50 protein-coding genes (1 of these 50 only partly in view) are annotated in these 57,671 nt (G+C 46.6%); 25 read left to right on the forward strand and 25 right to left on the reverse strand.

The genetic code is table 11. The features are described 5' to 3' along the window. Nucleotides 1–404: 404 nt before the first annotated feature. Entirely contained in the window at nt 405–2,957 is a 2,553-nt protein-coding gene (locus tag ACYVJM_RS06530; protein ID WP_461147383.1) for a carboxylesterase family protein, read from the reverse strand. Between the two features lie 264 nt (nt 2,958–3,221). Here ACYVJM_RS06530 and ACYVJM_RS06535 point away from each other — a divergent pair, with 264 nt between their 5' ends. Next, a complete protein-coding gene (locus tag ACYVJM_RS06535) occupies nt 3,222–3,737 on the forward strand; it encodes a hypothetical protein (RefSeq protein WP_461147384.1) in 516 nt (171 codons plus the stop codon). Nucleotides 3,738–3,773: 36 nt separating this feature from the next. Further along, the gene (locus tag ACYVJM_RS06540; protein ID WP_461147385.1) at nt 3,774–4,781 is read left to right on the forward strand and encodes an FG-GAP repeat domain-containing protein; all 1,008 of its coding nucleotides are present in this window, start codon (nt 3,774–3,776) and stop codon (nt 4,779–4,781) included. A gap of 116 nt (nt 4,782–4,897) precedes the next feature. On the opposite strand, the gene ACYVJM_RS06545 is transcribed toward ACYVJM_RS06540, so the two are convergent. After that, nucleotides 4,898–6,496 (reverse strand): SusD/RagB family nutrient-binding outer membrane lipoprotein, encoded by a 1,599-nt coding sequence (locus ACYVJM_RS06545; protein WP_461147386.1) that lies wholly within the window; start codon nt 6,494–6,496, stop codon nt 4,898–4,900. 19 nt (nt 6,497–6,515) lie between these two features. Then, nucleotides 6,516–9,839, reverse strand: a complete 3,324-nt coding sequence (locus ACYVJM_RS06550) for a SusC/RagA family TonB-linked outer membrane protein (protein WP_461147387.1) — start codon at nt 9,837–9,839, stop codon at nt 6,516–6,518. A gap of 764 nt (nt 9,840–10,603) precedes the next feature. Between ACYVJM_RS06550 and ACYVJM_RS06555 the strand changes: the two genes are divergently transcribed. Beyond that, on the forward strand, nt 10,604–11,836 hold the full coding sequence (locus tag ACYVJM_RS06555) for an ROK family protein (protein ID WP_461147388.1): 1,233 nt from the start codon (nt 10,604–10,606) through the stop codon (nt 11,834–11,836). Between the two features lie 103 nt (nt 11,837–11,939). On the opposite strand, the gene porX is transcribed toward ACYVJM_RS06555, so the two are convergent. After that, complete coding sequence (gene porX, locus ACYVJM_RS06560; protein WP_461147389.1) at nt 11,940–13,514, reverse strand: T9SS response regulator signal transducer PorX; 1,575 nt, start codon at nt 13,512–13,514, stop codon at nt 11,940–11,942. A gap of 356 nt (nt 13,515–13,870) precedes the next feature. Between porX and ACYVJM_RS06565 the strand changes: the two genes are divergently transcribed. The 4 genes from ACYVJM_RS06565 (at nt 13,871) to ACYVJM_RS06580 (ending at nt 17,356) form a co-directional block, all read left to right on the forward strand. Next, entirely contained in the window at nt 13,871–15,070 is a 1,200-nt protein-coding gene (locus tag ACYVJM_RS06565) for a LysM peptidoglycan-binding domain-containing protein (RefSeq protein WP_461147390.1), read from the forward strand. 7 nt (nt 15,071–15,077) lie between these two features. Continuing rightward, the gene (locus ACYVJM_RS06570) at nt 15,078–15,290 is read left to right on the forward strand and encodes a hypothetical protein (RefSeq protein ID WP_461147391.1); all 213 of its coding nucleotides are present in this window, start codon (nt 15,078–15,080) and stop codon (nt 15,288–15,290) included. Between the two features lie 39 nt (nt 15,291–15,329). Then, complete coding sequence (locus tag ACYVJM_RS06575; RefSeq protein ID WP_461147392.1) at nt 15,330–16,130, forward strand: TIGR02757 family protein; 801 nt, start codon at nt 15,330–15,332, stop codon at nt 16,128–16,130. Between the two features lie 188 nt (nt 16,131–16,318). Continuing rightward, nucleotides 16,319–17,356, forward strand: a complete 1,038-nt coding sequence (locus ACYVJM_RS06580; RefSeq protein WP_461147393.1) for an aldose epimerase family protein — start codon at nt 16,319–16,321, stop codon at nt 17,354–17,356. 3 nt (nt 17,357–17,359) lie between these two features. Here the strand turns inward: ACYVJM_RS06580 and ACYVJM_RS06585 are convergent, their stop codons facing one another. Next, nucleotides 17,360–18,088, reverse strand: coding sequence for a 3-keto-disaccharide hydrolase (locus ACYVJM_RS06585; protein ID WP_461147394.1), 729 nt, complete (start codon nt 18,086–18,088; stop codon nt 17,360–17,362). Nucleotides 18,089–19,571: 1,483 nt separating this feature from the next. Beyond that, on the reverse strand, nt 19,572–19,931 hold the full coding sequence (locus ACYVJM_RS06590; protein WP_461147395.1) for a hypothetical protein: 360 nt from the start codon (nt 19,929–19,931) through the stop codon (nt 19,572–19,574). Nucleotides 19,932–20,418: 487 nt separating this feature from the next. Here ACYVJM_RS06590 and ACYVJM_RS06595 point away from each other — a divergent pair, with 487 nt between their 5' ends. Together ACYVJM_RS06595 and ACYVJM_RS06600 are read left to right on the forward strand one after the other, a co-directional pair. After that, on the forward strand, nt 20,419–21,525 hold the full coding sequence (locus ACYVJM_RS06595; protein ID WP_461147396.1) for an LGFP repeat-containing protein: 1,107 nt from the start codon (nt 20,419–20,421) through the stop codon (nt 21,523–21,525). Nucleotides 21,526–21,803: 278 nt separating this feature from the next. Next, nucleotides 21,804–22,571: a hypothetical protein gene (locus ACYVJM_RS06600; RefSeq protein ID WP_461147397.1), complete on the forward strand. Its 768-nt coding sequence runs from the start codon at nt 21,804–21,806 to the stop codon at nt 22,569–22,571. A gap of 1,843 nt (nt 22,572–24,414) precedes the next feature. Here the strand turns inward: ACYVJM_RS06600 and ACYVJM_RS06605 are convergent. After that, nucleotides 24,415–25,689, reverse strand: coding sequence for a hypothetical protein (locus ACYVJM_RS06605; protein ID WP_461147398.1), 1,275 nt, complete (start codon nt 25,687–25,689; stop codon nt 24,415–24,417). Nucleotides 25,690–26,563: 874 nt separating this feature from the next. Between ACYVJM_RS06605 and ACYVJM_RS06610 the strand changes: the two genes are divergently transcribed. Further along, nucleotides 26,564–26,746, forward strand: coding sequence for a hypothetical protein (locus tag ACYVJM_RS06610; protein WP_461147399.1), 183 nt, complete (start codon nt 26,564–26,566; stop codon nt 26,744–26,746). 15 nt (nt 26,747–26,761) lie between these two features. On the opposite strand, the gene ACYVJM_RS06615 is transcribed toward ACYVJM_RS06610, so the two are convergent. The 4 genes from ACYVJM_RS06615 to ACYVJM_RS06630 form a co-directional block, all read right to left on the reverse strand. Then, nucleotides 26,762–27,202: a hypothetical protein gene (locus ACYVJM_RS06615; RefSeq protein ID WP_461147400.1), complete on the reverse strand. Its 441-nt coding sequence runs from the start codon at nt 27,200–27,202 to the stop codon at nt 26,762–26,764. A 36-nt stretch (nt 27,203–27,238) separates the two neighbouring features. Next, entirely contained in the window at nt 27,239–27,418 is a 180-nt protein-coding gene (locus tag ACYVJM_RS06620) for a hypothetical protein (protein ID WP_461147401.1), read from the reverse strand. 164 nt (nt 27,419–27,582) lie between these two features. Then, nucleotides 27,583–28,092: a hypothetical protein gene (locus ACYVJM_RS06625; protein ID WP_461147402.1), complete on the reverse strand. Its 510-nt coding sequence runs from the start codon at nt 28,090–28,092 to the stop codon at nt 27,583–27,585. Between the two features lie 837 nt (nt 28,093–28,929). Next, entirely contained in the window at nt 28,930–29,259 is a 330-nt protein-coding gene (locus ACYVJM_RS06630) for a DUF3592 domain-containing protein (RefSeq protein WP_461147403.1), read from the reverse strand. Between the two features lie 16 nt (nt 29,260–29,275). On the opposite strand from ACYVJM_RS06630, the gene ACYVJM_RS06635 reads away from it, so the two are divergent. After that, entirely contained in the window at nt 29,276–29,506 is a 231-nt protein-coding gene (locus tag ACYVJM_RS06635) for a hypothetical protein (protein ID WP_461147404.1), read from the forward strand. Nucleotides 29,507–30,055: 549 nt separating this feature from the next. Here ACYVJM_RS06635 and ACYVJM_RS06640 read toward each other — a convergent pair. Beyond that, the gene (locus ACYVJM_RS06640) at nt 30,056–30,505 is read right to left on the reverse strand and encodes a DUF7684 family protein (RefSeq protein WP_461147405.1); all 450 of its coding nucleotides are present in this window, start codon (nt 30,503–30,505) and stop codon (nt 30,056–30,058) included. Between the two features lie 29 nt (nt 30,506–30,534). Between ACYVJM_RS06640 and ACYVJM_RS06645 the strand changes: the two genes are divergently transcribed. Genes ACYVJM_RS06645 through ACYVJM_RS06655 form a run of 3 tightly spaced genes read left to right on the forward strand, consistent with a single transcriptional unit; the run spans nt 30,535 to nt 31,056 of the window. Beyond that, a complete protein-coding gene (locus ACYVJM_RS06645) occupies nt 30,535–30,675 on the forward strand; it encodes a hypothetical protein (protein WP_461147406.1) in 141 nt (46 codons plus the stop codon). 41 nt (nt 30,676–30,716) lie between these two features. Next, nucleotides 30,717–30,884, forward strand: coding sequence for a hypothetical protein (locus ACYVJM_RS06650; RefSeq protein ID WP_461147407.1), 168 nt, complete (start codon nt 30,717–30,719; stop codon nt 30,882–30,884). Between the two features lie 19 nt (nt 30,885–30,903). Next, nucleotides 30,904–31,056 (forward strand): hypothetical protein, encoded by a 153-nt coding sequence (locus tag ACYVJM_RS06655; protein WP_461147408.1) that lies wholly within the window; start codon nt 30,904–30,906, stop codon nt 31,054–31,056. Nucleotides 31,057–31,352: 296 nt separating this feature from the next. Here ACYVJM_RS06655 and ACYVJM_RS06660 read toward each other — a convergent pair whose 3' ends face one another. The 6 genes from ACYVJM_RS06660 to ACYVJM_RS06685 form a co-directional block, all read right to left on the reverse strand. Then, on the reverse strand, nt 31,353–33,386 hold the full coding sequence (locus ACYVJM_RS06660; protein ID WP_461147409.1) for a hypothetical protein: 2,034 nt from the start codon (nt 33,384–33,386) through the stop codon (nt 31,353–31,355). Then, entirely contained in the window at nt 33,387–34,016 is a 630-nt protein-coding gene (locus ACYVJM_RS06665) for a carboxypeptidase-like regulatory domain-containing protein (RefSeq protein ID WP_461147410.1), read from the reverse strand. Continuing rightward, on the reverse strand, nt 34,017–34,793 hold the full coding sequence (locus tag ACYVJM_RS06670) for a GLPGLI family protein (protein ID WP_461147411.1): 777 nt from the start codon (nt 34,791–34,793) through the stop codon (nt 34,017–34,019). A gap of 81 nt (nt 34,794–34,874) precedes the next feature. Then, nucleotides 34,875–35,150 carry a hypothetical protein gene (locus ACYVJM_RS06675; RefSeq protein WP_461147412.1) on the reverse strand — a complete coding sequence of 92 codons (276 nt, stop codon included), beginning with the start codon at nt 35,148–35,150 and terminating at the stop codon, nt 34,875–34,877. Between the two features lie 11 nt (nt 35,151–35,161). Continuing rightward, the gene (locus ACYVJM_RS06680; protein WP_461147413.1) at nt 35,162–35,437 is read right to left on the reverse strand and encodes a hypothetical protein; all 276 of its coding nucleotides are present in this window, start codon (nt 35,435–35,437) and stop codon (nt 35,162–35,164) included. Between the two features lie 402 nt (nt 35,438–35,839). Continuing rightward, nucleotides 35,840–36,157 carry a response regulator transcription factor gene (locus ACYVJM_RS06685; protein ID WP_461147414.1) on the reverse strand — a complete coding sequence of 106 codons (318 nt, stop codon included), beginning with the start codon at nt 36,155–36,157 and terminating at the stop codon, nt 35,840–35,842. A gap of 376 nt (nt 36,158–36,533) precedes the next feature. On the opposite strand from ACYVJM_RS06685, the gene ACYVJM_RS06690 reads away from it, so the two are divergent. Further along, the gene (locus ACYVJM_RS06690; RefSeq protein WP_461127769.1) at nt 36,534–36,791 is read left to right on the forward strand and encodes a hypothetical protein; all 258 of its coding nucleotides are present in this window, start codon (nt 36,534–36,536) and stop codon (nt 36,789–36,791) included. Here the strand turns inward: ACYVJM_RS06690 and ACYVJM_RS06695 are convergent. Both ACYVJM_RS06695 and ACYVJM_RS06700 read right to left on the reverse strand, forming a co-directional pair. After that, nucleotides 36,766–37,953, reverse strand: coding sequence for a tyrosine-type recombinase/integrase (locus ACYVJM_RS06695; protein ID WP_461147415.1), 1,188 nt, complete (start codon nt 37,951–37,953; stop codon nt 36,766–36,768). The genes ACYVJM_RS06690 and ACYVJM_RS06695 overlap by 26 nt on opposite strands. A 97-nt stretch (nt 37,954–38,050) precedes the next feature. Next, nucleotides 38,051–38,620 (reverse strand): GIY-YIG nuclease family protein, encoded by a 570-nt coding sequence (locus ACYVJM_RS06700; RefSeq protein ID WP_461147416.1) that lies wholly within the window; start codon nt 38,618–38,620, stop codon nt 38,051–38,053. A gap of 67 nt (nt 38,621–38,687) precedes the next feature. Between ACYVJM_RS06700 and ACYVJM_RS06705 the strand changes: the two genes are divergently transcribed. Further along, nucleotides 38,688–38,936, forward strand: a complete 249-nt coding sequence (locus ACYVJM_RS06705; RefSeq protein ID WP_461147417.1) for a hypothetical protein — start codon at nt 38,688–38,690, stop codon at nt 38,934–38,936. Between the two features lie 67 nt (nt 38,937–39,003). On the opposite strand, the gene amaB is transcribed toward ACYVJM_RS06705, so the two are convergent. Next, nucleotides 39,004–40,530, reverse strand: a complete 1,527-nt coding sequence (amaB, locus tag ACYVJM_RS06710) for an L-piperidine-6-carboxylate dehydrogenase (RefSeq protein WP_461147418.1) — start codon at nt 40,528–40,530, stop codon at nt 39,004–39,006. A 139-nt stretch (nt 40,531–40,669) separates the two neighbouring features. Here amaB and ACYVJM_RS06715 point away from each other — a divergent pair, with 139 nt between their 5' ends. The 6 genes from ACYVJM_RS06715 (at nt 40,670) to ACYVJM_RS06740 (ending at nt 47,988) form a co-directional block, all read left to right on the forward strand. After that, complete coding sequence (locus ACYVJM_RS06715; protein WP_461147419.1) at nt 40,670–41,710, forward strand: fasciclin domain-containing protein; 1,041 nt, start codon at nt 40,670–40,672, stop codon at nt 41,708–41,710. Between the two features lie 162 nt (nt 41,711–41,872). Then, on the forward strand, nt 41,873–42,427 hold the full coding sequence (locus ACYVJM_RS06720; protein ID WP_097130884.1) for an RNA polymerase sigma factor: 555 nt from the start codon (nt 41,873–41,875) through the stop codon (nt 42,425–42,427). Then, nucleotides 42,424–43,248: an anti-sigma factor gene (locus tag ACYVJM_RS06725; RefSeq protein ID WP_461147420.1), complete on the forward strand. Its 825-nt coding sequence runs from the start codon at nt 42,424–42,426 to the stop codon at nt 43,246–43,248. The genes ACYVJM_RS06720 and ACYVJM_RS06725 overlap by 4 nt, the downstream gene beginning before the upstream one ends. A 154-nt stretch (nt 43,249–43,402) precedes the next feature. Next, complete coding sequence (gene msrB, locus ACYVJM_RS06730) at nt 43,403–43,870, forward strand: peptide-methionine (R)-S-oxide reductase MsrB (protein WP_461147421.1); 468 nt, start codon at nt 43,403–43,405, stop codon at nt 43,868–43,870. Nucleotides 43,871–44,157: 287 nt separating this feature from the next. Beyond that, nucleotides 44,158–46,725 (forward strand): penicillin-binding protein 1A, encoded by a 2,568-nt coding sequence (locus ACYVJM_RS06735; RefSeq protein WP_461147422.1) that lies wholly within the window; start codon nt 44,158–44,160, stop codon nt 46,723–46,725. A gap of 276 nt (nt 46,726–47,001) precedes the next feature. After that, nucleotides 47,002–47,988: an alpha/beta fold hydrolase gene (locus ACYVJM_RS06740; protein WP_461147423.1), complete on the forward strand. Its 987-nt coding sequence runs from the start codon at nt 47,002–47,004 to the stop codon at nt 47,986–47,988. Between the two features lie 72 nt (nt 47,989–48,060). Here ACYVJM_RS06740 and ACYVJM_RS06745 read toward each other — a convergent pair whose 3' ends face one another. The 4 genes from ACYVJM_RS06745 to tsaD form a co-directional block, all read right to left on the reverse strand. Beyond that, nucleotides 48,061–48,453, reverse strand: a complete 393-nt coding sequence (locus ACYVJM_RS06745) for a VOC family protein (protein ID WP_461147424.1) — start codon at nt 48,451–48,453, stop codon at nt 48,061–48,063. A gap of 76 nt (nt 48,454–48,529) precedes the next feature. Further along, nucleotides 48,530–49,372 (reverse strand): UbiA prenyltransferase family protein, encoded by an 843-nt coding sequence (locus tag ACYVJM_RS06750; RefSeq protein WP_461147425.1) that lies wholly within the window; start codon nt 49,370–49,372, stop codon nt 48,530–48,532. Between the two features lie 63 nt (nt 49,373–49,435). Next, on the reverse strand, nt 49,436–50,299 hold the full coding sequence (locus ACYVJM_RS06755; protein ID WP_461147426.1) for an MOSC domain-containing protein: 864 nt from the start codon (nt 50,297–50,299) through the stop codon (nt 49,436–49,438). 30 nt (nt 50,300–50,329) lie between these two features. Then, a complete protein-coding gene (tsaD, locus tag ACYVJM_RS06760) occupies nt 50,330–51,328 on the reverse strand; it encodes a tRNA (adenosine(37)-N6)-threonylcarbamoyltransferase complex transferase subunit TsaD (RefSeq protein WP_461147427.1) in 999 nt (332 codons plus the stop codon). 133 nt (nt 51,329–51,461) lie between these two features. Between tsaD and ACYVJM_RS06765 the strand changes: the two genes are divergently transcribed. The 3 genes from ACYVJM_RS06765 to ACYVJM_RS06775 all read left to right on the forward strand — a co-directional run. Continuing rightward, the gene (locus tag ACYVJM_RS06765; RefSeq protein ID WP_461147428.1) at nt 51,462–56,153 is read left to right on the forward strand and encodes a translocation/assembly module TamB domain-containing protein; all 4,692 of its coding nucleotides are present in this window, start codon (nt 51,462–51,464) and stop codon (nt 56,151–56,153) included. Nucleotides 56,154–56,226: 73 nt separating this feature from the next. After that, complete coding sequence (locus ACYVJM_RS06770; RefSeq protein ID WP_461147429.1) at nt 56,227–57,270, forward strand: glycoside hydrolase family 43 protein; 1,044 nt, start codon at nt 56,227–56,229, stop codon at nt 57,268–57,270. Between the two features lie 58 nt (nt 57,271–57,328). After that, nucleotides 57,329–57,671, forward strand: partial view of a glycoside hydrolase 5 family protein gene (locus ACYVJM_RS06775; RefSeq protein ID WP_461147430.1) — the 5' end (the start) only. Its footprint extends 806 nt past the window's final position; only the first 343 of its 1,149 coding nucleotides appear in the window; the start codon lies at nt 57,329–57,331; the stop codon falls past the right edge of the window.

Raw genomic sequence — 57,671 nt, forward strand, 5'->3', positions numbered from 1 at the left:
TAACGCTTTTAAAATAATATGTTAAAATTGAACCTTTTACCAAATTATATAAGGCAACACCTTTTTATTAGTTAGAAAGATTTTACCCGTACACTTATTTTGGCAAATATATACCTCGAAATCCTAAGTTTGTAATATTTTTTAAAATTGGTTTTCAACAAATGTACACTAAATAAGCAAATAACTACTATCGCTTTGCGTAATATAATTATTCCCAATTTTTATACAATCTAACCTTCTTTCAACAGCATTTAACTACTTGACAGGTATGTTTCAAAGCCTCTCGTCAAGCGTCAAATTATGAGTAATTCCACCACATTAATGCAGCCGTCAAACTGAAAGACAAGCGGTGTTTGCCCATCTTATTCAGGCGCGTTTATTTCGAATTCATACCAATACCGACCTTATTCGGTACTCCTCTTCTGGCTGTTCACCACGGTATGTTCCGGTACCAGTTTCCAGTCGTTATCGAAGAAGCCCGCCATTCGAACCCCCTTACTACCAGTACGAACCATGTCAAGGCCGAAAATCATGAAGTCAGGAAAACCGCTCGCCCCGGCAAAATATTGATTAGCCGAAGCCGCCCGCATTCCTTTTAGTCCCGTTCCGCCAATGACTGCTACCGATGCAACAGCCGATCCCTTGATTGGCCAGACAAAATACGCGCCCAGATCGTCACCCTGCCATTGTTGTTCGCCCGCCCGCAGGCGGTTACGTTCCATCTGAATCGGACAATCGGCCAGAAGTGACTTCCAGGCCGCATTGTTAGTCGCGTTTCCGAACAGCACAACGCCCCGATCGGCATATCTTGCCAGTGAAAAATCTGTATCGGCAACAAGATCAATAGCACCGTTACCACGGTAATACCAGGTTTCTGCATCGTAGCGGGCCTTTTGCCAGTTCCACTCGTTTTCTTCTTTTGTGCCTTTCGTTCCGTAAACGAAAACCATTCGATTATTGAACGCATCTTTGAACGTTCCATTCCGATGCGGTCCTTTTTGAGCAGTTGTAGGACGTTGTGCCTGCTTCCACTGCCCGTTGTCCCGACTTAGAAATAGTGTATCCTGTGAACGGGTAGTCGTGTAGGTAATTGGCGTAGTGCCATCCAGCGTAATGGTCACCGGGGTTTTGACATCAAAGGCATCAAGCGCCAACTTCAGAAGGGCTATGTTCGATGTAGTCCCGGTAATTGCCTTTCCCCGACGGGTGAGCTGCATACGGCTATAGAGTAGCGGCTGCGTTTGCTGCTCAATAGAGGCCCATCGATAGGTAGATGAAATACCCGGATTAGCCGTGACAAAATCAATGTCGTTTACCGTCGAGTCCAGGGCAATCCGGTGCCATTTAAAGAAATCGAACAGCGGTTTCCAGTCAACACTTTCATCCCCAAACCAGTGACTGCCGCCGGGATATTCGTAATAACTCATATCGGGCTGTGATTCGCCCAGTAATTTGCGCATCTGTCGGGCGTAGGTTACGGGCACCGTACGGTCGGCATCACCATGCAGAACATATACGCCCAGCGGTTTGTAATTGCTCGTCAGTTTCAGCACGTCGCTCTGATTACCGGCCCGTAACAGCATCTGTTCCAATGGATCATTGCTGGTTTCCGGGATTACTCCATCGGCAGAGCCATATTCTTTTAGTGTCGGGTAACCTGCGCAGGGCGCAATGGCCGCCCATTTATCAGGATAGGTAGCCCCCAGAAACCAGGTGCCATGCCCGCCCATGGAGTGGCCAGTCAGATAAATATGCTGCGGATCGGGTTTGAACCGTTTCTGGGCAATCGCCAGTACTTCCAGCGCATCTAACCGGCCCCAGTCCTCCCAGTTAAAACCGCGCGGCCGACGGTTGGTGGCCGCTACCAGGTTACCCCAGTCTTTTGGTTTATACGCCCGTGCCTGCCCGATGGCTTCTACGCCCGCACCGTGCACCGACAGGAACAGCGCCGACGGAGCGGTCGTTGCCGACGATTGTGGCGTTACGGCATAATATTGTAAGCTACCGTCGATCTGGCTAACGAACGTCTGGCTATAGGAGGCCCCGGTCGGAACGGCCTCTACAGAAACGCTTCCCGCATCGATCGACTTGCCTTTCTGGACGAGGGTTAATTCGCAGGGCTGAGGCCCTTTTGTGTGAACCCCGCTCCCATCGAACGTAAACGCAACTTTTCGGCTCGATAGGGCCGGAATAACGGGTAACGACGTAGTAAGTGTTTTACCGGCCAACGTACTGGTCAATTGCAGACCCGACAGCGGTGCTGTTGACGTATTGATGACCACCACTGCTCCCTGGAGCGACGCATTCTGTTCGCCTAACCGAATGCTCGGCAAGGTTGGATCGTCGGTAGCCAACTGGGCGGATTTGTCCGGGAAGCTCAGGCTGGCGGTAATCATGATACCCCGTACGTAAAACTCATTAACGCCCTTCCGGAGCTTCACCGGGATGTGCAGATAGCCCATACTGTAGGCATCACCCATGTGCAGTTCGCCATTTACGTAGACGTTGCTATTCCCTTTTATAGTCAACAGCGCAACCTGTTCCTGAGCTGATGGATAAGTCAGGTAAGTATACCCACCGCCACCGCCAATACCTCCCCGTAAGCTACCGGCTACTACACCGGGTCCCGCAGGTGCACCACCATTGCCCCGAATGCCCCCCCGCAGCCGAAGCCGGTTCAGGCTGTCGGCCGTTACCGCAATCCATTTAATATCTCCCCCCTGCTCATCTTTGCCAAATACCGCCCCTTCGGCAGGTTGTTTGAGCGTACCGGTATATAATTGATAGGCCAGTGGATCGGTATAAATGGCTTCGCGCCCGTAGCGGCTGCCCGTGAGAGCTACCAGACCTTTTGTAAACGGATACGGTTTAGAGCGATTCGTTTCCGAAGTCTGCTGAGCCAGCAGGGAACCAACCGATAACGCAAAGAAGGCAAGCAAGGTAGATAGGTTAAGCATAGTCAATGAGCTGAGTATGTGCTGGTAACGGGACTACTCTCTCCAGATGATCAGTCCTAATTAAAGGCAGAGTTATTTTATTTTTTTAAAAACCCCGCCACTATTTTGCAAAAATAATCAATAACTATGAAAATAATTGGTCGAATACCAATTGTACATTCAGTATATTCGGAAACGTTTGTGTGTAACTGACTGACTGCGTTTCTGATTCACTTCGTATCCGGTTCATTCCTCTTTTTTACTTTTGCAATAAATTCATCGCCAATGCCATCGCTTAGAACCGGTTTACTTCTGTTACTTTTTCTGCTTGTCGCTTCATTTTCCATTCCGTCAAATCAGGAAGCGGATATAAAGTCTGCCAACCCTGGAGAAACAGAAACCGATCCTTCCGGGAAGCAACTGGCGCACCAATACTGCGGGAATTGCCACCTATTCCCTGAGCCTGAACTTCTGGATAAAAAGACGTGGGTTACGGGTGTACTGCCTAATATGGCGATGCGCCTTGGTCTCAAACTACCGGGGCAAGACACCCTGAAACCGCTGGCACCCGAAGAAGAAAAAGCCATTAGCCAGTTGCATGTTTATCCCGGAACGTCTGCGCTGACCCTGGAGGACTGGGAGAAAATCGTTCGTTATTATGAGCAGACAGCGCCCGAAATACCCTTACCGCAGAAACCCCACGCGCCGGTAACCAACGAACTTACTTTGTTTGCGACCAAAGAAGTGACCATTGGTGATAAACCCGTGCCGCAAACAACGTTGCTGAAGTTTGACGCATAAAGAGGGCAACTCTACGTAGGCGATGCGCAGAATACGTTGTACGTTCTTGATAATCAGCTTCAACTGGCCGATACATGGTGGATCGACACTCCGCCAACAGATATCGACTTCCCCAAATATGCCGCGCCAAGACTACTCACCATCGGTGTTTTCAGTCCGTCGGACCAGCACTTGGGCCGACTTATGACGCTGGAAAGAGCCGCTAAGCCGGGTTCCATTCCTGTCAATATCCGGCAGTTACCCCGCCCCGTACAGTTTCTGGCAAGCGACCTGAATAGCGACGGTAAAGAAGATGCACTTATCTGCGGATTTGGAAACAATGCCGGAAAGCTATTCTGGTACGATGGTTTCGACCCCGCCAAAGAACGTATCTTGAAAGCTTTTCCTGGTGCGCGTAAAGTCGAAATTGCCGATTTCAACCATGATAAAAAGCCCGATATTATGGTCCTGATGGCTCAGGCGCGGGAAGAGGTTTCTATCTTCTACAATCTGGGTAATGGAAAATTTAAGGAGAAAATCATACTGCAATTCTCCCCCTTGTTTGGCTCCAGTTATTTTGAACTGGTTGATTTTAATAAGGATGGCTTCCAGGATATTTTGCTGACCAACGGCGACAACTGGGATTATTCATCCATCAAGAAAAATTACCACGGTGTACGTATATACCTAAACGACAGGAAAGACAACTTTAAAGAAGTCTGGTTTTACCCCATGTATGGAGCAGCAAAGGCCATAGCCCGCGACTTCGACAAAGATGGCGACCTCGACCTAGCCGCTACGTCTTTTTACACCAGTCTGGAGCAGCCGGAGCAGAGCTTTATTTATTTTTCCAACCAGGGCGGGCTCACATTTACTCCCCTGAGCACGCCCGCCGGTGCCGATGGCAAATGGCTGACAATGGAAGCCGCCGACTTTGACCGGGACGGCGATGTAGACCTAATCCTGGGGTCTTATTTTCACACGGTTGGCGAAATGACCCAACTCCTTTTCAAGGGTATCACCTCTTTCCCTCAGTTATTGGTGCTGGAGAACCAGAGTAAGTAACCAGGCTGATTTGAAAACAAAAAAGAGACGAACCAATCGGTCTGCCTCTTTTTACCAACCTAATTTAAACTTTTGTTTGCTGTTGTTAGCTGGTATAGCCAACAACAGCAAAATCCTTATTTCACATCCCAGAAGATTCTGGTCTTTAGATTATCGGTCGCTTTTACAGCCGCATAGTTGGCTGCATTATACGTTACTTCATTCCCCGGAATCGTCCACCGCACCGGAGGAAGTGTCTGGTTATTTGCGTTATCGACCTGGAAGCTCAACACGGGGAAGTCCAGCCGGCGAATGTCGGCCCAGTTTTCATAAGGTTGCACCAGGTTATAGTGCAACCACTTCTGCGTTGCGATCAGTTTTAACTTGTCGGCGCTGGTTGTTGCACTGCCCCAGCTTACAGCCGGACCGGCAATGTAGGCGCTGATAGCAGCAGGTGTTGCCGCCGTTGGGGCTGCAGATCCCGTTATACCCGTGGCATTAGACAGCGCCAAAATACCGTTATAGAATTGAACTGACTGCGTAATGGCCGTTTCGTAAGCCGTTTTCGCCAGGGCATCGTTATTCGTTCTCAGATAATATTCCGCTTTGATCAAATTCATTTGCGACGCATTGATCAGAACACCGGGAAAAAACTGATTCCGGCTCAATGTATAACGGTTATAAATCGCTACCTGACCCGCGTTGAAGAGCGTTGTCTGAGCACCCTCCGTAGCCGTAGGATCAATACCAATGTACTTACCACCGGCACTCGCGCCTGGCTCAAAAAGCAGGGGTAAGCGAGGGTCGTTGTTCGCATTCATATTGTCGATCATCGCCTTACCCGCCGTGTTACCAAACCAACCCGCTGACTCTAAACCATCCTGGAATCCTTTCGAGTTAATGTCGGTGTTTATATTAAACACGTTGATCTGAATGTTCTGAGCATTGGTTTCAACGATTGGATAGGTGGTTGCGTTGCCCAAAATCTCAGCCATTTCAGCGCTCGATCTGGCTTTAAAACTATCCACATCCGAAACCCGGTTCAACAGCCGAAGCCGAAGCGAATTACAGTACCGCTTCCAGGCTGTCAGGTCGCCTTTATTGACGAAGTCCTGCGTTTGGAAGGATTTCTGGTAACCGGCATTCAGGGTAATGCCATTTAGCTCGGTTGAAATACGTTTCAGGTCATCGAGCAGAAAGGTATATATGCCTTCGGCCGTATCGAACTTAGCACTGGACACCAGGTAGTCGCCCCCGTTGGAGCTCAGCATCCCGGCTGCGCTGAATGGAATAGCGCCCAGAACGTCGACCATCTTCTGCGTATAATCATAGACGTAAACAGCGGCTGCCAGCATGAAGATTTTCCGGTCTGCCTGCTGATCTGCGGGTCTTGATGCGTACACCTTTTGCAGTTCGCGGTACTGCGCCAGCATGTTGTAGTAGTTGTACCACACATCTTCTACCCCCGACGAACCCGGTATATACTGTCCGGACGAATTGATCCAGCCCGTTGCCTGGTTATAGTGGTTCAGGGAGGTTCTCAGCGTAACGAAGTAATGCCGATACGCCGGAAGCACATAATCTTTGTTGGCGTACAGAACGCCGGTAAACTGTTTTTCGACGGTTGTCTCAGCAATTTTGGCAGGGTTTGGATAAGCCTCGGTGAACTCAGCTTCCTTACAGGAGATGTTTCCAACCAAAAGCCCCGCGAACAACAGGAAAGATATCTTTTTCATTTTCATGATTGAATTAGGATTAGAAGCTGGCCCGTAGCATTACCCCCATCGTGCGGAACGATGGGTTGTTACCAGCGTTATTAATGTTTTCTGCCCACCGCGTACTCGAGTTGGTTTGTTCAGCATCCAGATCCTTGATGGTTCTGTAGATGAAGAACAGGTTGCGGCCAAACACCGACAGGGTCAGATTCTGGGTGCCAATTTTTCGGGTCAGACTGGCCGGAATCCGGTAGCCTAACGAGACTTCTCTCATCTTGACATACGTATTTTCCTTCACGTACAACTCGTAGCGCGAGCTGCTGTACTGAGGGCCGCCCCAGTTGTAGGTGTTGTTATAATAAACCGCCTGAGAGATAACGTTGGTATTGGCTTCGCCCGTTGGCAGTACGCCATTCATCAGCATACCATCGTTATAAACAACCTCGCCGTTTGGTCCGGCAGCGCCCGTCGTCTGAATGCCTTTACCATTGGCATCCCTGTAATAGCGCAGGCCACCATGCTCGGCATCCATTGCGGTAAGGCTTTCTTCCGTAAGACCTCTCGATGTGAGCCAGTTGATACCCGTCGGCATGATGGAGCCACCATACCGGAAGTCAACGACCACATCCAGATTGAAGCCTTTGTAGCCTACGCTGTTCAGAAAACCACCCGTTAGTTTAGGCATTGCATTACCCGCCTTTATCCAGTTGGCACCGTCTAGCTGGTAGATCCCGTTCGGGCCAACAACATTCCGGCCGTTGGCGTCTTTTAAGATACCATGTACGTAAATGTCACCCATTGGCTGGCCAACTACCGAACGTAGTTGAGCGGCATTACCATCGTAGTCAGCGTGTAACAGCTCGGTCGAGTTGTTCGTTAGCTTCTCAACTTTGTTGCTGTTTTTAGCCAGGTTCAAGGTTATATCCCAGTTCAGTCCGTTCAGGTCCGCACTTTTTAAGGCGGAGAAATTTAGTCCCAGTTCGACACCCTGGTTTCTCAGCGTACCGATGTTGGCCAGAATTGACCGGGCACCGGAGGTAGCGGCAATTGTTAATGGCAGGATCTGATCAACAATCTGGGCGTTGTAATACGACAGGTCTATACCCAGCCGGTTTCTGAACAGTTTGGCCTCCAGACCAAATTCATATTCATGTTTCTGCTCAGGCCGAATTTTATCATTTCCGTAATTGCTGCTAATGTTAGTATACAAGACCGAACTGCCACCGGTCTGCTGTGTACTCAGGTTACCCTGGTTATAGGCATTATTGGCGCTGTAGATAGGCGGGTAGTTACCCACGATCCCCCATGATCCTCGCAGTTTCGCGTAGTTGATAACCGCGGGTAACCGAAACAGATCGCTGAACACAAGGCTTGAGTTCAAAGACGGGTAAACGAAGGCGTTGTTGCCCGGCGCCAGGGTAGACGTGCGGTCCCGGCGCAGAGTACCTTCAATGAAGAAGAAGTTCTTGTAGTCAAAATTAACTGTTCCCAAAAAGGCATCCCGGATCGACCTATCGCGGCTGTTGTTGCCACCCGGCGTATTTACCGACGCGGAGATATCGAAGAAATTCTCCGTGCTCAGCCCCCCGTTGGTCGACTGGCCAACGTAAGTATTGAGCATCTTATTGGCAGTATACCCACCCGATGCCATCACGGTTACGTCCGGGTTTAGTTTTTTAGTATAGGTAAGCAGTACATCGCCGTACACATTGCTATACAGGTTGTTATTCATGGCGAAGTAACCCGAGTAACCAAAGGCAAGCGGAATTGAACTGCGCTGCTTGTCTTCAATCCGTTCCGATGTCATGTCGGTACCAATCCGGCCTCTGAGTTTCAGGTTGTCCAGAATCTGCCAATGCTGCGTAATGCTGGCAATAACACGGTTACTGTATTCATCGTATGTATTGGCGCGGGTACTCCAAACGTAATCGCCAATATCGGTTTTAAAGCCATTCCGGATGATGTTCTCATTGGGCGTAAGGCTTTGGTTAGTACCGGTTACATATTTGTAACCCTGACTGGTCTGGTATTTATTGAAGTACCAGTCGGCCGATTCAAAGCGGTTCATCATCCCCGAAAAGTTGTTGATCATGCGATCCACTTTAAAGGGACGGTTGTGCGTATACTGGTTTACGTAATTGACCATCAGGTCTGTTGTCAGCTTTTTGTTGACCTTAAAGCTGGCATTCAGGTTCATGATGTTCTTTTCATTTTTGGCAGCATAGCTAATCATGCCGTTGTCCTGACGCGTGTACGAAAAGCGAATCGTCGAGTTATCCGTTGCTTTGGAAATCGCCAGATTGATGTTCGAACTGTTGGCATTCTGGAACAAGTTGGCATAGCTGTTATTGGATGCTACATAAGGGCGGATGACACCATCAAAGGCCATAACCGGCTGCCCATCAAACTTAGGACCGAAGTTAACCGTGGCACCCAGTAGTCCGCGGGTATCCCCTTTACCGTCGCCATCCGTGTCGTACGAGATGAAGCCATTGGCATCCTGACCGCCGTTAGCATAGTTCTGGAAGTACCCAGGACCTCTTACATTCTGATAGCGTGGCAGATAGGCAATTTTGTCGACACTGTAACTTGCGCTGAAATCAACGCCCAGTCCTTTTCGGCCTTTCCCGGTCTTGGTAGTTACGAGTACGACGCCGTTTACGGCTTCCGACCCGTACAGAGCCGCAGCAGATGCTCCTTTCAGAATGGAGATGTTTTCAATATCAGCCGGGTTCAAATCTAAAAGGCCATTACCGCGGATACGCTGGTCGCCCCAGTAATCGGTGTTCCGGGCCTCGCCATTTCGGATGGGGATACCATCCATCACGATCAGCGGTTGTGTGTTACCGGTAATTGAGCTTAACCCACGAATGCTGATACTCACGCCACTGGTGGCACCACCTGGTGTAGCATTAATCGTTACCCCAGGCGCTTTACCATACAATGCCGTTGCAAAGTTTGGTGTGGCCGTTTTGATAAGCGCGTCGTTTTTAACAACCACCGTAGCATATCCTAAGGCACGTTCTTCTTTAGGAATACCCAATGCCGTTACCACAACTTCGTTGATTATCGACGCATCTTCGTCCAACGAAACGTCGATCGTCGTTTTATTATCGACGATAACCTCTTTGCTCTTGTAGCCAATAAACGAGAATACCAGTACTTTGGCCTTTGCCGCAGCAATGGAATACTTACCATCGGTATCCGTAATTGTACCGGACTTTGTTCCTTTTACCAGAATGGAGACCCCTGGTAATGGCTGGCCATCATTGCCCGCCGTAACCCTACCCGAGATCGTCTGAGCGAATACGGGGGCACTTATCACCCACAATAAGATAATAAGCCTAAGTAAACTTTTTGCCATAGAATTATTTGATTAAACTGTGCTGGAAGAAAGATTGTACAATTAAGCTGTTCAGAGCTCATATTTAAGGCCCATGGAGTCAACCCTTACAATCGAACGGCTAAACAGCTCTTGCTTTTATACTGGTAATGCTTGTTTACTAGTAATTTCACTCATGCAGCGTACCGACAAATATATAGATTCAGAAGCCATATTTATAATTTTTTTTAATATTGATTTAAGCAAGAATATATTTTATTCATTAATAGGCACTTTATACAAAATAATTTTCCTTATTAAAAGCAGGTAGTGAGTACTACTATCAAAAAGAACGCCTGTAGCACCTTACTCTAAGTTTATAGTTAAAGTATACAATTGCAAATCAGCAGTTTTACTACTATACCTGTGAGGGTCAATAAACCAAATTTCTCTCTTTTATGTAATTGATGAGATTCACTCAAGGGAAGGGCATTCACTCGCCCTCTCTACGATACGCTGATGGCCTTCATGATGGTCATTCAGCAAAAAAGGACCTGTTTTTTAAAGCACTTTAGCACTGCGAGGTGTGCCTGAGAGGCTGACTGATATATTTATTACAGTATTTTATTATTTTTTTTAGTATTTATGTAGAATTTAGCAAGTAATACGATAAAAATTTGATTAGTTTTTAAAATAATTGGCCATTACATATATAAGTAGTTCAAGTATAGCACTTGCTTTAAAACTAAACCTTATTCTTCCGTATACCTGTACATTCCGTAACGATTATTTCTTGTCCATTAAAAATGAACACACCTTTTACCATTGACGAAGATACACCAGCCTCTCAGTCGGTTGTTGATTACAAAAAAAACCAGAAACAACGAAAAGTGCTCGCTCACCTGTATTCGGAGGGCACCTGTACACTGGCTCATCTAACCAAAATGCTGCATAGCAGCGTACCGTCCGTAACATCTTTAGTTGAGGAACTCATCGAAAGTCAATGGGTTACGCCTATTGGTACAGCTACTGGAAGTAATGGTCGCCGTCCCGTTCTATTTGGCTTGAATACCCGGAGCAATTACGTAGCCGTGCTGGATGTTAGCACCCATGATACAAAGATTCTGTTCATGAACGTGCAGCGAAAGGTGATCTTTCGCGGAGATTATGACTTGCGGCTAAACGACAATCCGGGCTTTCTTACCTCGCTGGTTCATTATTTTACCAGTGCATTAACCGATTCCAATATTAACATCGACGATCTTATTGCCATTGGTATTTCTATGCCGGGTCTGGTCGACGCTCGCCGGGGGCTAAATCTGACGTATAAGAATTTACACCAAACGGGCGAGTCGCTTCCTCAATGGCTTTCAACCCAGCTCAACAAGCCCGTTTACCTGATCAACGACACCAAGGCGACGGTATTGGGTGAAAGCCGGTTTGGCGGGGCTCAGGGTAAGAAGCAGGTGCTCGCTATCAATATTGACTGGGGTGTTGGACTGGGTATTGTAGTTAATGGGGAGGTATTCCAGGGTGCCAGCGGCTTTGCAGGCGAATTGGGTCATATACAGGTCGATCCGGACGGCGAGCTGTGCTTCTGTGGAAAGATTGGCTGTCTGAGCACCATCACCTCCGCTTCTGCCGTGGTGAAACGTGCGCAAACCGATATTCTGGCTGGCCAGGTCTCCAAATTAGCCACCTTCCGCGACCAGGTCGATCAACTGGATATCGACGAGGTCATTAACGCGGCCAACTCCGGCGACTCCTACGCCATTGATATTCTGCATGAAACAGGCTATCAGCTGGGCAAAGGTCTTGCTATAGCCATTAGCCTGTTCAACCCCGAAATAATTATTGTCGACGGTGTGCTGTCCAAAGCAGCTGCTTTTATTCTGAATACAATTGAGCAGGCAATCAGTAAATACTGCTTAAGTGACTTCCGAAACGACATGACCATCGAAGTAACTGAGCTGAATGGCACCGCCAAATGGCTGGGCACACACGCCTACATGATGGAAGATATCTTCGCAAATTATTAGTGTAGTAAGTGTAGTTGGTATAAAAAGTGAAATGAGTGGCGTAAGTGAAACAGATATACCTGAATTCACCTACGCCACTCATTTCACTTTTTACAGCACTCCCCTACTTCGCTTTCAGGTACGCGAACGGAATAATCATTTCTTCCAGTGATACGCCCCCGTGCTGGAAGGTGTTTCGGTAGTGATTCACGTAGTAGTTGTAGTTATTGGGATACGCGAAGAAGTAATCTTCCAGGGTAAACACATAGGCTGTCGATACGTGCGGCTTAGGCAGGAACAAGCGTTCCGGCTTACGACCGACAAACAGGTGGTTATCGTCGAATCCGAGGTTCTTGCCTTGCTTATAGCGCAAGTTGGTATTCGTTTCGCGGTAGCCGACAATTTTAGCGGGCTTCTGCACCCGAATCATGCCGTGGTCTGTCGTAATAATTAACCGTCCGCCTTTCGACGCAATTTTCTGAACAAACTCAAGCAGTGGTGAGTGCAAAAACCACGACCGGGTAATGGACCGATATGCCGATTCATCAGGAGCCAGTTCCTTAATCATGGCCATATCCGTACGGGCGTGGGAAAGCATATCAACAAAGTTGTACACAACTACGTTTAACTGATTCTGTAACAGGTTGTTGAAGTTATCGACAAGCGACTTACCCTGACCAACATTCAGAATCTTATGGTACGACATCTTGATGTTCAAACGGCTCTGGTCGAGCTGCCGGCGCAGGAATTCCTCTTCATGATTATTCAGCCCCTCATCTTCGCTGTCATCATTCACCCATAAATCGGGGTGTTTCTTTTCCATATCGCTGGGCATCATGCCAGAGAAGATAGCATTCCGGGCAAAGCCGGTGGTGGTTGGTAGAATCGAGTAATACGACGACTCCTCTTCAACGGTAAAGTAGTCGGCCAGCAGCGGCTGGATCACCTTCCATTGGTCGTACCGCAGATTATCGATCAGGATAAAGAACAAAGGCGCTGAACCGGACGATGCGGGCGTTGACTCAACCAATGGAAATACCTTCTTGCGCATCAGTTGGTGCGACATGATGGGGCTTTCGGTTTTGGGGTCGTTTAGCCAGTCTTCGTAATTGTCAATCACAAACTTGCAGAATTCGGAGTTGGCTTCACTCTTCTGCATGTTCATCACTTCCGACATGCTTTTATCCTGCGAACTGTCGAGTTCGAGTTCCCAATAAATGAGTTTCTTGTACACATCAACCCATTCATCAAAATCCATGCGGTCGTTATACTGCATGGAGATGTTTCTGAAATCCTGCTGATAGCCGATATTCGTTCGCTCGGTAACCAGACGCTTATTATCCAGAATCTTTTTAACGGACAGTAAAATCTGATTCGGGTTCAGCGGTTTGATCAGGTAATCGGCAATTTTGGAGCCGATAGCCTCTTCCATGATATGCTCTTCTTCGCTCTTGGTGATCATCACGACGGGCAGATTCGGACGTATCTGCTTGATTTGCGAGAGCGTTTCCAGTCCCGTCATACCCGGCATCATTTCGTCCAGAAAAACAACATCGTAGTTGGCCTGCTCAACCTGATCAAGCGCATCGGCCCCACTGTTTACGGATGTAACATCGTAGCCTTTATTCTTCAGAAAAAGGATATGGGGTTTCAGGAGATCAATTTCATCGTCGGCCCAGAGTATCGAATAATTTTGCATAATTTTTAAGAAGTTGGAAGTGAAAAGCCGAATGGAGACCGTTCCAACGCCGGATTTACGGCATCGGTAATTCTTCGTTTTCAACGTTTCACTACTTTATTGGTAAACATCAAACGACCACTTCTGTTTATGTGGTTCTTGTTTAAGGTTTTTTAACAAGTCAATAAACGTACATTTATTGAAACTTTGATCAAAATTGTGAATTCAGAACAGGGTATATTTAAGCATGAGCCCAGGTCTGTAAATCCACCATCCATAACAACAACTGCATTTTTGCGTTAATTTTACACTATAAGCCGTTTAGCAACGTGATCATTAACACGTATTTCAATCGGTTAATCGGTGGATACAAATCCATGAAAAAACTTCCTTTCTATATGCCTCTGGGTCTGCTGGCGGGTTTGGCATTCACACAAGCTCTGGCGGCCCACCCACACTTTCCGGCAAGCAAAATAGTTACCGATTCAGTAGGGGTTGAAAAAAAAGACGGCAAACGGTTTATTCTGCATCGTGTTGATGAAGGGCAAACCTTGTTTGGCATTGCCCGACGTTACAAGCGTTCCGTGGCCGACATCCGGGCTGCCAATCCTGAGCTAAAAGATGGGGTCAAGTACGGCCAGCTCGTCCGGATTCAGATTCCGGAGGGTGCGCTGACCCGAAAAGAAGCGAAAGTCATCGACAAAGCGATCAGGAAACAGGAAAAGGAAGAAAAAAAGGATGCGAAAGTAGCAGAGACACCCAAAGCCAAAGACGTTAAACCGGAAAAGCAGGCGGAGAAAACCGTTATCAAAACGGATGATCCTGCCAAGGCAGGCATTCACGTTGTTGAAACCGGACAAACGCTGTACAGTCTGGCAGGTCGATATGGCGTTTCGCAGGCCGACATCCGCAAATGGAACAACCTTCCGGGCAACAATGTGCTCATTGGGCAGGCGCTGATCGTCTCGGAGAAAGCGTACCAGTCGCGCATGCCTTCTGCTCCAACGCCTGTCACAACGCCCAAATCAGTTGATACGCCGACCCGTCGCTCTGAACCGGATGCGTCAGTGCACCCGGCCAGCCGCCCGAGTGAGCCACATAAAACAGAAACCCGGCCCGCCCCACCGGCCGAAGCCAAACCAGAGCACCACCCAGAGTCCTCGTCGGTCCCCATTGCGACGAAGCCGGTTGAGAACAAGCCCGCGGAATCCGAGACGAAAGCGAGCGCCAAACCAGCCGAGAAGCCAGTTGAAGAAGTAGAACTACCCCGGCCCGGCAACGACGCGCCCATGCCAACGCGAGGTCGGCGGATGTCCAGCAGCGGTGTTGCCGAAATGATTGAAGGCAATGACGGCTCCGGTAAGTACCTCGCTCTACACCGAACAGCCCCCATTGGTACACTCGTGCAGGTACGTAACGAGTTCAACAATCAAAGCATTTGGGTGAAAGTCATTGGCCGTTTGCCCAATACAGGCGTCAATGACAAGATCTTAATTAAATTATCGACACAGGCCTTCGCGAAACTTTCGCCCGTAGATCGGCGTTTTCGGGCTGAGGTTAGTTACATTGTTCGATAGCTCAATTATGGAAACCAAAGAAGAACGGATTGCCCGACGTCATCAAAAGCGCGACGAACAGATGAAAGCCTCGCCTGGCTACGTAACGTTCAGTATTATGTTCACGCTGGCGTATCCCTTCATTGCCGTCTTTACATTTGTCATGTCTGCGCTTTTAGCTACCTTCTCCGGTATCTCCCGAGCAATGGCATGGGTTATCAGCGGTGGCAAAAGCAAATGATTGTCCGGGCAACATGCCTTTTTAACTGATAAATTTCGATTGATTACGGCACAAATTGATTCAGTAAGAGATTTCTTAGATGCGAAGGCCGATTTATATAATCGGCCTTCCTTCATTGAGCGGGACCCTATCAGCATTCCGCACCGTTTCAGCAAGAAACAGGATATTGAACTGATGGGCTTCTGGGCCGCTGTACTGGCCTGGGGACAGCGGCCGGTTATCCTCAAGAAGGCGAACGAGCTGGTGGAATTGATGGATGGAGCCCCCCACGACTTTGTCAGGAATCATGCAGAGAGCGACCTGAAGCGCTTTTTGAACTTTAAACACCGCACCTTTAACGCGACAGATGCGCTCTATTTCCTGCATTTCTTCCAACAGTTCTACCTGGAAAACGACTCGCTTGAAAGTGCTTTTTTACCCGATTTGAGCGATCCTTCCGACAGCCGGTCTCTACAAACCGTCGAATCGTCTCTCATTACCTTTCATGATCGGTTTTGTGGCCTTAGCGATTTCTTTCCCGAACGGACCCGCAAGCACATTGCTACACCGGCTCGAAATTCGTCGTGCAAACGCTTGCTGATGTTTCTGCGGTGGATGGTCCGGCAGGACGACCGTGGTGTTGATTTTGGTCTTTGGACACGTCTTAGCCCCCAGCAGTTGGTAATTCCTATCGATGTGCATGTTAATCGGGTGGCACGGCATCTGAAATTACTCACCCGACCCCAGACCGATTGGAAAGCCGCCCTCGAACTAACGGAAACGCTGCGCCAGTTTGACCCGACAGACCCCGTACGATATGACTTTGCCCTTTTTGGGCTTGGCGTTGAAGGCGAACTATAACGGGATGCAACAGGGCAAAACAGTGGGTCGGTGGGTATTTTTTGGCCCAATTTATCAAACAATAAATACCTTGGAGGGATTACCTTTTTATGGGCTTCTCCACAAGCAGTACTCGTTTGGTGGCAGTTGCCGGATTTATTGAAAAATTTCAGACCTGATCTCCCATACAGACCACTGTCTTTTATATCATGCCTTTTCAGATAACGACTCAGCCTTTCGGTACGTTACCAACGGCTACCGCCACCGAACCACTTACCGAATACATACTCGAACATACCGAAACGGGCGAATTCATCACCGTGCTGCCCGGCTTTGGCGGCATACTCCGCCGACTGGTTCTGCGCAAAGGACGCTACCTTTTACCGTTACTATTAGCTCCCGAGTCGCCCCAGGCGCTACTTACTGACGAGAGCTACTCAAGTGCGCTTCTGTACCCGTTTCCCAGTCGGATACGGCACGGCATATACCATTTTGAGGGCGAAGATTTTGCCTTAAAAATGAACGAAATGAGACGTGACAGTGCCCTGCATGGCTTTGTGCATGGCCGCGTTTTTAGCGTTGTCAGTGAGGAGGTAACCCCAACCTACGCCCAGCTGGTGGTACAGTACGATTACGCTGGCGACACGGTGGGATACCCTTTCCCGTTTTCCCTGACGGTCAGCTATAAATTAGTTCAGGCAAACCAATTGCAGCGTGGCAGCATGGTGAATGACGACCGCATGTGTGCCCTGGAGGTTAGCTACTCGGTCGTTAACACGGGGATTCGACGCAGTCCGTCTGCTTTTGGCTGGCACCCTTATTTTACGCTGTCTGATCAACCCATTGATGAAATGAGTTTATCCTTGCCAGCGCGTACGCCTATACTTCTCGACGAAAAGATGATTCCAGCGGGGAGACAGGCGCCCGAACAAGCCGGGGAGATTACCCTCAAGGACCAGCAACTGGACACCGCTTTTGCCATTGAACCAACCAGTGATTATAACAGTCAAGACACTTTCGCCGAAACCATCCTGACCTCACTTGACTCCGGCGTGCGGCTTATTGTTGGACAGGAAACCGGCCCTGGCAAATTCAACTACCTGGTTTGCTTTACCCCTACCCGGCGCGATAGTATCGCTATTGAGCCCCTTACGGCCAATGTGGATTCGTTCAACAACGGTGAGGGCTTAACCATTCTGAACCCTGGCGAAACCATGTCGGGTACCATCTGGGTGCGCTTGGCATAAGTTCTAGAGCGAACGCATCTTGATGTTCCGGAACCAGACGCTACTTCCCCAGTCCTGTAAACCAATGTGCCCCGTAAACTGCCCTTTGCTAATTGGCGCATCTTTGAGTTTACTGGCGGCAACGCGCTGTTTCCATTCAGCGCTTTTAAGGTCGTGTTCCTGAATGTTAAACCCATTCAGGGAAACCGTCAATTTGTTCTTTTTCAGGACAAAATGCACCTTGTTCCAGCTACCCACCGGTTGCAGTTCCCGAACACGCGCGTTGGCTACGCTGAAAAAGTCGCCGGCGCGGTGTTTGTTTTCATCCGCGCCTTCGTAGATAGCATCATCAAGCACTTGCAGCTCAAGCCCTGTATCGAAAATATTTTTGTACTTCGAGTCTTCCTGAACAAAGAAAAAGATACCGCTATTCGTAAAGCGTTCAACTTTCCACTCGGCTGTAAACTCAAAATCACCGGTAATCACGGCATCCGTTACCAGATCGCCCCCATCCGGTGCTTTGTTGCCTACGCGATTGGGTACATTTAAATTCAAAGCGCCCTGGTCTATTCTCCAGGATGAGCCAACTCCTTTGGCACCATACTTATGCCATCCGGCTACATTTCGACCATTGAACAACAGCTTCCAGCCATCTTTCTTCTCCTGAGCCGATAACGTATTAACCGTCTGAGCCTGTGTAAAGACACTGGCAAAGCAAATAAACAAACCAAGAACTGATAACTTGAAGAGCATACTGATTATAAAGATTCAGCTCATATAAGGCAATTGGCGCGATAAACTCCTCATGCGTTCGAGGTAATCGTTATGCACTTGTATTTGCTTATGTATTCGGAAGGTAGTATAGTACACCAATAACTTAATAGCCTGCCCCCTACGAGAATAGTAGGTGGCTCCCTTAGGATGACTTTATTTCCTAACGCTGCCTGTTTGTCTTTAGCCTTTTTGTAGTAGCCTCACAAATACGAAAACCTATAATATAACCCAACATACCCGGACGTTTCTTTTGCTCGGCGCCCAGAGCTAAGAACCATTTTACCTATACAGATTTGTTCGCCTGAGAGGAAAATTCAGACCATATCGCACTTTTCGAGTGCCGGATTCATTTGATCAAACGCGGTCTGCATGGTCGATTTGCCCGTTAAATGATGAGCTACAAATTCCGCTCCTCCTACCAAGGCATATTCTATATTAGTTTTAGCGACAAGCTTTTGCAGATAATGAACGATTTCATGCAGACACACCACGTCCAGATCATCAAAATTACCGGCCGCTTTCCTGATGTACGGATTAGTTATTTCGTCCCGGAAATTATATACATCCTGAATATTAAATCGAATACTATCAGGGTTTGACGTTTTGAATGATTGAGCGAATGCCGTTAGATTAAACGTAATAAAGAGTAAAGCGATTAATTATTTCATGAAGTGTTTTTCCAATCATTGACGAACATAGTAGGCTAAAGGTCATTACCACAGAATCCCCCTTGTTCAAAAACTTATTATAGTGACAATCTGGAACTATTAATTATTGGTGTTACCTGTATAGCCCTGAAACGGCTTCACACATTAGCCTCCTCACCGTAGCTGGTTCAGTGTAGAGTGGAGTAGAATAATTAATGAACTGATTTTCTGTTTACAATTTCTGTCTGGATAGCCTTCCTGTTATGTGAATTTTTGTACCCTATAAAAAGAGAAGCAGCAAGCAGACAAATTGTAATCAGAAATTTACCGCCCGTGGCTGATTACACAGCCACACCAACCAGCATACCAATGGTAAATGCGGATGCGATTGTTCCTGCTTTTATTTCTTTCTCTGCTAACACTAACCCATCAAGTGTCATTTTTGAATAGTCCTTATTGGAAAACTTAGTAACCGTGGCTGTTGCAAAAGTCTAAAACGGGTGTGACGGCCTTGAGTGAATGGCTAGTTTCATTCCGTTTACAAGGCAAAATCTGCTTACTAGGCAGGGATTTTCGCAGTCCTGTTGACATTTGCAACAGCCACATTCCATAGGCAACTTGACTAAGAATTATACAAATATCAAGCCGTTCTCCAAATAGATTAACACTTCCAAATGATGAGTGTTACACGAAACTGATTAAGCACGGTTATTCTCAAAATACGCTCCCAAATCCGAGACGACAAAGACGTTTTGCCACTGGTAAATCGAGCGTCTGACCCATAAGTAGTACGCTTCATAAAGTTCAAGCCGACTTCAATACCTTACTCTATTGAATTCATAAGCTGGCAAATCCTGCGCCCGGCCTAAATCAAAATACATTCGATCTTCCTTAATGTATAAGGAAGGATTCCGCACATACCAATTATTTTCTCGGGGCTGGGCATTGGTCTGAAGCTGTAAATAGGGTCCTGCCTGGTAGGCTAATTTAACTAGTTCATAGTCAACCTTATCAATTTGAGTACCCTCGTCGATTACCTTAATCTGGTTCTCATCGATCAGCAGTTCTACATTCGGCAGATTGGCATCAAGCAGCATGGACGATTGCTTCACCAGCTTCCATTTACCGGGTAACCATGTTTTTGCCTGTTGCAAATCCAGGGTATAGTCTTTCAAAGGATAGAGAATGGGATCAACCTGAATTGTTTTGTGACAACTGCTGATACCAAAAGCTAGTAATAGTAGTAAGTTCAGACCAATAAGCCACGCCCTGCGCTTAGTAAACGGATACACAAAACGGACGGCTCCATTTGGTTAGCCGCGGATTAGCTTAGTAACGGCGCACGCTGGAAGCGCCTTCAGCTCGACTCTATTACAAGGCTAGCTAGTCAAGATTCTTTCAGCGGCTGTACGTTTAGGCGGTTGTCAATTGTTCGTTAACCCGAACGCATTTTTTACTTTTTAAGGGTACTAAACAGTGGGCCTTCCCCGGCTAACAGTAGTTCAATTCGCTCCACCAAGAAAACCATTAAGTATATGGGTGAAAAGGGTTATTGCCACTTATGTGAATGAAGCTGACATTTACAGCAATAATAGTGGTGGGTATCACAGCGGTAGTCGCTCTAGTTTAAGATCGGACTAACCCGCTCAAACTAAAATCAACATGATCCAAGCTTATTTGAGCAGTATTCACTGCCATGAAGAAACGGACGAGGCAGGGGCCGATGAGCCCTATCTCCTCGTTACCACGGTGAATCTGGCCTCTTCGGTGAGTGTAGCCGGTTTCCCGGTTCCCATTCCCGCTTATGAGGTTTTTCTATACGGTCCCTTTGGGGATGTGGATAAAGGCGAAACTCATCCAGGACCCGGTATTGCTCAGCCATTTTGGGGATTAGATAGGGCGCCCGCCCCATTGGCCGATCCAGAACAAGTTTTATTTGTGGTCGCGCTGATGGAAAATGACGATGGTAGTCCTGGGAACCTGCGGGGAATTGTGAAGGGCATTGTCGCCGGATCCGTTTTGAGTAGTCTATCCCTAAGTCGAGTCGACAAAGTGGCAGCTTTGATTCGGGATGTAAATTCGGCTATTGCCACACCAACGGGAGCCCCCAACTTCGATGACACAGTTGGAATGCCTCAGGAACTCCGTTTCTCAGGCGACGAATTAAGGCAAGCCGAGTCGGGCCTGGTGGTCAGTAAATCACTCGTATTTGCGGGCGATGGCGGGCGCTACACCCTAAATTTCGAGGCAGTTAATGAGTTTGGTCTGTATGGGGCTATTCGGGAAAAATGGGTCCAAAGCGGTCGGGTGACAGGCCCGCTGGGTCGGCCTGTTTCCGGTGAAATAGCCACGTTTGACACGCTCGGTCGATTTCAAAATTTTACCGGGGGGATTATCTCCTGGCATCCCACAACGGGTGCTCATATCGTGTGGGGTGCCATAGGTGAACGCTGGTTGCAAGTGGGTCGAGAAGCATTCGGTTATCCCATTACGGATGAAGTAGCGACCAGCAGTGGGCATGGACGATTCAATCACTTCCAGGCTATTCAACTACCGGGTAAACCCGTGGCATCCATTTATTGGTCACCGGAAAGTGGCGCTCATGAAATTTACGGGGCCATTCGTGATAAGTGGATTCAACTAGGTTCAGAAAGAAGCCGTCTGGGTTATCCGATCAGTGCAGAGACGGACCAGGCAGGCGGTCGATTACAACGATTCCAAGGCGGATCATTGTTTTGGACGCCACGCAGTGGCGTAGTAGTGCAGTAATCAGATCGGGCGTATGCCGTTGGTGGCTACTTACTGCTTTGTGTTTAGCGGGGCAACCTGCTAGTCTGCTTACTTTCTCTCGTGGCAATCAACTAAAACCTGAGTTACCTGATTATTCTGTTTTTTGCTGTTGGACAAAAGAAGCCTGCAAACAGGGCTTTTTAAGCTTGACAGGACAAGAACCGGAAAGATTGGCCTTTTGCTAATTCGGTCTGTACAGGGTGTCAGATCAGTTTGAGAGGGTTTTCGTTTACCGTTCTAAACCAAAAAATCTTGATATGGAAAATCTACTTGTTGCCAAGTCAGAAACAGTAGCGAAGGCAGCCGTTACCGCCGAGTCGAATCTATTTGAGGCTATCCGAGGTGTATCGCACGCAGGCGACGCGCATGGGGCTGTTGTTGGCATTAATGATAACCAAACCCCCACGGCAGGGCCGGGCGTTTACGGACAAAGTAGCGGTACCGGCGTTTGGGGAGAAAGTCAAACGTGGATGGGGGTTTATGGCCATAGTAGAAGTACAACGGGTGGAGCGGGTGTTATGGGGGAAAACGAAAGCGGGGCGGGTGTCATTGGCAAAAGTAAAAAGTGGGTTGGACTCTTCGGCGAAACGTTCGGCACCGAAAATGGCCCCGCTGGCGTTTGGGCTGACGGGCACGAAGGGGGTTCTGGCGTGAAAGGACATACCAGCTGTCCAGGCGCCTTTGGAGTTGCTGGATTCCATTTGACCAATCAAGGGCCGGGAATCTATGGAAAAGGCGCTCCAGCAGGTCTTTTCGAGGGTGACGTCACGGTTACAGGAATGCTAAGTGTACAAGGGACTAATGTGCTTCAACGTATTGTCCAAACAGAACAGCAAGTAGCCAATGTGGGGCAGTTAGTTCAACGAGTAAGCTCTTTAGAGACCCGAATCAACACGCTGCAGCAACAGGTTACTAATCTTCAACAGCAACTGGCTAGCCTGCAACAAAAACAAGCTCAGGATGTACAAGGTATTGCCGTCAGCTTAGCTACGCTTGCCTCACGAGTTACGGCACTTGGCGGTTAGTGGTATTGATTCTGTGATTCATTGAAAGCCATACAAAACATATCTACCAGCTGGTAAGACACTGCTCACCTAAGTATACCTCTCTAAGTGTGGCTTACAAAGCAACTAAGCGCTCTTTGGCTTTCAGTATTCTACTGCTCGTAAGACACGCCATGAGCACAATTAAAGTCCCTTACCGTCTTTTTTCTGTTGTTCTGACTAGCTGAGCGAGTCACCTGGTCGATTTGTGAAGTTGATCAATAAAACTCTTCGGTAATTGGAAAAGCCTTTGCCAGGACTGGTAAATCCATGAATGAATACGTGCGCGCCCTAGCCCATACTCCGTGTGGGAATAGTTAACACATAGGGATTTAATTCGCCAGATTATTGATATAAAGCGGTTCTATCCAGTAATAGTATCATGGAAGTTAATTCGAGGCATAGGCCATGAGTTAACTTCCATGATACTATTCCAAAGTTGAATTTCTTTTTCTGGTAATCTTCGATCATTCCCAAATGTGAGCAGCCTTACTACCTCGACGGTCCCGATACGTTGGAACGGCCATAGCGGTAGGCTTCACAGAGTTGCTTTGAATTGTATGCAAAGTTGGGCCGCCCGGCGGGCTCAGCTATCCGTTGATCTAAGTCTCTGTAAGATTTATCAAACACCATATTTAGCGGGGTGGCCCGAGCCATAGAAATGAGCGAATTGTGAGACAGTTATTAAAAATTACTGTCTCTTTGAATCCTCCCTCTTGAGACGAAGGATCGTTCAGGTATTTGTTTCAACAATGGGTCGTTTAATCAGTTTGCCTTTTTAATAACTGTCAACTCCTGTTCATAGCCTACGGGTATAACAGGGCAAATACTCTTATTTGCGTAGTACATCAATGTAGCTTAATCAATACGGATTTATTTATATAAGAAGGCAATGTTTTACCCAGTACCATTTTTCTCAAAATTGACACAAGAGCAGGGTTACTTTTATTTTTAGAGAATAGTCTACTATCAGAAAAAGAGTGTGTTAAGGATGCAGATAATGTTTCTTCATGAATAAAACAGTTTTATACAGACTGTAACCTAGATCCAGCATTTCCAAGTATCCCACAAAGGGAAATATCTCCATAGATAATTAGGCAAAGTGCTTGCTACGGCGATTACGTGTCTTATCTAGCATATACTCCCTAGCACAAGTAGCATAAATAGTGGGATTGTTAGAAATCGCAAGCGTTAAGGCTTGAATTCATTAAGGAAGTTAAATCAAAAAGATCATTTAGCTTGATGTAATTTTGAGCAAAAGATTGACTAGTAAAACCCCAAAGTAACAGTGTTGAGCAAGTGATGATTTGTAATGCCGGCGTTTTTATAAAAATGGAGATGATTATTAGAGTTCTAAAAATGAGGCAATATTACAGTCACTTTGTTCATTTTATCACGCAGTACCCACCTATAATCTAAACTTGACTAACTGGTTCGTATTCTCTGTCGCCGGGAGTGCTTGCTGAACTTGGAAACCTATAACCTGCCTAACTGGACGTTTATTCTGTCGCTAGTACACCGCTTGTTGTATTCACCCTATATCCACAAGGGTTGATGGATTTGAAAGCAGTAATTTGGGTGTGCCGGTGCTAATCTTAACGAACTTTGCTGGTTGGGCTATTCATTTTCGGTTTATCCAGCCCCCTGCTGTACGAAGCCCAACCATACAGATCCAAAGCACCAACATACTACCGACTTTACGCTTGAGTAATCAGAAAACCTTTGCTCTGGGACTCACGCTCCTTGTCGCCAAGATGCCGCCGAACCGGACTGAAGCTGGAATTGATGTGGATAGAAGTCGAAGCTGTTTGAGGTCGAAATTCCTTTATCGGCTCACTCTGAGCCACTGTATGGAATTGACTCGAAAACATTCTATGCAGTATCCGTCCTGCACTTGTATGTCGTCATTCAAACCCGCTAGGGAAGTAAACAGATAGGAGAGCATTCCTTGTTTACTCTCTCGTTTTTCATTGGGACCCATCGTTCGTACTACTTCCTGATAATAATATCCCTTTTCGTCACTATATTTTTGCTGGATACCCACAAATTTAATCGTGTAATCACAATTATTACCAAGTTCAGAATTCAAACTTGGATTATAATCTGTGTGGCTGTATATATTCTCCCCATCGGTCAGGTATGATTTTTCGGTCTCAATAGACATACTTTTATGCCTACTGAAACAGCTTGAACAATCTTTAGTGTATTTTTTCTTAAACTGCTTAAGAAGAGCCTGAATTTGTTGCTCACTTTTTTCCATAAATTCTTTTTTTGCTTTCTTTGCCGCTATTTCTTCCTCAATCGTTTTGACGGCTTTTGCTGCCGACATCTCGTTTTTTATCTTATAATCGTTGACGATATACCGATACGATACGCCAATACTTTTGGCGAACTCTGCCTTGTAGCTCTCCGTAACCAAACTCATTAGTATATCACCGTCTCGGTTTGCCGATAGCGTTAACTGCCCTTCCCAGCCGCCTTGCTCAAATTTGTTGCCAATACAATTCTTATTAACTCGGCGCAGATTTTCTATTTTCGTAAAATTAGTAACCCTGAATGTCTGTGGCTTTTCCGTAATCAAGGCCACATTATTTATCTCGATATCGGCATAACAATCACATACTTCCGAACTGGAAAACATTAGCACGGCTTTTCCCAAATAATCGCCAATTGCAAATTTTTTATTTCGCTTTTTCAATGCAGCCGTTGGGCGAATAAAATCTTCATAGGGTGTTTCAAGCCACCCTTCGTAGGTGATATGTTTCCACTTAGGAGCGTACCCATCGGGGTATTTCCCTTCAATGTCGACTAGTAGATTTTCAGCAATCGCTACCCGAGTATCATTCTCGGCTTTTACAGGTACGTTCCTGTGTTGGTGTAAGTTTCTTTTCTTAAGCGACGACTTTTCGAGCCTATCATAAATTGCGTCCTCGATAAGATCATCGACCTGATTAGTTTTTTTTCTAACCGCGTTGTTTACTGCCTTATTCGCTGTGCGCTCTGCGTTCCTGCCAACACGATTAAATAGTCGATCAAGTTGGGCTTCAGAAGGTAGCGACAAGAGGATAAGCAGAAGGGTAGAGAGTACGGCCTTTTCCATAGTTGTTGTGTTTGGTCATTTTATGTGTGATAAGTACAAATTCAATGAAAATATCTTTCTTTTAACATGTGTTTGAGTAGCTATACTGACAAGATTTGACTATTGTAACCGTAACTGACGCGCCGTGCCCGCCCCGTGGTGTATTATCTAGGATTTGCACTGCGTGAAAAAGCCCAAACTTGACCCCTGAGACGCACTGCCTGTCGCCAGTAATACACCGGACAAGCTCTTATGGCTGATGTCCCCAACGCCAACAAGGGGCTAATGGCTTTGAAGCTAATCTTTTAACGCGAGCAGTTTGCACCTTTACATTCTCATCATGTTGGGATGTTAACGTTGACTTCGGGACGTATTCCCTGTCAAAAGTAAGCTACCCCACGCTGAGTGAGCAACAACGACTTAAGCTAAGCCATAAACAGAACGTGGCTATCGTCCTAGGAAAACGGATTGTGTTTTTAACAATTCGAGCTGAAATACCTGCTGCGGCAATGATAATGACTACAATAAAGGTGGTGCACATGCTTTTAAGTTGTTTAGAGAAATTTTATCTGCTTATAGCCTCTCGAAACCAGTCAATCTTCGCTTGCCCAATTCAGGCGTTTCCTTTATCACACGTCACTCGCCCATGAGCCACAGCCTAGCTAGCTTGTTGCCCCATTGTCGCAGGTAGCCCGCCTTTGGCTCACTGCATAGACCCACACCCAACGCCGATGATGGCAGATGACGACCGTAGGGAGACATTTACACACCTGTTTTGTTGAGCGCAATCAACCCCGCATACCCTCAAGCTGGCTGCTGGATTTAACCCGCAGATAGACCATCAGCCCTGAACCCCTCACCAAGTACCCTGTAAGAAACAACCCGCTAACGGAGCATGACTACGCAACAAGAAGAAGACGCGATAAAGGAACTGGAAACCATGATGCTCAGCTACTACACGCCTATGACGCGGGAAGAGTGGGAACGTAACATGGCGATATATAATAAGGTGTGGGATGAAGTATTTAGGGAGGAAAAATTAATAGCAACTGAAAGGTTTGATGAAATTGTAAAATGATTACAGCACCTCCAATTATTCCTGTTGAATCTTTGCCCCTCGATACAATTCAGAAACCGATTGATTCATCAACTGCTGGCACAGGGGCCCTAACTCTTTGATGATGCTATCAAACTGTATAGACATGGTTGTTGAATCATACCAGCTTATTGACTCTATGGATTCAAGCTGAATAAGCACATTTTTATCTCTATGCCCTACGGAATTGTTTCGTACTTTCATTAGGGTAGATGAATGTTGGGACTTAAATTTATTCAGTATTTTATTGATGGAATTTAATTGTTGGATGTATGCTTCACCATGAGGATAATTTGCTATTATGGCTCTTAATCTAGTACCGGTCAGTGTAAATATCTTATCCATGCTTTCGTATATTAATAAGTAAGCATGTCTTGCATAAAATTTTCTTTGCCAATCTTTCTCAGCAAACGACAAATTTCTTACTAGAATTTTCAAATCATATGAGATTATAGCTATGTAAGCTGCTACATTTCATATAAGGCTTGCGTTTTCATACTTATTGACATTTGCGTGCTTGAGCCCATCTATTATCTCAGAAAGTGTTTTTTCTTGCTTTTCAAAAGTTTGGTTAAAAGTAGTCTCCATTTCAAGCCTATTCTCTCTTACTTTTTGAGCAAGTATAAATTCAACTACATTTTTATTAAAATCCATATGCATTAAGTTTTTCTTAATCAAGCCCGTGCTGTCTGAGTCAAACCCCTTTGTGATTCACAGTTCTACTCGCCCGCGCCAATGCTAGATGAAGAGGGAATAAAAAAGAGGAAAGTGATTGAAAATATTTATTTTTGTTCGATATTGTTTAATTTAGTGGCGAACTATTTGAGCCCAAAGAAATTATTAATATCCGACCAATAATATATAACTAAACCACCAAAAATGGAAGTCACAGCAGGTGCAACCCAAGTTCCCATAAACGAAACAATAGCATTTTGTTTATGGTCATTTGCCGCCGGAATTATCGTTGTTGTATTATAGGCTGCATTTAAATCCCGCAAGTTTGAGCCCTGAACAATGCCAGAGTTATTACTGCCCGTTATGTTAATAGTTGATATGTCTGGCTTTTTATGTCTATCAACAAAGGCTTGATAGGTTGGGTATTGCTTGCCCTCCCATGTTAATTTCATAAACATACCTGATCCAAAATTGCCAGAATTAAACCCATTGGCTGATTCAGCGAAGCCGTGTGCAATGGCAACATTAAAAATGTAGTCTATAAAGCTATCTTCTTCTACATCTTCCCTACCTATAAAAAGTGGCGTAATGTCGATGCCTGTAGACTTTCCAACTTTTAAAGCGTCAAATATTTTGGCTAAATCTTCATGCATAGTTATGGTGGAATCATAGTTTACATTTCTCAAGCCCGCGTTGTCGGTCGCTAGCTGGCATTAGGCACAAAAGCTAACAAAGCGGCATACTCATTGGCTGGCTGCTGGATTTAACCCGCATAGAAACACACATCGCGTAGCAAAGCCGCTTTAGCGCACATCAACCACGGGTGTTGATGGTGGGCAGACGACTCACCTGAACACGCCCCCCCTGCACCTTTACACACCCGTTATGTTGGGCTGAAAACTGTCCACCGGGACGTGCTCCCTGTCGACGCAATGCTACCCCACGCGGAGCGGACTTATGCCTTCTTTTTGTAATGACCTAAGTACCACTCTCTGCTTAAATAGAAAGCCATTGTAAGATAGCCAAGTACGCTACTCCATTTTTCTAAGGGGCCTCGTTGGTCGTACTCGTGAAAAAAAACAAAAAACAAATGGTAGAGCAATCCAGAAAGCCCTGCCCACATCAGTAGACGTAGCCAAAGGGGTTCATCCATAAAGAAAGGTCTCTTTTTCATTTTTCTCTTTCTAACCGGGTCGTTTGCATTGTCAGTTGGAACTCAGAATATAAAGCCCCAAACCTGCCCATGTGGGGCGTTTCTTATGTCGCACGGAAGCAGGAATTGGAAGTCCTATCTTGCCTAACAGGGGCGTTCAAGTTGTCGCACGAAAGCCCGACTTTGAAGCACCGATGAACTGTCGCACCCAACACCCACAGGTGATGATAGTGAGCGAACAAGTTCGAGCAAACAAACGTACTTGCACCTTTACACACTCATTATGTTGGGCTGCGACCCGTCTTCGGGACGTACTACCTGTCGCCAGAGGGTTAAGCTATTCGATAACTTTACTGATCCTTGGATAAAATGGCAAGTACTCGACAGTAACTCGCTCACCAACTTTATACTTAGGATGTTGAGAACTTCTGCTGTAAAACTTACCATTCACCTGAAACTCATATGAATAAGCAAAGCGGCCTGAATTATTTCCAAAATAGTTCTCCTTGTCAATTATAATTGCCTTTGTCTGAACGTAGTAGTATTTCAATAAATAGAACCCTATCGTTCCAGCAACTGCATAGGCTACGAAAAACCCCATTCCTATAAAGAAAATGGCTGTTCGCCATTTATATCTTCTGGGCCGTTGTCTTTGCTTTTTTGACATTGTTATATTTCACGAGTTGCACCCTGTCAGCCGAAACCCGACCAGCGAGCTAAAAGCTGACCCTGTCGAGACGAGCGGCCTGTCGACGGTACCCACCCATGACTCCCATTTTGTTCGTTTCACCCAACGACCACAGGGGTTGATGGCGAGGCACGAGCCTTTACACCCCTGCCCACGTTGGGCTGAAATGCTGTCCTTCGGGGGCGAGCAACCTGTCGCCCGACAAGCCGCCAACGCGGAGCGATGACCTGCTAAATGTCTCGTTCAAAGAACAGGTAAATCGTAGATGCATCCGAGGACGCTGTGGATACCAACCTGTACCCTTTTGAAGCATATTCATCGAGTTTTGTTTGAGCTTCAGCTTTAGCTTCTACGATAGCCTTATTGGAATCGAATCCAGTTTGGATGTAACGTACGATTTCAACTTTATACTCTTTCATTTTCTTACCGATTTACTGGTTTTGTTGACTCGTTTATAGGGGGCGTTTACCCTGTCGCCAGAAGCCGAAAATGGAGACCTCAGCTTGTCTCATTCAGGAGTTTGCACTGTCAGCGAGAAGTCGGCTAACGAGCCTAAACTTGCCTGTTGGGGCGGCTCCACTGTCGCCGGTAGCCCGCCCTTGAACTCACATCCTGGCCGGTTCACCCAACGCCCACGGGTGTTGATGGTGATTGAAAAACTTACCTGAACACAAGCCGCTTACACCTTTACACACCCGTCATGTTGGGCTGAAAACCCACCTTCGGGACGTGCCCCCTGTCACCGGAAGCCTGTCCGCGCGGAGCAAAAAAGCGTTTAAGTTTCGTACTCAGTTTTGTCTAGTGCTGTTTGAATATCAGTCATTCGTTGTCCGTTGGTCATATCCAGAATGACAACTGCCTCAATGTCAATCTCATCGTCATTAGCTGCGATGATGGAAAACCAAATGCCATCCTCAAAATCATGATGCCAAGTGGTCATTATATCATGCTTGGGAAGATAAGCTTTATCTACTTTCAACACTTCCCTAAATACAATTTCCTCATCTATTAAATCATGTACCCCTTCGCACTGATTCCCAATCGTAGCTATCCAACAAACGTCCTTGAGAATGATTTTCGAGATGACATCATCAAGATACCTCCTGTCAAGATCATCACTGACTAAAACGCACAACCAATTTTTGTTTGGAATTTGACTGTACCAGTTTTCGGCAGTGGTGTACTCAACCAAAAGAATGTCGCGAGAATTGATACGTCTTGCCAAAGTAATTTCTTCAAGTTAATTGTTAAGCCATGATGCCTGTCGACCGGAAGCTGACCAACGAACCTAAAAGCCCACCTGTCGGGGCGGCTTCACTGGCGCCCGTGACTCGCCTAACGAGCCCAAAGCTGACCAATGAGCCGGGCAACCTTGTCGCCCGTAACTCGCCTTGAACTCTCATCCTGGCCGGTTCACCCAACACCCATGAGGGCTGATGGATGAGCGAACAATTAAGGACAACGAACGGAGTCTCAACCTTTACACACTCATCATGTTGGGCTGCAAACTCGCCTTCGGGACGTGCATCTTGTCAGCGGAAACCCGCCCACGCGGAGCGGACAACAACGCACAATCCGATTTCTATACCGACGGGCGAAGCTGATCAACGCACCTCATCCGCTTTGCCCAACCACACTTGTGGGGGCGGTTGGCTTGTCGACCGTAACCTGACCAAGCCGGTCAAAGTAAACCACTGGGGCGGCTGGCCTGTCGACCGGAAGCTACCCAACGAGCCCAAAAGCTGTTTGTCGGGGCGGCTTCCGTGTCGCCGGTGACCCGCCTAGTGAGCGCATTTTGAACCCACCTATCAAAGCCACCATGTGATGACTATGAGCGTAGGAAGACATTTACATACATGGCCGTACGTGCTTTTTACTTTTAAAGCACTAATAATCAACGAGCAAAAACACACAGTTTGTCAAAGGTTTGTTTGCAAAAAGAAGGTGGTAGTTGAGCTGGAAACGTTATATTTTGGACGTGAAACTTGTCTAATGAAAGGCCCTACCTTGAGCGGATATAAACACACAATTTGATTACGATTCCCAAAGCTTAACAACGCTCTGAAAGATAGTTAAAAACGGTATTCTAGTTTAAGGAATGCATATCGTGGCAAAATTCTATATTGCGTAAGAGAAGTTGAATAGTCACTAACACTAAGAGTTGTATATTGAATATTATTAAAAATATTCTTTATATTAAAAGAAAAATTAATAGTATTAGGTTTTATAACAAAATTAGATTTTAAATCTAAAAAATAATTATACTTATCAGCACTATTTATAGAATTCCCTAAAAAATAGCGTTCAGATTGTAGGCTGAAGTTTATTTTGTCGTTTATACTAAAAAGTAAATCCAAAAACAAAGTATTATTTGAATAAGCATTTATACTATTAGAAATAATATTAGACATAACGTTACTGTAACCGAAATGAAAATTAAATAATTTATCAAAAACTGACCTCAATTCAAAATTGAACTTATTGTTAATAGATTTAATTTCTCTAATACTTTGACTATTAATTAAATTTAAGTAATTTGACTTTTGATATAGATATTCGACTTTAATATTTGTAGAAATTGATTTTATGTATTTGTCAGCAGATATAGATAAATTTAAATTATTTTTATTGTGCAATATTAACCCTTTAGAAATCATAGAATTAGCTGTAATTGTATAATTATTAGAAATGTAATCTGGCTCATTTATAAAAACTACAGATGAGTTTAAGAAAAACCTATCCCCCCAATTCCCGCATTGATAATTAACAAATGTTGTATTTGTATTAAGTAGTTCTGGCGCACCAAGACCTTCATTTAAACTTCTTGAACTTGTCATTATATAATTAGTAAAATTGTCAGTTATTTTCGAGACAGCTCTACTACTTACATGTGAAACAAAAATCTTATTTTTTTGATTTATTGCCCAATTGAAGCCCAATACAGGTAAAACATATTCATAAATATAATTATATGATTTGTTATTGGATTTCAATACACTATTCACATATATTTTATGCATAGAAATGCCTAATATAAAGTTTAAAGATTTCACATTTTTCGTATACTTAAGTTCTCCAAATCCATTATTTTCAAATAGAAGATTGTCATTATAAGATAGGCTATTGAGAGGGTCGGAAAAGTAGAAATTAGACAATAATTGGTCTGTTCTAAATTTATTACTTAAATTAAATTCAATTAAATCGCTATTCTTTATCCTCTTTTTTAGCTGAAATTCAAAACCAACAAATTCCATTCTATTGCTAGAAAGTTGATTTGTCATGTTAGTACTATCTTGTTGAATGAAATCTTTAAACAATAAATTATTTGACGAATAATGTTGAGGTGATTTTTCAGAAATGTACTTTCCTGTAAATATTAAAACAAAATTACTTTTAGTTTTATGTATTGCGGTTAGCTTAGAGTCAAATAAATTTGTTTTATTATTGAGTTCTTCATTGTTTTCAATTTTATTAAATTTATAATTAGAAACAATATTATCAGGTTGGACACTGAACTTTGAAGTAAGTTCAAAAGTAGTGTTATTAAAAGTATTTATGGATAAGTCAACCTTCCCAAATTTATTTACAAGGAAACTATTAATATTGTAAATCTCTAAATTTGATTGTTGTAAGTCCTTAAGGCTATATGTTTCTTGTATTTTCTTATAAAACGTATTGTTATTTACGTCATAGAATAACAAAGTTTTTAGCTTAATCTTAGTTGAAAAATTATGAATAGCATTTATTGAAACAAATTTTTCATCATTAAAGTTACTTCTGTCTCTTTTAAAAATTAAGGGATTTGATGGCAACTGAATTATTTTATTTGTTCGCTCGTTATTGCCAATATCAGAAATATCATCAGTATTTGCTGGAGTTATTAAACTCTTCACATCGCCAGTTGCATCTTCTCCTAAATTATTTATATTTGATAAAAAATAAAATTTATTCCTTTTTTCAAACTTCATCAAATTATTTTGTTGGAGATAAACTAATCTATTTAAAGCGCCTAAACCAGTGGTTGTGTTACCAAACCATTTTAGTTTACTTTTGTTATCAATTTTTAAATTCAATGCGATTTTATTGCTATTTTCAATCCCTTTCAATTAGACATTTTTTGAGTAATTTTTCAATAATTCAATCTGACTTACCGGATATGAAGGCATATTCTTACTAAGGATTCTGTAGCCTTTTTCAAAAAAATCATCACCTTCAACCATTATTTTTTCTACTTCTTGGCTACCCACCCTTACAGTTCCATCAGAATCTACAGTTAAACCTGGTATTTTTTTTAAAATATCTTCAACGACTCTTTCTTCACCTGTAGTGAATGATTTAACATCGAATATAATAGTGTCATTTTTTATAGTTATTTGTTTTTTTGTGTTTACAATTACTTCTTCAAGCTCAAAAGCCTTAAATTTCAATTTAACATCAATCGTAAGATTTTGTCTAAAAGAAGATAAATTAATAGATTTAATTAATTCTTCATAAGATAAAGAATTGAAATGTATTTTGTAAGAGCCGCTTTTAGATATTTTAAAAGAATATAAGCCGTTATCGTCGGATAGAGAGCTAGCAATCACAAGGCTATCAGCACTATTTCTTAGAACTACACTAATATAAGGTAGCACGTTGCCTTCAAAATCTGTTATCTTACCAGATATTATAGACTGACTTAATCCTTGATAAAAGGAAAGTAAGAAAAGGGGAAAGAAAAAATATTTAAATGACATTTACTCGAATATTTTTTCGATGTTATGATCCTCGCTTTTAAAGTTAACAACAGCACCTCTTGGTAATTTAGCTTTCAAGTTATTAACAAAGTCTTTAGCGGCATCATTCTTCAAGGCGATATATTTTTCAATTGGTATATTTTTGCCGTTCTTAGGGATTTTTATATTTTCATTTCTGCTAGATTTAATACTTGTCAATCTAAAAGATATACCATTATCTTGAGATTTTATTTCGATAATAAGCCCAGGTAGACCATGAAACTTCCAGGGCCCCAATGATGTGGGAATTTCTGAAGTATACCAAGCATCATACACTCTACCTCTAAAGGATAATCTTGCTGAGTTACAATTAAAGTTGCCAATTCTTTTTAATTTATTAGTAAAGTCCCACCTTAAATTTGGGAGAGCTTCTTCTACTATTACCGGCATAAATTCATTATCAATATAAACGAAATCACGAAATGTTAATTTTTTATTTGGCATATTTATGTAAAATTGTTTACCTAAACTATCTCTTCCTTCTTTTGAAAAGTTGATAGTATTATCATCACTAATAAATAAACTATCACTTTTTTTATTATCAATAAATATTGATAATGCTTCATTTCTGTTAGCTTTAAAATCAACAGTGTTTTCCTGATTCAACTCATAATTATTGAATTGATAAATTGCATGTAAATTAACTTCTGTTTGACTGTACCCTAAATTTGAATGAAATAAAAATATAAAAAATATTTTGGTTAATGCGTAAAAAGACGTTTGAAATTTTCTGAACATAATTTTAAAATTTAAAATTTTAGTTCTTGTCAATAAAAATGTAATAATACAATTCCTATTGACAAGAACTATTTAATAGACTTACTTAAGGCCAAGTAAGATTGCTGTCTTTACTGCTAAACAATCATACCAAGGAACATCCGATAAAGTTACTTCCACATTTATACTATGCCCCCCTGACTGTGTATTTATTTTAAATGTACAGTTCCCAAATATGGAAGGTTTTAATGAAGCAACTTCACTATTCAAGCATTTAACAGATTCTTGTGAGATTCTTTGGAAACTTTGCTTCATTGGATGTTTAGCAAAAGAATATCCAGAAGTAAAAAATAAACAAGCTACAAATATAGTCTTCATATGAAAGTAGTTTATTTTAGACCTTTAATAATTTTTATATAACCCGCAACACAGTCATCGGCTGTAAAAGTAACAGATAAATTGTAGACTTTCCCATCAATAGTCCCTTTTACTGTAACGGTGCAAGTCTGATAAATTGCTTTTTCAGGTTGATTCGAAGTTATTTCTGTTTTTTTGCTATCTAATAGAGCTTTGCTGTTGGTTATGTTTGATTCAACTTTTGAATTTGCAAAACTGCTAGCTGAAATAAAGCATGCGGCAACTACGGCAATGAATCGATTTTTCATGTTTTTAATTTTTTAAATTGTGAGAATAAGAAGTAGAATTTTATTAGGTTTTATAATATCATCTACTTAGACACAAAGCTAGCTACTTATATATCCTTCACAATACCTCTAAAGTAGTATTTAAGTAGTAATTTATATTATAGATTACTACTTAAATACTACTTTAGAGGTATTGTGAAGGATATATAATATGTAATTAATTTTCCATAAATACTGTCGCAAATATTTGGCAGGAAAAATACCTATAAGGTAGCAAGAATATAATTATGGAATAAATAACAAGTTGCTTTATATTATTAGTATATAGTTTTAATAGTATGTTCTTGGAAATAAATTTATATCTGATTCATTATCTAAATTTTTTATTACAAACCTCATACATTTGATATAACTAATAAATTTTTAGTATATTTTACTAGCTTTATCAAAAAATTGCACACTTGTTTTAAGTAAAAATCTTCGAAAATTGTTTGATCCCTTTATGCCTAACTTTTTAAAAATATTCCTCTTGTGTACTTTTACAGTATGCTCTGAAATATTCAATCTATTAGCAATTTCTTTATTTGAGTTGCCTTTATATAAAAAATATAGTATGTTCATTTCTTGTTTTGATATTTTTTCATATATTATTTTCCTAAGATCTATTAGATTATTGTCAGATTGTTCTTCATTTAGTGTTATCATATTAAGATTTTCTATGATTGGAGACTGATACTTCATACTTAAAATATAATTTTATTGATTATGCATGTACTAGTCAAAAATTTGCTTACTAACAGGGGGTACCTCAATTATTCATTAAAAACAAATAAATTAAGTCTATTTGATCAGAGCGGTTTGCCTGTCCACTCAAAACCCGCCTTACACGCCTAAAGCTTACCTGTCGGAGCGACTCCCCTGTCACAGGTAACCCGCCTTTGAACTCCCATCCTGGCCGGTTCACCCAACATATATATGGGCGCGAACTTGCGGAACTGCAAGCGCTTATCAATCAGCAATGACTAATTCCGCAGTCGCTAAATTCTCCGGCAAATGCAGTGGTCGCTAGCAAGTAATAAATTATATCCCTTAATTGCAATTATTAGTGACAAAAAAAATGAAAACAAGGCAGGTTATTGTTAATGTCAATCGAGTTTGGGACATAGACGGATACCCATCTTATTTCTTTGATGCAACGGGGGCATTCTACCGCTTCAACCTACGTGGAGAAGTAGTACTCCTCAAGCGTGCAGTGAAACGATATACCCAGGGGTATGTCCTGAAAAGCCGATTCTACAGCCTGTCGCAACTTCGACCGATGCTCCGACGGCACAACCCGGACGAGCCATCTAAAGATCATCCAATGGGCTTTTAAAGGAACTAATCCTGTCTGCCGAAACATGCGTATAGCGCATAGTTGTCAGAATACTTGTGTGCCCTAACAAGACCTGGATAGTACGAATGTCCTGCCCCGACTCAAGCAGATGAGTGGCAAAACTGTGCCGTAATGTATGGATGCCCCCTTTTTTTTGAATACCGGCAAAACGTACGGTGTCGCTATAAACCATCTGAATGGTTCGGTTGGAGATTGGTTCATGGTCCTCCGGATTTTCAAAAAGATAGATTTGGGTAGCCCCCTCTGTACGCTGGTAGCGGGCCAGATAAACATCCAATATAGTTTCAAGCTTAACACTAAACATGACAATCCGGTCTTTCTTTCCCTTACCAGCCCGAACATGAATAAGTCGCCTGGCACGGTCAAGGTCGGCCAGGCGAAGATGAGCTACTTCATTTAAGCGCAAACCCGTTGCGTACACCAATTGGAATAGCGTACGGTATGTCAAACTGGTCGCTGCCCTGAAAATAGCTTTTACTTCGGTTACGCTATAAACGGTGGGCAGTTTGCTTGGAGTACGTGGATATTCAAGGTCATAAAATGCTTTGTCGCGCAGCAATACCTTCTCGCAATAAAATTTCCAGGCGTTGATATGAACGTTGACGGTAGAGCTGCTGAACCGTTTTTTCACAATCAGAAAAAGCAGGTACTTTTGAAACTGCTGTTTAGTTAGTTCATCAACTGATGCGGGTGAAATATGCCTGATGAGGGCGATAATGGCCTGTTTATAATTCTTCAGTGTTTTATAACTGTATTGGTGCAATTGTAAGGTGTCGCAAAGAGCAACAATAACGGGGTGCTGGTCGTAGGCAAGCAAAGGTGGAACGTACCGAAACGACTTCCAAACATTATCCTTGCCGACTGGTGGCCACACTGGGGTTGTTGCCAGTTGGATTTCGACGGGGGTAGCATCAGGTTTATACAAGCGCACCACTGCTTCGTCGAAACGGCAGTATGACCGCCCAAATAGTTGCCCAATCTTCACGACAGATTCACGGGTGTTATCCACCAGCCAGCACCGGCGGGAACGGCTAAACCGACGCCCCGGTATCTGACGGATGAGGTCGTTACCCGCAGGATCTTCAGGAAATGAAACTGCCAGCAGGGAAGCATCTCGTTCATCTATACGAATGGTAATCATGTGAATCCAGGCTTTTTATGGCAATGCATAATTTCACATGGACACAAAAAGCCTGGATCGGTCACTGTATAGATCTGATAAAGTCCCCCCTTACTGATCATTTTGTAAAGAGCTGAATTTGCCTGGTTCGGCTGCTGATACCTACAGCCAGATAGGTTGGCGTGGCCTGTAACACATGTCGGCCCGACACCACCAACCCTTTAAAGCGCCTGACCCAAGCCTCTACCTCATCGGGCTTATAATATTTTGCATTGCCGAACGAACTGGCCGGTTGCAGATCAAAAGCTTCCCGAAGCCGATCAAAGGCAACAGGGGTGATGTTGTACTTTAAGCAAATGAAGGGCTTGCTCAAGTTGCCCGGTACAGAAACGGACTTGGGCTTTGGCACCCGGTTAAGAACGGGGTCGAGTCGCTCAATGGCTCCCTGCGCCAGTCGTTCCAGATCACTTTCGGCACAGGTAAAGTACCGAAACCGGATAAATTTTACCCCGTCTTTCCGATGTTCCAATAAACTGGCATACAAGTTCAGCGTCTGCCCGACATAGATGACTTCATTACGGGCATTAATCAAATAATAGATGCATGGTTGGGGCGAAAACAGCGCTGCGCTGTCCAGAATTTGACCCAAATCAAGCCCTTTTCGGGTGTTTTTTTCGGTGATTTCCATGTCTTAAATATACTACAAACAATACTTATATACAACTAAAAATACATATATTTTTTACCTTTGTTTTATGGCAGGACGACGAGAAAAAAAGACCAATATTCAGGGGAAATGGCTCAAAGAAGCCCTGGCCGCACAGGAAGTGACGGTCTACCGGTTAGCAAAAGAATTGGGATACAGCCGGGAAAAATTCTACCGGCATATTGGCAATAAAACCTACCTCAGCAGCGAATCACTGGCCGAAATAGCCACCAAATTTCCAAGCATGAACATGCGCTATGTCCTGACGGGAGAAGGGAAGCCAATGTTGGAAAAATAGTGTTGTAAGTGGAATTAGTGTTGTGAGTGGAGTAGGTACCTACTCCACTCACAACACCCACTCCAAGCTACAGCTCAAACGCGATCCCTTGCGCCAGCGGCATAGTGGTACCGTAGTTGATGGTATTGGTTTGTCGGCGCATGTAGGCTTTCCAGGCGTCGGAACCCGACTCCCGGCCGCCACCGGTTTCTTTCTCGCCCCCGAAAGCACCGCCGATTTCTGCCCCCGACGTGCCGATGTTAACGTTGGCAATGCCGCAGTCGGAGCCGGTAGCCGCCAGAAACCGTTCCGCTTCGCGCATGTTCAGGGTGAAAATTGAAGACGACAGTCCCTGAGGCACGTTGTTTTGCTGACTGATGGCGTCGTCCAGCGTAGTGTATTTAAGCAGGTACAAGATAGGTGCGAAAGTTTCGCGCTGGACAACCGGCCAGTTGTTTTCGGCTTCGGCAATGCACGGGCGCACGTAGCAACCCGATTCAAAGCCCAGCCCATCCAGTACCCCCGGTTCGACAATGAAACGTCCCCCCTGCTCATGAATTTCGTTCACGGCGGACTGGTACTGAGCCACAGCGGCTGTATCGATAACGGGGCCAACATGGAATGATTCGTCTAACGGGTTACCTATACGCAATTGCGCGTAGGCATTCTTGAGCCGACTTTTCACATCGTCATAGATGCTCTCCTGAACAATGATCCGACGGGTGCTGGTGCAGCGCTGCCCGGCAGTACCTACCGCACCAAAGACAATGGCCGGAATGGCCAGATCGAGGTCGGCATGTTCCGAAACAATAATAGCATTGTTGCCACCCAATTCGAGCAGGCTCTTACCCAGCCGACTGGCAACGGCTTCGGCAACAGCTTTCCCCATGCGCGTGCTTCCCGTAGCCGATACGAGTGCAATACGCGGATCGCGCGCCAGCCACTCACCGGCTTCGCGGCCACCCGTAACCAGGCACGAAACGCCCTCCGGCACATCGTTGTTTCGGAGCACATCGCCAATGATCTGCTGACAGGCCAGCGCCGTTAACGGTGTTTTTTCGGATGGCTTCCAGATGCATACATCGCCACAAACCCAGGCGAGCATGGCATTCCAGGACCAAACCGCAACCGGGAAGTTGAACGCTGAGATGATACCAACCACGCCCAGCGGATGCCACTGTTCCAACATCCTATGCGCAGGCCGTTCGGAGTGCATGGACAACCCATAAAGCTGCCGCGACTGCCCAACGGCAAAATCACAGATGTCGATGATCTCCTGCACTTCTCCCAAACCCTCCTGTAAAGATTTACCCATTTCGTAGCTCACCAGCGTACCGAGTTCGCGCTTATACCGTCGAAACTGCTCACCCATCTGCCGGACAATCTCACCCCGGCGCGGTGCCGGAACCAGGCGCCACTCGGCAAAAGCTGCCTGAGCCGTTTCAACAACCCGGTCATAATCAGACCGGGTAGACAGGTGAACACGGGCAATAAGCTGTCCATCGGCCGGCGAATAAGAATCAAGGGTTTTGGCCTTTTCGGTATGCCAGAAAGCCTGACCCGTACTGGTGCCCGGCTTAACAGGCTGGGTAGGCAGAGGAAGAATAGACTGCATAATTGTACAAAGTGGTTTGTTGTGATGTGGGCAAATCTACCCGCCTTTAGGCAAACTATGCACATGGCCCGACAAACTTTTTGTGGCCAAAACGGTTAAAACATGACGAATAGTTAATACACTTATTCCCGACAACGTTATGAAAATCAAGCAAACTTTTAGCCTTTTAGCGGTGGGAACAACGCTGCTGGCAGCCCCCGTATGGGCGCAGACAACACCCACTGGAACAGCCACATCAACTACGTATCCACAGGGCGCTATAGCCACCGATTCTATGCCTGTTAAGCCCTCCCGCGATCAGAAACGAGCCATGAAACGAAATCGCAGAACAACCAACCAAAAAGCCGGCAGTGCAGGTACAACCACCAACACCTCTCCGCAGGATGCTGCTTATCGAGAAAGCTCATCCAGTATCGGGACGGCGGTAAACAACAGCAACACCACCAATTACAACAGCAACAACGTTACCAACGCACCCACCGGTGCCGGTAGCAATCCGAATGCCATGGGTGCCTCCAAGCCATCTCCAACACCGGCCGATCAAGTCAGTAACGGGCAGAACAATAGCGCGGCCCGTAGTTCGTCGAGCAGTGCGGGAGCGGCCTATTCGCCCAATACCGGCGCTACGGACTCCAACGCGGGTACGGCTGCTGCCGTAGCGGGTGAAAAAAATACCAGGGAGCCTGCCGTTAAAGCCGGTAGTACCGAACGAAACACGAGCATTGGCGATTTTGTGGCATCGTCGCCCAATTTCATCACCCTGCAAAACGCACTGCAATCGGCCGATTTATGGGATGTTCTGAAAGGATCAGGCCCGTACACCATCTTTGCGCCAACCAACAACGCCTTTAAAAAACTGTCCTCAACCGCGCAGGGAGCGCTTCTGGATGGCCGCAACCGGGACGCTCTAAAAAAGCTCCTCTCCTATCACGTTGTTGAAGGGTCACTAAATTCGGAGGAGTTGGCCCGTCAGGCTAAAGCCGGAAACGGGAAAGCGCAGCTTAAAACAATAGGAGGTTCTACGTTAACCGTACAGGAATCGAACGGTCGCCTGACCATTATGGATGAGCAGGGGCATACGGCTACGGTAGAAGAAGCCGGCAATCGGCAATCGAACGGAATGGTTTACGGAATTAATACGGTACTGATGCCTAAATCAGGAGTAGAAGCCTTTAGATAAAACCAGCGGATCACGAACAGGAACCTGATGAGCATGCTCATCAGGTTCTTTCATAAGCGTATACCTTCTATGGTTTAACTTTACAAGCGTTTTACTTTATCGGGCAGGTATCGTTCATTTTTTGAAATTCTGTATATATTTGGCTCAATTAACACTCCCCTCGTGAAACGCCAATCTTCTTTAGTTTCGGAAAGTGTCCTGATTGAAAAGCTTACCCAGCGCGATCAGCAAGCTTTCCAATGGCTCTACGATCAATACTCACCAGCTCTGTATGGTGTTGTGCTGCGCATCGTTCGCGATGATGAGCAAGCCGCCGATCTCCTGCAGGACATCTTCGTCAAAATCTGGAAAAATCTGGATGCCTACGACGCCAGCAAAGGTCGTTTGTTTACCTGGATGCTGAATATTGCCCGAAATACAGCCATTGATTCCTTGCGCTCCCGTAAAACACAACCCTTTGCGGCAATCCGAACCGACGAAGACAACGTACATATTGTTGACCGCCAGCACAACACGGAACAACCAAATCCGGATCATATTGGTGTTAAAGAAGTGGTTGGCCAGTTAAGGCCTGAGCGAAAACAGCTGATTGACCTCGTTTATTTTGGCGGATACACACATGAAGAGGCCGCCGAAGAACTAAATCTACCATTAGGCACGGTAAAAACCCGTGTACGAGCTGCATTGCAGGAATTAAAGCAACTATTCAAATCATGAACGTCACAGAATACATAGCGTCTGGTATCTTAGAGTCTTACGTCATTGGTGCGGTGAGCGACCAGGAACGACGCGAGGTCGAGTGCCTGTCTTCTATATATCCTGATATACGGCGCGAGCTTGATCAGTTGTCCGAAGTATTGGAGGACTATGCTCTTTCGCATAGTGTGGAGCCGCCCGCGTCGTTGCGGTCGAAGATCCTGAGCCAGCTAGAATTCAAGGAGCCGGAAAAGCCGGAAACGATTGTCAGACCTTTGCCCGTCGATACGGCAACAACAACGGGGCTTGCCTTTCGGATGTCCTGGGTCGTAGCCGCTTCTATGGGGCTGCTGCTATTGCTCTTTTCCTTCTTTCTGCTTTCACAACTACGCTCGAACCAGCGAACACTAGCTTCGTTACGCACTAGTAATGACCGGATGCAGGCCGAAGTTCGCCAACTGAGGGATAAGAAATCCCAAACCGATCAGTTACTTGCCCTGGTTCGCCAACCGGGTACCCGAACGTTGAAACTGCAGGGGAACGAGAAAGCCCCGAACGGAAATATGCTCATTTTCTGGAATAGCAGCACACAGCAGTTAGCGGTCCAGGTCCAATCAATGCCCCCACTCCCGGCCGATAAACAGTACCAGCTCTGGTCATTGGTGGATGGGAAACCCGTTGATGCCGGGGTGTTCGACGGCTCGACATCGCCCGATCAGATTCAGCGGTTGAACCGGCAGGTTGGGCGGGCCGATGCGTTTGCCGTAACCATCGAGAAACGGGGCGGCAGTCCTACACCTACGCTCTCAACCTTACTGGCCATGGCGCCGGTAAAGGCTTGAACGTAGCCTTTCCTTTTTACGTTATTACTGTGTAAGCGTCTGAAAAACGTGCTTACAATCACCCTATTTGCATAAATGACCAGCGGCACTCCGCGAAAACCGACGGTCATTTTGTTTTGCTCATTTTATCAGCATTCCTACTAAAAAAAACGTCATGAAACTTGCCCTGATTTTCATTTTAAGCACCTGTCTGTTCGTAAGTCTGGCCTTTACGTCCGATGATACCCCTCCCCGTCGTGTTGTTAAAACCGACGCGGAATGGAAGAAAATTCTCACGCCCAGCCAATATGCTGTTCTGCGTGAACATGGTACGGAACGGGCTTTCACCAGCCCACTCAACGATATCCACGACCACGGTACGTTCTACTGCGCTGGCTGCCACACACCCTTGTTCTCATCCACCACCAAGTTCGATTCGGGAACGGGCTGGCCTAGTTTCTACGCCCCTATCTCTAAAACAGCTGTTAAAGAAAATGTAGACAAGAGCTACGGTATGGTACGTACGGAAGTCCTATGCAATGTTTGTGGTGGCCATCTGGGACACGTGTTTGAGGATGGTCCCAAGCCTACCGGCCTTCGCTATTGCATGAATGGTGTAGCTATGACCTTCGAGAAGAAGTAATCAAGCGCGTGGATCGGCTATAACGCTGTTCCTATTTTGTTTTGAATCAAAAAGCGGATAGCGCCAAAAATAACTCATTAGAAACCAACCGGGTCACTTATACGACCCGGTTTTTGTGTATCAGATCGGGCGAAAATACGTTATATTTGAACCCCGGTCCGGATGGGCCTGGTCTCTTCAGACCGGGTCTATAGGGGCCTGATCTTGATAGACCTGCGTCTGTATAGATTCGGCCCGGACGAACAATGACCGGATCCAACTAAATTAGTTTCTTGGATTTTTAACGCATGAGTCAATATAGGGAGCGATTCCGCGCTGTCAGGCACGCTTTTGGCGCATTTCGACAACGTCAAAAATTAACTGGCAATGTCAGACGCAGAGTCGGCCGCCATATCGCACGGGTTGCAGGCGAAGAGCGCGTCAATGCATGGGTCAACACGTACCATACGAATCGTAACCAGTTCCGTTCGTTCGTCCATCGGTATATCGATCCCGAATCCTGGTATTATCCTTACGTTAAGAATACGGTAAAAGGGGTGCTCGTGGCCTTACTGGCCCTGGGCATGTACGTGTTCGTACTGAACTACAACTTCCTGTATCTGACGGGGGCCATGCCCAGCGTTGAGGAACTAAGTAATCCGAAGCTCAATCAATCGTCAGAAATATACTCGCAGGATGGGGTGATGATCGGTAAATTCTACGCCGAAAACCGGACGCCCATTAAATATGAAAACATCCCTAAACAGCTGATCAATGCGCTGGTGGCTACGGAAGATGCCCGTTTTTATGACCACGGTGGCGTTGATCCCCGCGCTATTGGCCGGGCAGTCATTAGTTTCGGCCGCGAAGGGGGTGGCTCAACCATCACCCAGCAGTTAGCCAAGAACCTTTTTAAAACCCGTCGAAAAACAAATACCGGCCTGTTAACACGCATTCCATTCATTCGAAAGGTTATCTACAAATCGAAAGAATGGCTGATGGCACTCAAGCTGGAGCGTAATTTCTCGAAAGAGGAAATCATTACTTACTATTTCAACACCGTCGACTTTGGAAGTAATGCCTTTGGATTGAAAACGGCTGCCCGTACTTTTTTCAACAAAGCTCCCGACAGCCTGAACGTACAGGAAGGGGCCGTACTGGTTGGCTTGCAAAAAGCGACCACTAATTATAACCCGCTCAAGAATCCCAAGCGCTCCCGCGAACGCCGGAATGTGGTGCTGGCGCAGATGGCCAAATACAATTTCCTGACCAAACCCCAAGCCGACTCCATCAGTGCCCTCCCGCTCGAAACAGAATTTACGCCGGAGAATCCATATTCAGGACCAGCCAGTTACCTCAAAAATGCCGTTCAGGACTATGTGAAGAAATGGGGGGAAGAAAATGGCTACGACCTGTATACCGATGGCTTGCGCATCATCACAACCATCGACTCCAGGATGCAGACTTACGCCGAAACCGCCACCAGTGAGAAGATGAAGCAGCTTCAGCGCACCTTCGATAACCACTGGCAGGGTCGTAATCCATGGACCGACGAAAAAGGACTTGAACTGCCCGGCTTCATTGACTCCGTAGCCAGACGAACCGAGCGATATAAATCTTTGAGCCGGCGGTTTATGCCACTCTATCCGGATTCCATCATGTACTACATGAAAAATGTAAAGTACAAAATGCGGGTGTTTAGCTGGACGAGCAAGCGTGGGTACGATTCCGTTGAAATGACGCCTTACGATTCCATTGCCTATTACAAACATTTCCTGCAGGCAGGTATGGTGGCCATGGACCCGCGCACAGGTTATATACGCGCCTGGGTGGGCGGTCTGGATTACGATTACTTCAAGTACGACCACGTAAAGCAGGGTAAACGCCAGCCGGGGTCGACCTTTAAGCCTTTCGTGTATACAACAGCTATTGATGACACACTCATCAACCTCAGCCCCTGCGACCGTATTCAGGACAGGCCTTTCCGAAAAGAGTATCGGGAGAATGGCCAGGATAAAATCTGGGAACCCCGAAATTCAACCGGTTACTATTCGTATTCGAACATGACCCTGCGCCGGGCTATGGCGCGATCGGTAAACTCCATAACGGCTCAGTTAACGGATCGGGTTACCCCGGAGCGGGTGGCACAGTATGCCCACCGGATGGGGATAAAAAGTCGGCTGGAAGCCGTGCCATCCATTGGTCTGGGCTCTTCGGATGTGTCGCTCTACGAACTGGTGGGTGCCTATTGCACCTTCGTCAACGATGGTGAATCTACGGAACCCATTATCGTTCAGCGTATTGAAGACCGCGATGGTAACGTTATCGAAACGTTCACGAGCCAGCATAAACGGGCCATTAGTCCGGAAACGGCCTTTTTAATGCGCTACATGCTGCAGGGCGGTTTACAGGAGCCGGGGGGAACATCCCAGAACCTATGGTCGTTCGACCTGTTTAAGAACCACAATGAAATGGGTGGTAAAACGGGTACTACGTCCAACAACTCCGATGGCTGGTTCGTTGGCGTATCCAACAATCTGGTTGTGGGGGCCTGGGTAGGTGGCGATGACCGGAGTATACACTTCCGCTCTACCGATCTGGGTGAAGGTGCCAAAACGGCGCTGCCGCTGGTGGGCAGTTTTTTGGAAAAAGTGTACCGGGACCCTAAATTCAAGAGCCTGCAGGGTCCATTCCCGAAGGCCATCGGCATCACGAAAGAATACCTAAACTGCGGCTACTCCGGAGACGAAGATACGTCCACTGAATCAGATTCGACCGATGTATCGGGCGATGAAACGGACTCAACCTTTATCCCGGCGCCCCCTACACCAGACCCTGCAACCCCACCCGATACTACAAAAAGCGTCCAACCGTGATCTAAACGTCAATGAGCGACTAAAAAGAGAGGATGCCAACTAGTTGATGAGCTGACATCCTCTCTTTTTAGTCGCTCCTGTTTTCACGCTGATCTTATAACAATTTACCAGGTTAAGCAGTCATTTATACACAGACCTTGATCAGCCGGGAGATATACATACTAAAACTAACTAGCTGACTTCGTGTCAGAATCTACTCTACTTACTGATTAAGGACTGTGCAGGCTAAACCAGTTAGCCATTTACATGGAGTTCGTTAGCTGCACTATTGATATTATGAAGGTATTGAAACGTATTTTTCGCTGGACCGCTCTCACGGTGTTGATACTCGTCGTTGGCGGTTTAGTCATTGCCTGGTTCGTTGACTCCCGCCAGTCGGACGAGGAGTTGGCGGAAGAGTTTAAAAACCAGCGTATTCAGCCCACGGTGCATTACTATCAGGTTGGCAACGGGCATGCTACCGGCGTTAAACAGAATGAAGCACCCCGAACCATTCGATTTATAGAAACACCAGCCTCTCCGGCTGATTCGGCATTACCGGTAGTCATTTTTGTTCATGGAGCGCCTAGCTCGCTTTCTTTCTTCAACGCGTTCTTTAAGGATACCACCCTGCTCAACCGGGCCCGCCTGGTAGCGGTCGACCGGCCGGGCTACGGCTATTCTGATTACGGGCGCGTTGAGACCTCCATCATCCGGCAGGCTGAGTTGCTGCAGCCACTCATCGACCGGTACAAAAACGCGCCGTACTTGATGATTGTCGGCTCGTCGTACGGTGGTTCGGTGACGGCTCGGCTGGCCATGAATAATCCAGACTACGTCGATCATGTGGTGTTCGTTTCTTCTGCCCTCGGGCCGGGTCTCGAACGAACGTATCCCATCAGTTATTTTGCCGATAGCCCGCTTATTCACTGGGGAGTGCCGCCATTGCTTCGGCTCGCTAACGATGAAAAATTAGCGCACCGACGTGCTTTGGAAGCCATTTTGCCCGACTGGCCGAAAATTCGGGCCAACATTACCATGCTCCATGGCCAGCGGGACGAACTGGTTTACCCGACCAACGTTTCGTTTGCCCAGAATCACCTGGTCAACGCACGGGTAAAACAGTTTCTTCTGCCCGAAAACCGGCACGACATCGTATTTAACAAACGGGAGTACATGACCGAAATAATCCTGAATATCCTTAGTCAACGGGAAGTGAAGGAGACGGTTATCAATAAGTCGATAGCCGTAAAGACGAAATCGAACGACACCGATCGTCTGTAATTGTACCCCCGGGCTCCATACCCTCTGTCAATTGGCAAGGCACACACGGAAGCCCATAAACACAGTAATGACTCAGGCTACTATCTCAATTCGATTTTCTTCCGGGTCGAGGACAACACTTTCGTAGTAGCCGTCACCCGTTCGGCGGGGTTCACCCACAACGGTGTAGCCATCAGTTCGTAGCTGGTCGGTGAGCGCATCAACAGCCGCTTCACTACCTACCGATAGAGCAAAGTGAATGATTCCGGTAAACTGCAAAAGGGCATTGTTCTGTGAATTCGGAATCCCCGGCATCTGCATAAGCTCCAGACGTGCCCCACCCGATGGGAATGTCAGAAAGTACGAGGAAAACCCCTTTACCACATTGATGTATTTGTCGTTGGACGAAGCCAGAAAATAGGTTTCATAGAATGTCCGCATTTTTTCAAGGTCGCGGACCCAAATGGCCAGGTGTTCAATTCTCATGACGCGAAGATTCATCTATTTCAGGACGCATAACACGCCCCTATTGATCAAATTAAGTACACCGTCTGGCAATTGATTACAAAACCAGAACAGGCATCCAGAAAACACTATCGCCAAGCCAGCGATACCGATCGTGTTTGAGAAAATAAGTTGGATACCGTTGAATACCGTACAGTGTCAAACTCATTAACGAAAGCATCAGCGCCGACCGCTGGGCGAATCGATCGGAGGTGAAAAAGCAAATGGCGAAAGCCGATAGAACAACACCTAACGTCAGCCAGCGTATAAATGAGCTGCAGTTTTCCAGCCCCCAGGCCGTTGCCAGCGAAAACAGCGGTTGCTCCGGCGTTTGTAGCTGCTCCATTATGGCAAACAGTAAAAGATTCTGAAACGCAATTCCCAGAAACATCGCTCCTTCCAGTATATCAATGTACGTGATAGAGGATCGCTGTACCCAGACACTCCCCCACACACCTGCCGTATACAGGATAGCCACCAAAGGCTCTTTGAGCAACAGAGCCGGGTGGCGAGTCGGCAAACGAAACACGACACCTACGTAAACAGCGCAGATCGCACCCACAACAACCCCGAACCAAATGACGCTTGCAGGCAGGAAAAATGTCAAACCAAGAGCCAACAGAACAGCTGCGACGACGATTCGCCAAAGAAGTGCCGCATGTTGCCCATGAAACGCATGACGGGCAGTGAGCGGTTGGCTGGACGCGTCGATGCTATTTTTTCTTACATCGAGCAGCCGGTCGACGGTGTAAATAATGAAAACAATCAAGCCAAGTACAATCGGGGTAGCCCAATGTACAGGATCAACGTCAGACAGTCTGGCTGCCATTCGATTTGACAGCACTGCCCCGATCACGACCGGAAAACTCAGGTAATAAAGGCTACGTAAAAACTTAAGCAAAAGATATTCGTCAAAAATTAAGTGTACAATCAACCAGGCTATGGCCGGGTCTTAAAAGCTTGGTTAAATCTGAACAGGCGGGGCCAGCCACGGCTCCTGCCGCTCAACTACCTCAATTGGTTGGCCAACCCGTACTGAAACCGGTCCGCGCGTCAGGTTCGTCAGCACATTCTGACCAAACAGTATTTTGTGCTTCCATTGCCGATACATCGACAACGTACGCAGAGGCTCCCGGCCCATCTTCCCCGTCTCCGGATCAATAGTCGTTAGCACGCATCGGGCGCAGGGCTTCACGCCATAGAAATCGGTCTCACCGATCCGAAACTGGCTCCAGGCATCTTCTTCGTAAGGTAAACTGCCTGAAACTACAATATTGGGTCGGAAGCGCTGCATCGTTATGGGTTCGGCGAGTCGTTGATTCAGCGTATCGAGCGAGGCCTGACCAATGAGCAGATAGGGATAGCCATCGGCAAAGCTCACCGCATCCTGGTGCCGGGTATAGGCCGGATCGACCGGACGATAGGTCGTTTCGGGCATGAATACCAATCGGCAGGGTTTATTAAGTACTGTGGAAAACCAGCGGTCGGCTTCGTCGCTTACCGTGAGGGCCGGTACATTTTTATCATCCCAGATCGTGACAGGTAGCTTTTCCTGACCGTCTGCCGGCGCTGTCTCCGAAACAGTCAGGGGCAGTTCGAGGACATCACTGGGCTGGTGCCGATGCCAGACGTGCAGGCTATCCCCCTGAATAGCCACATCGATCAACGCCATTTGATGGTTGGTGCGTTGGGTCATGCAAGTTCCGTCCGGCTCAACCAGCATAAACCGCCGGTCATAACGAAAGCCTTTTTCGTCAACAATCGCTTCAGTAAGCGAAATACCGCCCAATGATTTGATGGGGTAAATGTATAGTTCTGAGATCGTCATACGTTATGGTTGGCAGATTTCCTTTCACCTTCACAGGCTCATTCGTGGCAGCGGGCTCACGGTTTGGGGGGTGAAGTCGCCCTGTTCATATTTAAATTTTGCCGCCATCGCAATCATGGCGGCATTATCGGTGCAGTATTCAAACTTAGGGATGTATATATTCCAACCCTGTTCTTCGCCAAGTTTCGTCAGTGCCGTTCGTAAGCCACTGTTGGCCGAAACGCCACCGGCCACAGCTATTTCTGAAATGCCGGTTTCGCGGGCGGCCCGCTTCAACTTAGCCAGCAGCATCTGCACCAGGGTGTGCTGAATACTGGCACAGATATCGGCCAGGTGCTGGTTGATGAATTCGGAATTCGTTCTCATGTTGTCCCGCAGGAAATACATGATAGCCGTTTTAATGCCGCTGAACGAGAAATCCAGATTCGGCATTTCACTCATTGGAAACTTGTAAGCCAGGGGGTTACCCTCTTTGGCGTACTTATCGATCAACGGCCCTCCGGGGTATGGCAAGCCCAGTAACTTTGCCGATTTGTCGAAGGCCTCGCCCACAGCATCGTCCAGCGTTTGGCCCATCACGGTCATATCGAGTGGCGTGTCGATGCGCACGATTTGGGTATGGCCGCCACTTACTGTCAGACACAGAAACGGGAAGGTTGGCTGGCGCGTTTCAATAAAGTGCGCCAGTACGTGCGCCTGCATATGATTGACTTCAATGAGCGGGATGTTCAGACCCAGTGCCAGCGCTTTGGCAAAGGACGTTCCAACCAACAGGGAGCCCAGTAAACCGGGGCCCCGGGTAAAGGCAATGGCCGATAGCTCACTTTTTGGTAGATTTGCATCGGCTAATGCTCGCTCAACGACCGGCAAAATGTGTTGCTGGTGCGCCCTTGAGGCCAATTCAGGGACAACTCCTCCGTATTGTTCATGAATTAACTGGGTGGCAATTACGTTCGATAGTATATGCCCGTTGACTAATACGGCCGCCGAGGTTTCGTCGCAGGAGGATTCAATGGCTAAAATATTCACTGTACAAAACTAATGGATAATGATCTCTACAAAAAGAACAATGTAAGATGCGACTAAACCGTTCACTCGTTTGTAGTGTCTAAGACATAGTCAATTTTCGTTATTTATTGTAGATTAGGCATTTCCGCCCCGAATGCGTCAGTTTTTCGCCATATTTCTCAAAACACTGCTCTACCTGTTCCTCACGGTACTGGGTCTTGCTTTGGGTATTGGCCTGGGCATTCAACTCCCGGCCGTGCAGACGCGACTGGCTCAGAAAGGTGCCGAATGGCTGTCGGAAAAACTACTTTTCCCGGTAACGATCGATGGGGTTTCCATCAAATGGTTCGATTCGCTGACCCTCGAAGGCGTGCACATCAACGACCGGCAGGGACGACCTATGATTACGGTGAAACGGCTCGATGCCGATTACAACCTTAAAAATCTGCTCGATTCATCAGCCCATAATATTCACCTGGATGAAGTGGTCCTGTACAAGCCAGACGTCAGAATGATCAAAAACCTGACGAACGGCGACACCAACCTCGACGACTTCATTGCCCGTATCGAAGCGCTCACCTCCGACCCTACCAAGCCGAGTATTCCGAATCAGAATGTGCCCTTTACAATTGGTCATATCCATCTGGTAGACGGAGCTTACACCCTCGAAGATCCCCGTGAGCCGTTCATGCATAACCGGGCGAACTTCGATTACAACCACTTCACTCTCCAGCATCTCAATGCCGAGGTTAGTAACTTCCTGGTGCTGGGCGATACCATCGCCTTCGTAGCAAAGGGTCTGTCGGGCATTGACCGCGACTCGCGGATAAAAATACGGCAACTCGACACGCATTTTCTGTATTGTAATACCAAGATGGAGCTTGGGCGCTTGTACGCCCACATCGGCAATTCAATTATCCGCAATGAACTAACGTTCTTGTACGATAAGCCATCGGCATTCGGTGATTTCAATAGCCGGGTGCGGCTGTACGCCAACTTCCGCAACAGCAAAGTAGAGTCAAAAGACCTGGGTTTTTTCTCGGACTATATGCGAGGTCTGAACGAAACCTGGTTGCTGAGCGGCATTTTCACAGGTACGGTCAACGATTTCCAGCTTCGGCGTACCGATCTGCGGTTCGGCCCGAATGGCCGGAGTAAGTTAGCAGGCGACATTGCCTGGAAAGGGCTGCCCGACATGAACCACACGACGGTCGATTTCGCCTTTACGCCCTCGCTGGTCGCCATGGCCGATATTCGCCAGTATTACCCTGACTCGTCGTTTAACAGGACCATTCAGAAGCTGGGCACCGTGGCCTTCAACGCCACGTTTACGGGGGCCTTCGATGATTTTAAAACGAAAGGAACCTTTCAGACAGCCATTGGCAGCGTAACCGGCGATCTCGCGCTGAAACTTCCTGCCAATACTGATTTGACGACCTATACGGCGAAGCTGAAAGGAGAAAACCTGGACCTAGGCCAATTGCTGAACCAGCCCGGCCAGTTTGGCAAACTCGACGGAGAAGGCCAGATAACCGGGCGGGGCACCGACCTGAAACAGGCCAACATCGATTTCGATGGGAAGTTCGGACAGTTTGGCTGGCAGGGCTACCAGTACCGGAATGTCACCACACGGGGCAATTTACAGAAGGGTATTTTTCAGGGACAACTAGCCGTTCAGGACCCTCATGTGGCCTTTAATCTGGATGGCGAATTCAACCTGAGCGGTCCTCGCAATCGCTATGATCTGCAGGGTACCATTAGCCATGCCGATCTGCGGGAGTTAGGCTTTCTGCGCGATTCACTGGAAATTCAAACGAATCTGGATGTTCAGCTGGAAGGCAGTAAACTCGATGATATTGTTGGGCAGGCTGTCTTTACCAACTCAATATTGACGCTCAACCAGCCCCAACGCACGCTGGCCGTCGACAAACTCACGCTGGCGTCGTCCATTGAACGACGCACCGGAGCCAGTCCCGACTCAGCCCGCACGCAGCGGTATTTCGACCTTGACTCCGATTTCCTGACGACACGGCTACAGGGTACTTTCGAACCCCAGCGTACCATTGACGACCTGACGAAACTGGCGAAAGAGTACCAGCTTTATTTCGCTGGCGATGCCGCCGGTATGAAAACCTATTACGAGCAAAAGCAGCAGGCCGCACGGCTCTCAAAGAGAACAGGGGCGATTGCTACAGAACGGTATGGGGTTGACTATCAGTTTATCTCAAAAAATAGCGCTCCCCTGCTGGACTTTCTGAAATCGAAGGTTTACATAGCACCCGATACCCGGCTGGAAGGACGTTTTACGGTCGACAATACATCGTTCCTAACGGCCACGGTAAAAACGGATTCGCTTCGGTTCGGAAAAATAGGCTTCGGCTCCAGTGACCTCGACCTGACCACCTCTAAGTTCACTTACGGGCAGGAGGTGCTGGCATCGGCCATTATTTCGTCAAAGCGGCAAGTGTTCACGTCGGTTCTTCCCACACGCAACCTCCAGGCCGAAGCCTTCTGGGATGTTGACCACATTGAGTTTACGAGCCGGGTTGAACAGGCCGACAGTACCAGTCGGTATGTGAACCGGGCCGACCTGAACGGAGAACTGCGCTTTAAGGGCGATGCGATTGATCTAACCTTCAATCAGTCGAAACTTCGCGTGCTGGATGGCGACTGGACCCTTAATCCGCAAAGTCTGATTCGTAAAGTTGGCGACGAGTATACCATACGGGATCTCTCGCTGCTGAATGAAAATCAGCTTATTCAGGCTTCGGGTAAAATTTCGGCAGATTCCTCACAGCAACTGGCGGTAGAAGCCCAGAATTTTTTACTGGCCTCGCTTAACTCGCTCCTTAATACAACACTGGGCGGTACGCTCAACGGGTCGATGGCCATTCGAAATCTGTACCAGACACCCATTGTTGAAAGCGCCTTATCCGTCAGAGCCCTCTCGTACGAAAACGCCCTGATTGGTGATGTTCGCGGACAGGGCGAATGGGACCAGCAAGCTCAGCGACTCAACGTAGACGCCCGCGTGAATCGCGATGGAGCCGACGTGGTCATTTTGTCGGGGAATTACACACCTCAGCAGAAAACGAATCCACTGGCGTTGAGCGCAACTGTAAACAACGCCGATTTGGCGCTGCTGGAACCATTTACGAAGGGTCTCTTCTCCAGGCTCGGCGGCATTGCCAGCGGTATTATTTACGTAACCGGCAAACCCGCCATGCCAGTCCTGAAAGGCGAAGTAGCCATAAAAGGAGGCCGTGGCCGGTTTGATTATTTAAAAGCGGACTTCAGCTTCGACGATAAGATCTACTTCGGAGAGAACGAAATTATAACCCGGCAACTCACCCTGCGCGACCCGCAGGGCAATACCGCCTTGCTGCGGGGGGGGGTGTTCCACAATGGATTCCGTTCGTTTACCCTCGACTTCGATGCCGATTTCAGGAATTTCAAAATCATGAATACGGCCTCCCCGGATAACGACGCCTTTTATGGGCAAGCGGTGGTAACGGGCAAGGCAGAACTTTACGGGCCAACAGATAATCTGGTAATTCGGGCTAACGTGACCAGTAATAAGGGCACCAAAATTTATATTCCACTGGACGGAGCTACGTCGGTAGCGGCCGATGAACAGATTCGATTTGTTGACCGCACAGCCAGCCTGACGCCGACCAAACCAGGAAGCAAAACCGCTACAAAGTCCGACAGTGAGATTGATTTGTCGAGAATTCAAATGGATTTTAACTTCGACATCACGCCCGACGCTTATTGCGAAATTCAGCTCGACCGTCAGACGGGCGATATCATCAGCGCCTATGGACAGGGACGCGTAGCCATGAAAGTGGATACCAAAGGCGACTTTACCATGACGGGTAACTACGATATTCAGAAAGGAGAATACACATTCACCTTCCAGAATATCATCAACAAGCGCTTTCAAATCAGGCCGAACAGCCGCATCACCTGGACCGGAGACCCTTACGGTGCCCTTCTTGACGTAACTGCCGCATATACCCAATACACCTCACTCGCCCCTTTGCTGTACACGGGTAGCACATCGAGCCGGGCCGATCAGAGCCGACGGTATCCGGTCGATCTGGTCATTAAGTTAAACGGTGAACTGGGTGCCCCCGCAATCAGCTACGACCTCGACATTAAAGAGTACCCCTCCTCGTCCGACTTCCGGCAGGCGGTCACGGCATTTGAGTCTCGCATACAAAGCAACGACCAGGAGCTTACCCGCCAGGTAAGTAGTGTATTGCTCTTTAACCAGTTGCTTTCGGAAGGAACAAACCTTTTCGATCAGGGACAGGTAAACACGGGCGTGGCCAACAGCGTTAGTGAATTGATCTCAAACCAAATCAGCCGTCTCGCTTCGAACCTCAACGAAAATCTGGACGTCGGTGTGTCGTTCGGCGGGTTTACCAGCGGCACGCAGAACGAGAACCTGTTGAACAATCTACAGCTTCGATTCTCATACCGGTTGCTGAACGACCGATTACGAATCAGCCGGGATGGTGGGTTTACCTATGGCCAGAGTCAGTACAACGCAGCCAGTTTGCTCGGCGAGTGGACCCTGGAATACTTCATTACATCGGATGGCCGGTTGCGGGCCAAAGTTTACAACCGCAATCAGCAGAGTATCCTGAGCCAGACCAGCCTGAACAGCACCATCACGACGGGTGGCGGCATGAGTTTACTGTATACCCGGTCGTTTAATCGACTTTTTGGCGGCAAGCGCAATGCGCCTGGTCTAACACCAACTAAGTCCGGCGATGAGCCTACGGCGGCCCCCAGCCCCGTATCGACGTTTAACGTGAACGGCCGAATGGCCATTCCGTAGAAAGAAATAGGGAGACATAGGGTTAAAAGAGTTCTTTTTTCTCTTTGTCTAATTATATTCTTCTTCATAGTTTATGAACGTTAGTCAACGTCTGCTCCTCATTCTCCTATTCCTTGTTTCAGGCCATACGCTGCTGGCCCAGCGTACCTTCACTAACCCGATAAAATCGTCGGGCCCCGACCCCTGGGTATTGCAGAAAGATGGCTGGTATTATTACATGAATACCACCGGCCGAAACCTCACCTTATGGAAGACCAGAAACGTAGCCGACCTCGCTACGGCCGAAAGTAAGGTTATTTACACGCCCCCCGCCGGACTGCCTTACTCGCGGGATTTGTGGGCTCCCGAAATCCACTACTTCAATAAAAACTGGTACATCTATTTCTCGGCCGATTCGGTCAATAACCTGTCGCACCGCGTGTGGGTTATCGAAAACTCCTCCCCCGACCCCATGCAGGGCGAGTGGACGCTAAAAGGCAAGATTGGTGATAAGGGCGACCATTGGGAAATCGACATGTCGGTAGTGGAGTACAAGGGAAAACTGTATGCCGCCTGGTCGGGTTGGGAAAGCGCCACCAACGGCCGCCAGGATATTTACCTGGCTAAGTTGAAAAACCCCTGGACTCTGGATGGCAAACGGGTAAAAATCTCGCAACCCGATCAGCCTTGGGAGATGCACGGCGATGTGCCGCAGGAATGGCAAAAAAACGGTGAAGTTCCCAAGATATACGTAAACGAAGGGCCCGAATTTCTTATGAACAAAGACAAGCTGTTCATCGTTTATTCGGCCAATGCCTGCTGGCTCGACTACTGCATGGGCCTATTAACCTTTACGGGGAAAGGTGATTTGCTGAACCCCAAAAACTGGGTGAAGAGTCCGGGACCTGTTTTTGAGCAATCGCCCGAAAATGACGTCTGGGGCCCCGGTCATGGCGGTTTTTTCCGCTCCCCCGATGGTAAACAGGATTGGATGATCTACCACGCAAACCCATCTGCTGCAGACGGCTGCGGCAACAAACGTGCACCCCACATTCAGCCGTTTACGTGGAATGCCGACGGCTCCCCCAACTTCGGCAAGCCTGTCCGCAAAAAGCCCATGCCGGTGCCTGCCGAGTAGTCCGTTTACCTCGTGCTCTACATAAATTGTTACTACTTAAAAGCCCAATCGATTACCCATGAAGCGTTTATCATTTTTAATACTTCTGTTCATTTCCACCCTTTCGCTGGCGCAGCAGACTGGTAGTCCGGCCCGCTGGTCGGCGGCTAAAGCGAACGCCTGGTACGCCAAAGAACCCTTTCTGGTTGGGGCCAATTACGCACCGGCCAACGCCATCAACGAGCTGGAAATGTTCCAGGCCGACACCTTCGATCCGGCCACCATCGACAAAGAGTTAGCCATGGCCGAAAGCATTGGCATGAACACCATGCGGGTTTTTCTGCACGACCTACTCTGGCAGGACCCGGCCGGATTCACCAAACGGCTCGATCAGTTTCTGACCATCTGTGCCAAACACAAGA

Source organism: Spirosoma pulveris (assembly GCF_054781875.1).

Excerpts from the sequence above, each read along its gene's own strand:
- ACYVJM_RS06530 (WP_461147383.1), bottom strand. The coding sequence starts at position 2,957 with ATGCTTAACCTATCTACCTTGCTTGCCTTCTTTGCGTTATCGGTTGGT.
- ACYVJM_RS06535 (WP_461147384.1), top strand. The coding sequence starts at position 3,222 with ATGCCATCGCTTAGAACCGGTTTACTTCTGTTACTTTTTCTGCTTGTC.
- ACYVJM_RS06545 (WP_461147386.1), bottom strand. The coding sequence starts at position 6,496 with ATGAAAAAGATATCTTTCCTGTTGTTCGCGGGGCTTTTGGTTGGAAAC.
- ACYVJM_RS06550 (WP_461147387.1), bottom strand. The coding sequence starts at position 9,839 with ATGGCAAAAAGTTTACTTAGGCTTATTATCTTATTGTGGGTGATAAGT.
- ACYVJM_RS06555 (WP_461147388.1), top strand. The coding sequence starts at position 10,604 with ATGAACACACCTTTTACCATTGACGAAGATACACCAGCCTCTCAGTCG.
- porX (WP_461147389.1), bottom strand. The coding sequence starts at position 13,514 with ATGCAAAATTATTCGATACTCTGGGCCGACGATGAAATTGATCTCCTG.
- ACYVJM_RS06565 (WP_461147390.1), top strand. The coding sequence starts at position 13,871 with ATGAAAAAACTTCCTTTCTATATGCCTCTGGGTCTGCTGGCGGGTTTG.
- ACYVJM_RS06570 (WP_461147391.1), top strand. The coding sequence starts at position 15,078 with ATGGAAACCAAAGAAGAACGGATTGCCCGACGTCATCAAAAGCGCGAC.
- ACYVJM_RS06580 (WP_461147393.1), top strand. The coding sequence starts at position 16,319 with ATGCCTTTTCAGATAACGACTCAGCCTTTCGGTACGTTACCAACGGCT.
- ACYVJM_RS06585 (WP_461147394.1), bottom strand. The coding sequence starts at position 18,088 with ATGCTCTTCAAGTTATCAGTTCTTGGTTTGTTTATTTGCTTTGCCAGT.
- ACYVJM_RS06595 (WP_461147396.1), top strand. The coding sequence starts at position 20,419 with ATGATCCAAGCTTATTTGAGCAGTATTCACTGCCATGAAGAAACGGAC.
- ACYVJM_RS06600 (WP_461147397.1), top strand. The coding sequence starts at position 21,804 with ATGGAAAATCTACTTGTTGCCAAGTCAGAAACAGTAGCGAAGGCAGCC.
- ACYVJM_RS06605 (WP_461147398.1), bottom strand. The coding sequence starts at position 25,689 with ATGGAAAAGGCCGTACTCTCTACCCTTCTGCTTATCCTCTTGTCGCTA.
- ACYVJM_RS06610 (WP_461147399.1), top strand. The coding sequence starts at position 26,564 with ATGACTACGCAACAAGAAGAAGACGCGATAAAGGAACTGGAAACCATG.
- ACYVJM_RS06620 (WP_461147401.1), bottom strand. The coding sequence starts at position 27,418 with ATGGATTTTAATAAAAATGTAGTTGAATTTATACTTGCTCAAAAAGTA.
- ACYVJM_RS06625 (WP_461147402.1), bottom strand. The coding sequence starts at position 28,092 with ATGCATGAAGATTTAGCCAAAATATTTGACGCTTTAAAAGTTGGAAAG.
- ACYVJM_RS06630 (WP_461147403.1), bottom strand. The coding sequence starts at position 29,259 with ATGTCAAAAAAGCAAAGACAACGGCCCAGAAGATATAAATGGCGAACA.
- ACYVJM_RS06645 (WP_461147406.1), top strand. The coding sequence starts at position 30,535 with ATGATGCCTGTCGACCGGAAGCTGACCAACGAACCTAAAAGCCCACCT.
- ACYVJM_RS06650 (WP_461147407.1), top strand. The coding sequence starts at position 30,717 with ATGGATGAGCGAACAATTAAGGACAACGAACGGAGTCTCAACCTTTAC.
- ACYVJM_RS06665 (WP_461147410.1), bottom strand. The coding sequence starts at position 34,016 with ATGTCATTTAAATATTTTTTCTTTCCCCTTTTCTTACTTTCCTTTTAT.
- ACYVJM_RS06670 (WP_461147411.1), bottom strand. The coding sequence starts at position 34,793 with ATGTTCAGAAAATTTCAAACGTCTTTTTACGCATTAACCAAAATATTT.
- ACYVJM_RS06675 (WP_461147412.1), bottom strand. The coding sequence starts at position 35,150 with ATGAAGACTATATTTGTAGCTTGTTTATTTTTTACTTCTGGATATTCT.
- ACYVJM_RS06680 (WP_461147413.1), bottom strand. The coding sequence starts at position 35,437 with ATGAAAAATCGATTCATTGCCGTAGTTGCCGCATGCTTTATTTCAGCT.
- ACYVJM_RS06685 (WP_461147414.1), bottom strand. The coding sequence starts at position 36,157 with ATGAAGTATCAGTCTCCAATCATAGAAAATCTTAATATGATAACACTA.
- ACYVJM_RS06690 (WP_461127769.1), top strand. The coding sequence starts at position 36,534 with ATGAAAACAAGGCAGGTTATTGTTAATGTCAATCGAGTTTGGGACATA.
- ACYVJM_RS06695 (WP_461147415.1), bottom strand. The coding sequence starts at position 37,953 with ATGATTACCATTCGTATAGATGAACGAGATGCTTCCCTGCTGGCAGTT.
- ACYVJM_RS06700 (WP_461147416.1), bottom strand. The coding sequence starts at position 38,620 with ATGGAAATCACCGAAAAAAACACCCGAAAAGGGCTTGATTTGGGTCAA.
- ACYVJM_RS06705 (WP_461147417.1), top strand. The coding sequence starts at position 38,688 with ATGGCAGGACGACGAGAAAAAAAGACCAATATTCAGGGGAAATGGCTC.
- amaB (WP_461147418.1), bottom strand. The coding sequence starts at position 40,530 with ATGCAGTCTATTCTTCCTCTGCCTACCCAGCCTGTTAAGCCGGGCACC.
- ACYVJM_RS06715 (WP_461147419.1), top strand. The coding sequence starts at position 40,670 with ATGAAAATCAAGCAAACTTTTAGCCTTTTAGCGGTGGGAACAACGCTG.
- ACYVJM_RS06725 (WP_461147420.1), top strand. The coding sequence starts at position 42,424 with ATGAACGTCACAGAATACATAGCGTCTGGTATCTTAGAGTCTTACGTC.
- msrB (WP_461147421.1), top strand. The coding sequence starts at position 43,403 with ATGAAACTTGCCCTGATTTTCATTTTAAGCACCTGTCTGTTCGTAAGT.
- ACYVJM_RS06735 (WP_461147422.1), top strand. The coding sequence starts at position 44,158 with ATGAGTCAATATAGGGAGCGATTCCGCGCTGTCAGGCACGCTTTTGGC.
- ACYVJM_RS06740 (WP_461147423.1), top strand. The coding sequence starts at position 47,002 with ATGAAGGTATTGAAACGTATTTTTCGCTGGACCGCTCTCACGGTGTTG.
- ACYVJM_RS06745 (WP_461147424.1), bottom strand. The coding sequence starts at position 48,453 with ATGAGAATTGAACACCTGGCCATTTGGGTCCGCGACCTTGAAAAAATG.
- ACYVJM_RS06755 (WP_461147426.1), bottom strand. The coding sequence starts at position 50,299 with ATGACGATCTCAGAACTATACATTTACCCCATCAAATCATTGGGCGGT.
- ACYVJM_RS06765 (WP_461147428.1), top strand. The coding sequence starts at position 51,462 with ATGCGTCAGTTTTTCGCCATATTTCTCAAAACACTGCTCTACCTGTTC.
- ACYVJM_RS06770 (WP_461147429.1), top strand. The coding sequence starts at position 56,227 with ATGAACGTTAGTCAACGTCTGCTCCTCATTCTCCTATTCCTTGTTTCA.